A 57,538-nucleotide genomic window follows, 5' to 3' on the forward strand; every position below is an offset into this window, starting at 1 on the left:
CTGGAGGTCCGCCGTGCGCTCGCCGAGCGCCGTGCGCACCTGGTCCAGCTGCGCCGTCAGACCGGCCAGCTGACCCGCGTCCCCGGCCGGGGCCGCCTCCTTCTCCTCGGAGGAGGCGGCGGCCTGCGGCTCGGCGTCGTCAGAGGTGGCGCCGGAGGGGACGTCGGGCTGCCGAGACTGAGCCTGCGGCTGCTGCTCGTCGAAGCCCGGGGTCTCCTCCGTCACGCGGCACCGTCCTTGCGCTCGTCGTCGACGATCTCGGCGTCCACCACGTCGTCGTCGGCCTTGGCCTCACCGGCGCCGGCGGACTCGCCGCCCGCGGCCTGCGCGGCCTGGGCGTCGGCGTACATCGCCTGGCCGAGCTTCTGCGAGACGGCGGCGACCTTCTCCGTGGCGGTGCGGATCTCGGCGGTGTCCTCGCCCTTGAGCTTCTCCTTCAGCTCGGCGACGGCCTCCTCGACCTCGGTCTTGACCTCGCCCGGGACCTTGTCCTCGTTGTCCTTGAGGAACTTCTCGGTCTGGTAGACGAGCTGCTCGCCCTGGTTGCGGCTCTCGGCGGCCTCGCGGCGGCGGTGGTCCTCCTCCGCGTACTGCTCGGCCTCCTGGCGCATGCGGTCGACCTCGTCCTTCGGCAGCGAGGAGCCGCCGGTGACGGTCATCTTCTGCTCCTTGCCCGTGCCCAGGTCCTTGGCGGTCACGTGCATGATGCCGTTGGCGTCGATGTCGAAGGAGACCTCGATCTGCGGGACGCCGCGCGGCGCCGGCGGCAGACCGGTCAGCTCGAACATGCCGAGCTTCTTGTTGTACGCCGCGATCTCGCGCTCGCCCTGGTAGACCTGGATCTGCACCGACGGCTGGTTGTCCTCGGCCGTGGTGAAGATCTCCGAACGCTTCGTCGGGATCGTGGTGTTGCGCTCGATCAGCTTGGTCATGATGCCGCCCTTGGTCTCGATGCCGAGGGACAGCGGGGTGACGTCGAGCAGCAGGACGTCCTTGACCTCGCCCTTGAGGACACCGGCCTGGAGCGAGGCGCCGATGGCGACGACCTCGTCCGGGTTGACGCCCTTGTTGGCCTCCTTGCCGCCGGTCAGCTCCTTGACGAGCTCGGCGACGGCGGGCATGCGGGTCGAACCGCCGACGAGGACGACGTGGTCGATCTCGTTGATCGAGATGCCGGCGTCCTTGATGACGTTGTGGAACGGCGTCTTGCAGCGCTCCAGCAGGTCGGCGGTCAGCTGCTGGAACTGGGCCCGGGTGAGCTTCTCGTCCAGGTGCAGCGGGCCCTCGGCCGAGGCCGTGATGTAGGGCAGGTTGATCGAGGTCTCGGAGGACGAGGACAGCTCGATCTTGGCCTTCTCCGCCGCCTCGCGCAGGCGCTGGAGGGCCATCTTGTCCTTGCTCAGGTCCACGCCGTGGCCGGACTGGAACTGCTTGACCAGGTAGTCGACGACGCGCTGGTCCCAGTCGTCACCACCGAGGTGGTTGTCGCCGTTGGTCGCCTTCACCTCGACGACGCCGTCGCCGATCTCCAGCAGCGAGACGTCGAAGGTGCCGCCACCGAGGTCGAAGACCAGGATGGTCTGGTCGTCCTTGTCCAGGCCGTACGCCAGGGCGGCGGCCGTGGGCTCGTTGACGATGCGCAGCACGTTCAGGCCCGCGATCTCGCCGGCCTCCTTCGTGGCCTGGCGCTCGGCGTCGTTGAAGTACGCCGGGACGGTGATGACCGCGTCGGTCACCTTCTCGCCCAGGTAGGACTCAGCGTCCCGCTTCAGCTTCTGCAGCACGAACGCGCTGATCTGCTGCGGGTTGAAGTCCTTGCCGTCGAGGTTGATCTTCCAATCGGTGCCCATGTGGCGCTTGACCGAGCGGATGGTCCGGTCCACGTTGGTGACCGCCTGGCGCTTGGCCACCTCGCCGACGAGCACCTCGCCGTTCTTGGCGAAGGCGACGACGGACGGCGTGGTCCTGGCGCCCTCGGCGTTGGTGATGACGGTGGGCTCGCCGCCCTCCAGAACGCTGACGACGGAGTTAGTCGTGCCCAGGTCGATGCCGACCGCACGTGCCATGGTGAATTCCTCCAGCTGACTTGAGTGGAACGGACTCAAGTGTGCACGAGGCCCGCCGTGCGGTCAACAGACCTGAGTCGAGGGCACTCAAGTCTTATCCATCCCTTACACGCAACGGGGCGCTGACCTGCGGCGATGCGGCCCGCCGGTCCGAGTCGGGCCGGGATCCGGGTTGACGGGCCGGCCCGGGAAGAGCAGTGCGCCGACGTCCGGAGGCGCCCGCCGGGTCCGCACGGCTCCGACCGCCCGCGAGGTCCGTGCGGCTGCGCGGATCTCCCGCGAGGTCCGCACGGCTCCGGGTGTCGTGGGCGCCCGTCCGGTGGCGGACCTCGTGGGGGCCGGTGCGCTGACGGGCCTCGTGGACGCCCGTCCGGGTGCGGAAGGTCGCCGGGCCACCGGGCCGCCGGGGACCCCGCACCGCCGGCACCCGCAGCAGCGCGACCACGGCGGCCAGCGCCGCGCCCGCCACCCACAGCACCCCGGTCCGCGCGAGCAGTCCGGTGTGCACCAGCACGCCCACGAGCACCGAGGCGAAGGTGCCCGCGCCGAGCAGCACGGTCGCGCCCTGCGGGGTGAGCCCGAGCCGGCGCAGCCGGTGCGCCACGTGGTCCGGCGCCCGTCGCGCCGACGGGCGCCGGACCAGCCGCCGGGAGACGGCGACGAGCACGGCGTCGGCGCTCACCGTGGCGGTGAGGGCGAACATGACCGCCGCGCTGGAGACCGGGTCGTAGCCGGCGCGGGTGAGCACCACCGCACAGGCCAGCACGAAACCGGTGAACAGGGAGCCGCAGGCGCCGAAGGCGACCCGCGCGGGGTGCCAGTTGTGCATCAGGAAGCCGGTGAGGGCGGCCGCCAGCACGCTCAGCAGCACCGCCAGGTCGTCCATCATCTCGGCCGCGGCGCACGCGCCCGCGCCGAACGCGGTGAGCACGCCCACCGTGCCCGCGAGGCCGTCCGCGTGGTCCAGCCCCCGGAAGGCGGCCGCCACACAGGCGATCCAGACCACGGCGACCACCCCGGCCGGCACCCCCGTCTCGTCGTACGGCACCACGAAGGCCGCCGCCACCGCCGCACCGAGCAGGAGCAGCGGCGTCCGCAGCCGCCACACGTCCGCGGCCAGCCCGAGCACGGCGACCGCGGCCCCGGCGGCCAGCAGGTGGGCCACGGTGTCACTGAGCGGTGCGGCGCCCGTCCAGCCGCCCGCAGCCGCGACCAGGCAGGTGCCCACCACCACGGCCGCACCCCCGAGCAGCGGCACCGGCCGCGGCCGCCGGCGGTCGACGAGCCCGAGCCGGAGCGCGGGCGCCCGCACCAGCGCCGAGAGCAGGGCGGCGAGGAGCAGGGCGGTGATGGCGGTGAGAATCCCGTAGAGCACGATTCTTAAATTAGGGGTATTTGTCCCGATCGGGTGTGAATAACACGATTGGATCCTCAGGTCACCCTCAGCGACCCAGATCACCCCGCGCCCGGCTACATTGCAGCGGAGGATGGGGGTACTCTCAGACGGACTGCATAAGTTACCGCTTAGTAATTTCGAGGCTGCCTCAGGAGCCCCCATGCAACTCGCCGCGATCATCGTGTCGCTGGTCCTGACCGTGGTCGGCGTCGCGCTGCTAGCCCGCGCCATCGGCCAGTTCGTCCGGTACTTCGGCCTGGGCCAGCCCGTCCCCGCAGGCACCCGGACCGACAACCCGTACCAGCGCAGCGTGACCCTGGTCCGGGAGTTCCTCGGGCACACCCGGATGAACCGCTGGGGCATCGTGGGCTTCGCCCACTGGTTCGTGGCCATCGGCTTCCTGACGCTGCCGCCGACCCTCGCCCAGGCCTTCGGCCAGCTCTTCGAGGCCGACTGGACGCTGCCGGTCATCGGCGACTTCCTGCCGTTCGAGATGTACGTCGAGTTCATCGGCGTCATGACGACGCTCGGCATCCTCGTCCTCATGGCCATCCGGCTGATGAACCTGCCGTCGCGCCCCGGCCGCAAGTCGCGCTTCGCCGGCTCCAAGGCCGGCCAGGCCTACTTCGTCGAGTACGTCATCCTCACCATCGGCCTCGCGATCTACGTCCTGCGCGGCCTCGAGGGCGCCCTCCACCACGTGGACTCCTACGACGCGTCCTACTTCGCGTCGTACCCGCTGGTCCTGGCCTTCAAGGGCCTGAGCACCGCCACGCTGCAGAACCTGGTCTACCTGGTCGCGACGATCAAGATCGGGACGTCGTTCATCTGGATGATCGTCGTCTCGCTCAACACCAACATGGGTGTGGCCTGGCACCGCTTCCTCGCGTTCCCGAACATCTGGTTCAAGCGCAACGCGACCGGCGGCACCGCCCTCGGCGGCCTCCAGCCGATGACCTCCGGCGGCAGGCCGATCGACTTCGAGGACCCGGGCGAGGACGACGTCTTCGGCGTCTCCCAGGTCGAGCAGTTCTCCTGGAAGGGCCTGCTGGACTTCTCCACCTGCACCGAGTGCGGCCGCTGCCAGTCGCAGTGCCCGGCCTGGAACACCGGCAAGCCGCTCTCCCCGAAGCTGCTGATGATGTCGCTGCGCGACCACGCGCACGCCAAGGCCCCCTACCTGCTCGCCGGCGGCGGCAAGACCATGGAGGGCGAGGAGAAGGGCTCCGAGGAGCAGCTCAAGGACGTCCCCGCGGCCGCCCTGGCCGAGGCCGAGCGCCCGCTGATCGGCACCGCCGAGGAGAACGGCGTCATCGACCCGGACGTCCTGTGGTCCTGCACCACCTGCGGCGCCTGCGTCGAGCAGTGCCCGGTCGACATCGAGCACATCGACCACATCGTCGACATGCGCCGCTACCAGGTGATGATCGAGTCCGCGTTCCCGTCCGAGGCGGGCACGATGCTCAAGAACCTGGAGAAGAAGGGCAACCCCTGGGGCCTGGCCAAGAAGCAGCGCCTGGAGTGGACCAAGGAGGTCGACTTCGAGATCCCGGTCGTCGGCAGGGACCTCGAGGACCTCTCCGAGGTCGAGTACCTGTACTGGGTCGGCTGCGCCGGCGCCCTGGAGGACCGCGCGAAGAAGACCACCAAGGCCTTCGCCGAGCTGCTGCACATCGCGGGCGTGAAGTTCGCGATCATGGGCGGCGACGAGAAGTGCACCGGTGACTCCGCCCGCCGCCTGGGCAACGAGCCCCTGTTCCAGGAGCTCGGCATGGAGAACGTCATGGCCCTGAACACGGCGTTCGGCGAGGAGCTGGACGACGACGGCAAGGTCACGGCGGAGTCGAGGAAGCCGAAGGCCGCGAAGAAGATCGTCGCGACCTGCCCGCACTGCCTCAACACCCTCGGCAACGAGTACCCGCAGCTCGGCGGCGACTACGAGGTCGTCCACCACACCCAGCTGCTCCAGCACCTCGTCGACGAGGGCAAGCTGGTCCCGGTCACCCCGGTCGAGGGCATCATCACCTACCACGACCCGTGCTACCTGGGCCGCCACAACAAGATCTACACGCCCCCGCGCGAGATCATCGGCAAGGTCCCGGGCCTGCGCAACGAGGAGATGCACCGCCACAAGGAGCGCGGCTTCTGCTGCGGCGCCGGCGGCGCCCGGATGTGGATGGAGGAGCGGATCGGCAAGCGCATCAACAACGAGCGCGTCGACGAGGCCCTCTCCCTCAACCCGGACATCGTCTCCACCGCCTGCCCGTTCTGCCTGGTCATGCTGACCGACTCGGTCAACGGCAAGAAGAACGACGGCAAGGCCAAGGAGTCGATCCAGGTCGTGGACGTCGCCCAGCTCCTCCTCGACTCCGTGCGGACGCCGGTCGACCCGGCGGGCGAGGCGGAGGCCGAGAACGAGCCGGAGCCGGAGCCGGTGAAGTAGCGCTTCCGGCCTCGGGACACGACGGCGCCCCCGGACCCTCCACGGGTCCGGGGGCGCCGTCGTGTCCCGGGGTGCACCCCCGGCGGCTCCGTGGTCACCGGGCGGCGCACCCGTCTCCGCGGCCGCACCGGGCGGGGGCGGCCGTCCTGCCGCGGGACCGCCGGACGCGCCCCCGCGCGGGCTACGCGCCGCCCTTGGGCGCCGCCTGCTGCACCACCTCGAAGGACCACAGCGTGGAGCCGCTCGCCGCGGGCCGGGCGGGCCGCTCGCCCTCCTCGCCGCCGCCCCGGTGCGCCGCCTTCATCGGGCCCTCCATCCAGGCCTGGAAGGACTCCTCGTCCCGCCAGCGGGTGTAGACGAGGTAGGATTCGGTGCCCTCGACCGGGCGGAGCAGCTCGAACCACTCGAACCCGTCGGAGCTCTCGACGGCGTGCGCCCGCGAGGCGAACCGCTTCTCCAGCGTCTCGCGCTGCTCGTCCGGCACCGTCAGTACGTTGATCTTGACTACGCTCATGGCCCCATCCTGCCCCCGCCGCCCCGGGGCCGTCCGCCCGGCCTCACCCGGCCGGCCCCGTCCCCTTCCCGGGGAGGCCCGCGGCACCGCTCCGACCTGGGACGGAGCGACCCCCTCACAGGGAGGACGCCCGCCTCGCCGGTCCCCTAGGGGATGTCACAGCTCGGCAGCAAAGCCGGCCCGGGAAGCCCGCGGCCCGCACGTCACTCTCCGGAAACAGGTACGTTCGATGACGTGGCTGGATTCAGGATCGGACGCGGCGGCCGGGACGGCCGGACCCCGCAAGCGCGCCCCCAACAACCTCCGTACGGGCGGCAGGCGCCCCAGGCGCCGTCGTACGGCTATCCGTCGGCGCAGCAGCCGTACCCGCAGCAGCAACCGCAGTACGGCGGCGGCCGGGGCGGCCGGGGCGAGCCGGAGTACTTCGGCGACGACGGCTACGCGCAGGGCGGCCCGGACCCGTACGCGGCCAACAACCCGGGGCACACCCAGGCCTTCGCGGTCGGCGAGGACCCCTACACCCAGAGCGGCACCTATCGCGCGGGCTCGGCCCCGGCCGCCCCGATCGGCCCCCGCCTGCACTGGAAGGAGCTGCTGCGCGGGATCGTCCTGTCGCCCGACCGGACCTTCCTGCAGATGCGCGACTACACGATGTGGGGCCCCGCCCTCGTCGTGACCTTCCTCTACGGCCTGCTCGCGGTCTTCGGGTTCGACGGCGCCCGCCAGGACGCGATCCACGCCACGCTCTCCAGCGCGGTACCGATCGTCCTGGTCACCGCGGTGGCGATGGTGCTGAGCTCCTTCGTCCTGGGCGTGGTCACGCACACCCTGGCGCGCCAGCTCGGCGGCGACGGCGCCTGGCAGCCCACGGTCGGCCTCTCCATGCTGATCATGTCCCTGACGGACGCGCCGCGCCTGCTGTTCGCCATGTTCCTCGGCGGCGACGCGGGCTTCGTGCAGCTGCTGGGCTGGGCCACCTGGGTGGCGGCCGGCGCGCTGCTCACCCTGATGGTCGGCCGCTCCCACGACCTGCCCTGGCCGAAGGCGCTGGGCGCGAGCGCGATCCAGCTGATCGCGCTGCTGTCGATCGTGAAGCTCGGCACGTTCTGATACGCACCGCTCACGCGGCGAGGGCCCCCGGTCGGCGACCGGGGGCCCTCGGCGTGTGCGGGAGCGTGCTGCTCGCGACCAGCTACCTGCCCACGTCAGTGGTTGCCGGATCCGCGATCACCCAGGAGGACACCGGGCCGGGCGGAACGTACGCCAGGCTTGCCGAACTCGGCTACAAGCCAGTGCACTTCCGCGAAGAGATCCGCTCCCGTATGCCCTCGAAGGAGGAGGCGGCACAGTTGAACATCTCCGCGGGCACGCCCGTCGTCCTCATCTGCCGCACCGCGTTCGCGGACGAAGGCCGCCCCGTCGAGATCAACGAAATGACGCTGGACGCTGCCTCCTACATCCTGGAGTACGACTTCGACGCGTGAGCGAACGCGAGTTGTTACAGGTTTCTCCACCTCATCAAGCACCCGTCGTCGCCTCGCTCCTCCGGGCGGGCGCGGGCGGCCGGCGGCGCCCGCGCTCATGTCTCCGCCCCGCTCGGCACCGCCGGCCGCCCGCTCCCGCCCAAGAGGCAGGCACACAGTGCATGAGGTCAGAACACGTCGGGGCTGGGGCGGTCGGCTCCGCGACTTTAGCCAGCCACTTTGGCGCGAGCCTCGAAGATCATGGCCCCAACGTCGTGCTTTACCGGGCAGGTCCACAGACTGCCCGACGCACCGGAAGCTTACGGGCCATGATCACTCGCGCCAAAGCAGCTCCCGGTCAAAGTCGCTACGCCGACCTAGGCGTGCTGTCCGACGGGTCGCCCCACCGGCCCCGCGCCCGACAGCTATGTCACCCGAACGGCCCAACGTGACGTGCCACCCACATGGAGGAACATCAAGCTGATTAGTGCCCCAATCAAGACAATCCGCGAAAGGGGAATCGAATGCGCATTCGACGCATCGTCGCCGCCGGCATCGCCACGGCAGCCCTCGCCGGACTCGGCCTCGCAGGTGCCGCCACCGCCACCGCCGCCAGCCTCACCCCGAGCCAGGGCTTCGGCGCCGCCCTCACCCCGGGTGAGTGCACCGACGGCGGCGGAACGGTCGATTGGACCCCCAACCCGGCCAACCCCCACACCGGGACCTGCAGGGGCGGCACGGGCAACGGTCAGGCAGTCGACTAAACCCCACTAGGCGCTAGGAGCGCCCCACAGCCACGCGCTGCGGGGCGCTCCCGCGCGAGCGCAGCCGGGAGAGTCGCAGGGACCGTGCCGTCCCGTCGGGCACGCTAAGTGGCCAACAGTCGCCCTTGTCTTAGCCCTCCCGCTCGGGGCCGTCTCTGGGCCGTGCGAGGGCGTTCAACGACGACCAACGCCGACAACCACCGACAGCTGAGTCGCAGGTAGCAGCGTTGACCGATTACACGGGCGCAGGTCAGAGACCCGGCCCTTCACTTCTTCGGCTACTGACCAAGCCGTGGGGGCGGTGGGATTCCGCGGCCATGGCGGCATCGCTGCCGATCGCTGCCGTGACGATTTTCTCGATCGCCCACTCTGCTCTCCATGTGTGCGAGAACCCCTCTTCCGCGAGGTTGCGCAGCGAAACAGCAGGTCAGAGCGCCTCTTTGTTCCCCTTCGGCGCCTCGCCCGACTTATGTATCGGAGGCAAAACACTCCAGGGGAAGTTGATCCAGTCGTCGGTGCGCTTCCAGACGTACTCGCACTTCACCAGCGAGTGCGACTTCTCGTAGACGACGGCGCTGCGCACCTCGGCGACCGTGTCGAGGCAGAAGTCGCGCACCAGCTTGAGCGTCTTGCCGGTGTCGGCGACGTCGTCGGCGATCAGGACCTTCTTGTCGGAGAAGTCGACCACGTCGGGGACCGGTGCGAGCATGACGGGCATGTCGAGCGTGGTGCCGACGCCGGTGTAGAACTCGACGTTCACCAGGTGGATGTTCTTGCAGTCCAGCGCGTAGGCGAGCCCGCCCGCGACGAAGACGCCGCCGCGCGCGACGGACAGGATGATGTCGGGCACGTAGCCGTCGTCGGCGATCGTCTGGGCGAGCTCGCGGACGGCGTTGCCGAACTGCTCGTAGCCGAGGTTCTCCCGGGCGGTCCCCATGCCGCTCACACCTGCGTCCGGTGGAAGTTGAGGTAGGACCGGGAGGCGGTGGGACCGCGCTGGCCCTGGTAGCGGGATCCGTAGCGGTCGCTGCCGTAGGGCGCCTCGGAGGGCGAGGTGAGGCGGAACATGCACAGCTGGCCGATCTTCATGCCGGGCCAGAGCTTGATCGGCAGGGTCGCGAGGTTGGACAGCTCCAGCGTCACGTGGCCGGAGAAACCGGGGTCGATGAAGCCGGCGGTGGAGTGCGTGACGAGGCCGAGCCGGCCGAGCGAGCTCTTGCCCTCCAGACGCGACGCGAGATCGTCGGGCAGCGTGATGACCTCGTAGGTCGAGGCGAGGACGAACTCCCCCGGATGCAGGATGAACGGTTCGTCCCCCTCCGGCTCGACCAGCCGGGTCAGGTCCGGCTGCTCGACCGAGGGGTCGATGTGGGGGTAGCGGTGGTTCTCGAACACCCGGAAGTAGCGGTCGAGGCGCACGTCGATGCTCGACGGCTGCACCATGGATTCGTCGTAGGGATCGATCCGCACCCGTCCGGCGTCGATCTCGGCCCGGATGTCCTTGTCTGAGAGAAGCACTCCCCGAGGATACGCAAGGCGCGCGGAGCCCCCACCATCGTGACGACTCCACGCGCCCGGCGATCTGCCTGCGTCCGGCGCTACCGCTGCGCGGTCCGCTCCAGCGTCACCGGCACCACACTGCGGAGCCGGGCACACCCCGGACATCGCATGAGCCGACCGGGGCCGAGCCGGTCGGCCTGCTGCATCGGGAACGAAGCGGTGCTGAACACGTGCCCTTCGGCACAACGGACGACGGTGCGCTCCATCAAGTCCAAGAGTCCCTTCCCCAAGAGGCGCGCCGGGCTGCTGCCACCCGGCGACAAAAGCCACATTACGGGATGGAAGAGACGGCCCTCCAGGCGGCACTCCGCCCCCGCCGGCCCCCTGCTCCACCCCGCCACCGTACGCCCCAACTCGGGCCCCGCGCAGCCGTGTCACTCCCCTGGGTACCCCCCGAAAACACAAGCAGGCCCCTCGGTTTCGACGCCGGGGGCCAGGCATGGGGTACAGTGAGCGGGCATTCGGCACCGACCGAGGTCGGCGTCTTGCGCGGGTGTAGTTTAATGGTAGAACATCAGCTTCCCAAGCTGAGAGCGCGAGTTCGATTCTCGTCACCCGCTCCATGAGGAAGGCCCAGGTCATAGACCCGGGCCTTTTTGCTGTCCTCGGTGATCACTCGCCGCGTGCCAGATTCGTGCCAGAAGGCCTGTCGGCCGACTCCCCGGCTGCCTGCGCCCGAGCCTTCCGAACGGTGGCGTCGAGGCCGGCGGCGACCTCCTCCTGGCGCTCGTCGTCGGAGTGCTGGTAGATCAGTGCGGCCTTCTCGGATGACTGCCCGGCACGCACCATCGTGTCCTTCAGGGTGGCTCCGGATCGCGTCGACAAGGTGTGCCCCGTGTGCCGGAGGTCGTAGAACCGGAAGCCGTCGGGCATGCCGACGATCTCCCGCGCCTTGCGCCACCTCCGCCCGAACGTACTCCGCCGGAAGGGCGCCCCCTTCTCCCCCACGAAGATCAGCCCATCGGGTCCGGGCTCCGCGTACGACTCCAGGTGCCAGCGGAGCTCCCGGCGGAGGAACGCGGGAAGAATCACAGTCCGCGTTCCCGCCTCTGATTTCGTGTCGCCCTGTACCCGCCGCCCGTTCATGCGCTCCGGCTCGGCGAGGCGCACTCGGATCCGAAGGGTGTCCAGGTCGACATCCCTGCGGCGGAGGCCGGCCAGCTCCTCCGGCCGCATCGGGCCGTAGGCGCCCAGGTAGACCATGAGGCGCCACCGCATCCCGACTGCATTGGCGAGCGCGTCGACCTGGACGACAGTGGCGATGCGCCGCTCGGTCGCCTTCTCCTTGCCCGCGCCTTTGATCCGGCAGGGGTTGCGCTGGATCAGCTCGTCATCGACGGCCGTTTCCATGACGGCCTTGAGGAGCCGGTACGCCTTGGCGGTCATCGTCTTGGCACTGGTCGTCCGCAGCCGTTCGGCCCGCCACTCGCGGACTCGGGGCGCGGTGATCTCGTCCAGGTCCAGGTCCGCGAACGCGGTCAGGTGCTTGTCGAGGAGGTAGCGGTACAGGTCCCGCGTCAGCGGCGCCAACTCCCTCTCTTCCACCCACTTGTCGGCGTACGTGCGGAACCCCACGGCACCGGCTTCGGGGTCCCTCCACTCTCCGCGACGGATCTCGGTCTGCTTCTCCGCCAGCCAGTCATCCGCGTCGGCTGTCGTCTCGAAGGTGCCGGGAGCCGGGCGCATCACGCCGTCGGGGCCCGGGTAGCGGGCCTGGTAGCGGCCGGACGGGAGCTTCCTGATGGCTCCGAATCGACGCCGCCTGCCTCTGCTGTTGGCCATCAGGCGGCCCTCCCGTAGCGCGCGCGGGGACGCCTGATCGGTTCGACGGTGTGGGACGAGACGAACTCCGCCACCGCACTCTCTGGGATGCGTACGTGTCGGCCGACCTTGACGTACCGGATGCGCCGCTCTTCGATCAGCCTCCGCGGGAAGCGGGCGGTCGTCCCGAGGAGCTCGGCGACCTGGTCCACGGACAGATAGCGGTCGTTCATGCGGTCGGCTCTCCTTCCGTTCCGGGGGCGGGTTCGAGGGAGGCTGCGAGCCAGCTCTCGGCGGCGCTGAGGCCGGTGCCGGCGAACACCCAGTGGGCGAGGACGAGCGTGGTTTCGCCTTCCTGCGGCATGACCGGAGCGGCTTGGGCGCGGCGCCATTGGGCGCGTGCGTCGCGGAGGGCTCCGAGGGTGGTGGAGTAGCGGCGGGACTTGGTGGAGAAGTGGCCGCGGAAGCCGAGCATGTGGGCCCAGGCTCGCAGGCGGAGGTCTGCCAGGTCCTTGCGGGCGCCGAGGGTCCAGGCGGTGCGGATCATGCGTCTGGCGTGTTCGGTGATCCTGGCTTGTGCCAGCTCGGCGAGGAATCGTAAGGGCCGGTCGAGGGTGCCCGTCGCCGTCTCGGCGCCCTTGGTGGCGTACTTGGCGATGTACGAGGCGACTGCCCGCTCGGTGAGTTCTTGGCCGCCGTCGAAGTCGGCCGACCGGATCGGACGGACGTCGAGCTGGCGGCCGAAGACGAAGGCGTGCAGCCGGCCGTCGACGTCCGGGCCGTCGACCCGGGCGGCAGCGGTGGCGGCGTGGATGGCGTCAGTCAGCAGCTCGGCCGTGGCCCAGGCCGGGGACGCGGTCTCGCCGCCTTCCGGGCCGTCGAGGCGGATCACCGCATGGAAGTGGACGGCGCCGCGCTTCTGGTATTCGGCCACCTTCGCGAACGAGACGCGCGCGTGGTCGCGGAAGGCACGCTGCGTCAGTCCGGCTCGCTTGGCGACCTCCCGGCGCAGGTAGATGGAGAAGCGTCGCCAGAGGAGCCCGGCATGCGCGTTCCAGAGGACGGCCGCTTCGTAGTCGTACAGGTCCGGGTCGAGGGGTGTTCCCAGGGCCGGGTCCTGGTCGTCATGGCGGACGCCGCAGCGGCAGGCGCGGCCGCTGGAGGGCCGGTTGTGAACCGGCCCGAAGCTGGGGGCGGTGAAGGTGGCGAAGACCCGGGGGTGTGTGGCGACCCGGTCGGGGGTGCCCTTGCCGCCGCGGAGTCCGGCGGTGATCAGGTGGTAGGTGTCGCGGCGGTAGGTCTCGGCGCAGGCCGCGCATCGGGTCGTGCGGCGGTTGTTGCAGCGCACCAGGAGGTTGCCGGCTGGCAGGGCCGTGGAGTCCAGGTGGCGCAGGGCGCGGCCGATCTCGCCGGTAGTGGTGTCGATCGCATGCTCGGTGCGGTGGCCGTCGAGGCGCACGGGGCGGGTGCAGCCGCCCAGGCCGGACAGCTGACGGGCCAGCTCGGGCAACGTGCCCAGCGAGGCCAGGTGGAGAGTTCCGCCAGCGGAGGCGGGGTCTGCCGGGTGATGATGGGGGTTCCTTTCGGCTGTTTCGACAGTGCAGAGGGGACGGCCCCGGGACGGCGGGATGCTTGGCGGCTTGTTGCCGCCCCGGCGGCCGGTCAGCGCTTGTTCGCGCCGCTGATGAGAGAGCGCAGAACCACGGCGGCGAGGGCCACGGACACGGCCGTGACGGCGACCGCCGCCAAGAGCGCGGTGAGCACGACCCCCACGACGACCACACCCACGTACGGGGTGAGAGAGCGGCCGGCGGAGGGCACCGGGGCATGGCTGTGCCGGGGGCTGATGGTGTGCGACGTGGGCAGTGTCGGGATGTCGGGCAGCTTGGGGCGGAGCACGGCGGACCTCCTTGTCAGTGGTGGGTGCCGTTGACGACGTCGACCCCGGAACGGGTGCCGGAGTCGATCGCGGGGGCGAGGAAGGTACGGGAGAGCAGGAAGCCGAACAGCGCGATCACGACGACGATCCAGACGCGGACGCCGAGGAACTTGATCGCGCTCCAGGCGATGAGCCCCAGGACCAGGACGAGCGGCAGTGAGACAGTCACGGGAGCTCCCTCAGCGGACGCGGCAACGGTGGGTACGAGCGGCCAGCTCGGCCGCGGCACGGGTGTCGTAGTCGGTGGAGAAGCCGCAGCGCGGGGCGGTGCAGGCCGCCGTGTGCTTCTCGCGGCCCCGGCCGTCGTAGTAGGTGGCGACCTGAACGGGACCGATGCGGACGACGCGGCGGAAGCGCGGGTTGGCGGGCATCAAGGCAGCTCCTTGGAGTCCTGGTGGCTCTCGCCGGTGAAGTCGGTGACATGGCCGACCAGCCACCGCCGGATCTCCTCGCTCTCGTCGAAGTCGGCGGTGAGGATCACGGGTTCGGCGATGAGCATTGCTTCGGTGAGGCGGTTCTGTCGGGTCAGCTCGGCGGCGCGGTTCAGCGCGCGGAGCGTGGACGGACGCACGGTGGAATGTCCTCCGGGCCAGGGCGACGAGGGCGGGCGGAACGGGCGCAGGGGCAGGGGCAGGGGCAGGGGCAGGGAGGGGTGTCAGCGAGGTCTCGGGGTGCGGCTCGGGAGCCGAGTCGGTCGAGGCTCCGAGGTCGTCGCCGTCTGTCGGGACCGGTTCCGGCGCGGGCTCTGGTGTCCGTGAGCCGTGCGCGAGGAGAGTTCCGCCGAGGAAGGCGATCGCAGGCCATCCGGCGACCAGGATGCGCAGCCAGGCCGGTACGTGGACCAGGTCGAGAAGACCGGCGGTCGCGACGTTCGCGCCGAGTGACGCGGTCAGGGCGACGACGAACCAGCACCAGGCGGCCGGCTTCGATCCCCCAGAGCGGAGCCGGTGCCAGGCGGCGACCAGGAGCAGATCTACGGAGACGGGGTAGGCCCACGCCTTCCATCCGTTCTGCCCCGCAGCTGCAGCGAGGTCGTGCAGGTGGGCGAAGGACAAGGATCCGGCGATGACGGCTTGGACCAGGACCGCGTCCACCCGGGCGGCGGGGCGGCCCATCAGGACGACTCGCCGGGGTAGTCCAGGCCGTCGTCGGGGTCGCCATCGGGCGGGAAGACGCCGGGCGGCGGCTCGGGCAGGGACACGGCCAAGGACGACGCCACGGATACGACGAAGTCCTCGTCGGCATGCGAGGTGTCGGCGTAGAGGGCGAGTTGACCGAGTAGGAAGACGGTCCGGAGGAAGTCTTCGCAGTCGGGGCACATGGCGAGTGCTCACCTTCTTTCGGGCATGACGGGGTAGGGACTCGGCGCGTGACGACGGCGCCGGCCTTGAGCGGGCGTGGTTACTCGGTGACCGGCCGCGGGCTGCTCGACGGCCCGGTGGGCTTCTCAAGAGCCGCAGGACGGGCGTACGGCCGGAAGGGTGAGAGGGCCGGTACGTCGGGGGCGAGGTGAGCCAAGGCCCGGCAGGTGGCCGCAGCGTCGGCGAGGGAGAGGTTGGGGGTACGGATGCGGGACCAGCCGCCCGAGGTGTCACCGACGACGGCGAGGCCGGGCCGCTCGGAAGCGATCGCGCAAGCGGCGGATGCGGCCTCCGGGGCGATGTCCCCGAGTGCCATCTTGGCGGACGCCTCGTCGTTGACCCGGTGGCAGACGCGGGCGGTGAGCTGAGCGCGCAGCATGGTCGCGCCCTTGCCCAGCTCGGCGCCGAAGCGCTGTCCGCAGACCTCCAGGTAGATGCCGGCCGCTCGGCCGAGTTGGGCGAGGCGGATGAGCTGGGTCACCATCTCATCGCGGCGTTCTTCTTCTTTCCTGGTCGCGATGAGGAAGAGTTCCGCCACCTCGTCGACGAACAGCACGACAGGCGCCGGGCGTTCAGCTTCCGGCAGACCCCAGATGTCGGATGTGATCCGTTCGTCCGGGGTGCTCGGGGCGACTCCCTGTCGGGCCTTGATCAGGTCATATCGGTCCTCCATTTCCTTGACCAGTGCGGGCAGCAGATCGGCCGCCTGGTCGGGGTCGGTGGCCAGTGCGGACAGCCGGGCGGCAAACGGCGCCAGCTCGACACCGCGCTTGCAGTCGATGCCGACCAGGACGACGGGCTGAGCGGCCAGGCCGGTGAGCAGGTTCCGCAGGTACATGGACTTGCCCGAAAGGGTTGCCCCCAGGACGAGTTCATGAGGTACGGCGCGGTAGTCGCGGACGTATGGGGTCGCGTCCTCCTTCAGGGCCACCGGAACTTGGAGCAGCCCCAGATCCGTACGCACGCGGGGCATCCGTACCTTCCTGAGAACGTCGAAGCCGACGAGCCGCAGTTCCACGACTCCGGGCTTGATCTCCCGGACGTGGACGGCGTGGACGCCCCAGGCGTGCCGCAACCGTTCGGCGGAGGCGGCCACGTCCGCCGGATCCTGTCCAGGAGCCAGACGCAGCCGCATGCGCAGGCCGGTCGAGGTGGGCCGAATGAGGCCCCGGCGGGGTGGCACCGGCCGCACCTCTCGACGGGTGGTGGCCCGGACGGCCAGCGCCCGCCAGCGGGGAGGCACGACGGTCAGGCCACAGGCGTCCATGGTCGAGGAGTACGAGGCCAGCAACCGGATCACCGACACCGGCAGCCCGACCGTGGACCAGTACGCCGCGGGGTGGGCGTGCCGGGCGTAGGCCGCGCCGCCTATCGCAGCGAGGGACCCGCCCAGCTCGGCCACCGTCACCAGGTCCGCCACGTCGATCAGCCCGCCTGCGACATCGGGAAGGCGCCGGGGGCGACGGCGGTCGCCCGGAAGGCGATGCCGTGTCGCTGCTGGCCGTTGAAGACGCTTTCCCACGGCCGGGCCACCAGGCCCGGCAGCGAGACCGGAGCACCGACGGTCAGTCCTTCCGTGACCCCGCTCTCGGGGATGGTGACCTGCATCAGCGACGACTCGCCCTCGTCGATGTAGACGACGCCGACGGTCATCAGCGCCTCACCGCTCACGGCATCCTTCGCGATCTCGCCGGTCTGGCGGTCACGCACCTTCGGTGCCGGCGCTTCGGTCAGCAGGACGGTGGCGGTCGAGGCGTCAACGCGGATTACACGCACTGAGATGTCTCCTTCAGGGTCGATCAACTTGCCTGACAAGTTGACTTAGCAAGTTAGAAACTAAGGATGCCAAGTTGACTTGTCAAGTCAGATCCGAAGGTGAGTTGAGGAGCCGTCAGGCCGTTCAGTTCAAGCGGTAGGTGTCTTCAAGTTCCTGCCTGTCAGCAGGAAGGAGCACGTCAGAGACTTGCAGAGCTCGCCCGGAGGCGTCGCAGGCGATGACGAGAACACTCAGGACAGGGACGCCGTCCGGCAGACCCAGCGATGCGGCTTCCGCCGCTTCGGGCAGACGCGCAGAAACCCGCTCCGTCACGTGGTCGAAGCGAACCTTCTTGCGGGCCTCCAGATGCTCACGCACACCGGCCGACAGCACATCCGCACCTGCCAGGTCGGTTCCCTCGACCAGGCCGGCGGCAAAGTACGAAGAGACAAGCTCCACCCCTTCGCCGTCTTCCTCGACCAGGAAGCGGCGCATGGTGACCTTCGCGCTCTTGGGCAGCCCCAGGGCCGACGCCACACGCGCCGGGACGGTCACTTCACCAACCTCGACCAGGCGTCCAGGCGTCTGCGACTCGACGCGCGCGAGGGCTTCAAGACCACGGCGGTCCTTCTCCTCGACGACCGCGGGTCGCCCGCGCACGATCGTCCCGAACCCCTGGCGGGACTCCAGCCAGCCGTCCCTCTTCAGCAGTTCCAGCGCCCGCACGACCGTGGGACGGGACATCCCGAACGACTGCACCAGCTGGTTCTCACTGGGAACCCGCGTGCCGGGCGCGTAGGTGCCGTCCTCGATGCGACGCTGGATCGTCTGCGCGAGACGCACATACTTGGGCGCCTCCACTTCATACGCCATGAACGCCGCCTGTCGAGATTGGCCAAGTCAACCGGTCAACCAGACTAGCGACAATCCCTGTGCAGCAGTAGAAGCGGGGGTGTAGCTCCCTCACGAAGGCCAGGCATCGGCCATCACGAAGGAGACCACCGTTCCCCCGAAACGGCTCGGTCCGGAGTGCCACGACTCGGCGAGGGAGTCGACCAGGAGCAACCCGCGCCCGTGCGCGTCACTGGCGTCCGGCCGGCGGAGGCGGACAGCAGCCGGAAACCCCGGATTGTGCACCTCCACCCGCAGCGATGTGACTTCCCTGAACCACTCCACCCGTAAGACCCACTCCTCCTCGGACCGCCCATAGAGGATCGCGTTCGTCACCAGCTCCGAGATCATCAGAGCGCAGTCGTCGACCGAGCAGGCCGGGTTGTACGGGGCGATGAACTTCCGGAACCAGCGCCGGGCCCTGGGTACGGACTCCGGCGTCGGATGCAAGGTCATCGCCCCGAGCCGCGGCGAGTCCTCGCAGGGGTAGCGGTCGATCAGGTAGGTCATCCGGGCTCACTCCTTGCCGCTGCCGTCGCAGTCGAGGCAGCGCCGCTTCGACGTGGCACGAGTGCGGTCGTTGGCAGTGGCAAGGGCCACCGACGTCCGCGAGCTGACGCGCTTCCAGCCACGCCCCCGGCATCCCCGGCAAGCTAAGTGCGTGCCCTGATCCGGCCGCTGACTCGTCACGCCGTGCCCCCTTCGACTAAGTGGCCTTAGCCACTTAATGGATGGTGGCATTAGCCACTTGGGGGGCGCAAGCCCTTCACGCGAAGTGGCCTGCAATCAGGTGAGGGGGTAGCCCTGCTCGAACGCCCAGCGGTGCGGCGGGTAGGTCGCCTCGGCGAACTCCAGCGGCCGGTCCTGGAGGTCGTAGACCACATGGTGAACAACCAAGACGGCTGAACCGGAGTGCAATTGCAGGTCGGAGGCTTCCTCGTCCGTGGCACTCCGGGCGCACATGCGGTCCTCGGCGTAGCTTCCCTGCCGACCCGTCATCCTCTCGACGTACATCAGCGTCCCCTCCTGAATCCGCTCCGGCTCCAAGAGCTTGGATGCGCGCTGGCCGACATCGGGGGCGAACCACGACGTGGACAGGGTGATGGGGCCGTCCTGGTTGTTGGTCACCCGCCGGCGATGCACCGCCCGTCGATCCTTCGTCAGCCCCAGGGCCTCGGCGACGTGATCGGGCGCATCCAACCAGCCCGCCGACGTGATCACGGCGTACTCGCCGGGCGTGTAGATCTTCCCCGTCTGGCGGGCGCGACCGTACAACTCCCTTGCACGCCGATTGACTTCCAGACTGCGCACGTAGGTCCCCGACCCCTAGCGCTTCTCGACGAGCCCCTGATGACTCAGCGCCTCCAGCGACCGGGCCGCGGTGGGCCGGGAGACCTTCCAGTCCGCCGCCAGCTGCCGTTCCGAGGGGACCTCGTCCCCCGCCTGCAGGTCACCCCGAAGGATCTGATCGCGGATGTGGTGCGCGATCTGCAGATACTTCGGCTGAGCCTCCTCGATCTGCGGCATGACCCCTCCTCATTTAAGTGGCTATGGCCTCTAGCCACTATAGGGTGAGTGGCCAGCACCGAAGCCCGTAATGTGGAGCACATGACGCGGTTGATCGTCGCAGCAGGAGGAGGGGGCGACGCAGTCGCCTCCGCAATGCTTCACGCCGCCCTGTACGGCGACGAGGACCAGGCGGTGATCCTCACGTACGCCTGGGACCGTCTTCTCGTCGACCCTGTCCCGGGTCCCCGAGGAGCCGACAGCTTCACTGGCCTGGAGCCACTTACTCGGTCCGTCTGGTCGGTGCCGGCCGAGGCCCAGCCGATCGCCCCGGCAGGCTCAACACTCCCCCGGCTCGCAGCGGAGCTCCCGCACACCCTTGCCCTGCTCGACCCGCAACACGGTGCCGAGGGCATCACCCGCCAGCTCGAAGAACTGGTGGACCACCTCTCCCCCACGTCGATCGACCTCCTGGACGTGGGCGGAGACATCCTCGCCCAGGGCGATGAGCCCACACTGAAGAGCCCACTGGCCGACGCCCTCACCCTTGCCGCCTCCTGCCAGGTGAACGCGCCGGTTCGCTTGCTGGTCGCAGGCCCAGGCCTGGACGGCGAGATCGCACCCGAAATCCTGCGCCCCGCATTCGGTCCCCTCGTCCACACCTTCACGGCGGGGGACACCGAAGCAGTCGGCGACGTGCTGGAGTGGCATCCCTCAGAGGCAACCGCGATGCTCGCGGCAACAGCCCGGGGAGCCCGCGGCATCTGCGAGGTACGAGACGCCGGCCTTCCTGTAGCCCTCACCGACGAGGGGTCCACGGTCCACGAAGTCGACCTGGACGACGCGCTCAGCCGCAACGCTTTGGCCCGCGCCATCATGACGACCGCCACCTTGGACGAGGCAGAAGCTCACAGCCGAGAAGTCTGCGACTTCTCCGAGATCGACTACGAGCGCAACAAGGCAGCATGGCTCACCGAACAGCCCTCGACGAAGCTCGATCCCGCAGACGTGCTGTCCCGACTCGACGAGTTCCAAGCTGAGGCCCGAGCCCGCGGAGTGAGTCACACGACGTTCCGGCACATCACCGAAGCCCTGAACCTCAACGGTTGTCACCGGGATGAGCTCCGCCAACTCCTCATCAGGAGCCGCCCAGAGCAGTACGCGGCTCCCCTGTGGCGCATCCCAGCTGACGACTGAGTTACAACCTTCTTTACGAGTTCAAGCCCCGGCTGCGCTCCGCTCCGCCGGGCGCGCTACCGGCTCCGCTCGGGGCGCCGCTCCTGCCTCCGGCCCGCTTCGCCCCGGCTGCGCCTCCGCGCGCCCACAGGTGGATAGGGCCGACGGCCATGAGTCGATCACCACATAGCGCGGCCCACGCTCAAGGACGATGCCTCCGGCGGGGGATCGGCCGGCACCGGGATGGAGGGGGCGCCGTTCCCGACCGCGGGCCCGTAGAGGGCGTGCGTGGGGAGCTCCCATCCCGTCCGCCATCGACCCAGGCAGAGCCGAGCAGACGCGGCCCAGGGCGTCAAGGTCGTTCGTACAGTGGCGCGCTCCACCTTGACGCCCTGAACCACGCCCGCTCCACGGTGTGTGGGTCGACGGCGGACGGGATGGGAGCTGGGGTGAGTGGTGGGTTGATGTTTGGGCGGGAGGCTACTCGTCGCCGATTCGCCGGTCAGAATGCGCACATGCAGGAATCGTTCATGAACATCTATGGGCCTCGGGAGTCAGGGCCCTATCCGTGCCCATGCTGCGGGTGCCTCACCCTGTGCGAGCGTGGAGGCTTCGAGATCTGCGACGTCTGCTTTTGGGAGGACGACGGGCAGGACCAGCATGACGTCGATACTGTCCGAGGCGGCCCGAACGGTTCGCTGAGCTTGAGGCAGGCGCAGGAGAACTATCGAGAATTCGGAGCCTGCGACAGGCGAAGCCTAGGGAGCGTCCGGGATCCACGCCCTGATGAACGCCCCACAAGTGGCCAGCCACACGGCAAAGGGTCCCTCAGGAGCGCGTGGGACTGAAGGACCGTGGGCGAGCCCCCAACTTGTCACGAGTGCCTCGATGCGCTGACACCAGCGGCTGACACCAACAAGGGCGCACGGCGCCGATCAACGCCGAACCTCAGCGGCAGCCGGCCCAAGGTTCAGCGGACGTATGTCGCGGCCGAGAGAGTGCCTCGATCAACCTGATAAGGATGAGGCCAGGCCTCAAAGCCTTCATTTCGTACGGGCGCCGTCCTCACCGTGGGGCGACGCCCATCGCCTTGACTCGGTGATTGAAACTCCAGCCCAAAGCCGCTCCACCGACCGCTCGTCGGAGTGCTGGCGCAAGGAGCACAGCAAGTACGCTAATCTGCCCTGTACTTGCCTTCGGGCATGCCAGAAAGCCGTGCGCGATCTTGGCGGGTCACTCGCACGGCCATGGCGTTTCAGATCTCGTTTCAACCTTGGAAGGTGACAGATGAGCGAGCCGGAAGCCCTCCCTAGCGCATCCCAAGATGCGTTCACTGTAACCCATAACCCATTGCGCAACGCAATAGGTTCCGAACTGGAGCCCGAGGAGCCACCACACCGCCGCCGCGACGCGTGGCGACACCCACTCGCCGTGGCGGCACTGGGCAGCGCTGCGGCCAGCTTGATCACCGCTTTAACTCCTCTGATCAAGTAACCCTGTCCGTGCCCCTCGTGTGCCCGAACGAGCGGTGCAACACAGCGACGAGGAGGGAGCCACGGGGAGCCCGCAGCGAAGCGCCAGGTCAGGAGGATCGCAGGTCCGCCCGGTCCCGGTTACGCGATCTTCCAAACTGGGTCCGTACCCCCCGTATCGTGGTCCCCGCCCAAGACCCCAGCCCGAGGAGGGTTCCTGGTGACCGCGTGGATAAGAGTCCGACTGCTGTCCAGCACAGCCGAGGGCGCTGTCTACACATGGGCCGATGACGAGGAACGCGCAGGCTGGCTGATCTTCACTCCGACAGGCGGCAGCTTCCATATCTGCGATAGCACGGGGAATCCGCCCCTAGGCGCGATGAGTTTCAACATGGAGACTCAAGATCTAAAACATCGGGACGAGCACTGCTGGCGCTCGTTCTTGCAAGCAGCGTACGGAGTGTGGAAGGCGTACCAAGAGAACCGGAGCTATCCCCAGGTTGCCGACCGCTACTTCTACTGATCCGGCCGCGCCATCCCCGGTGATCTCGCGGTCCGCTACCTGGGCCGTCTGTGGGCCGTCCGAAGGTGGCCAACGACGACAGATGACGACAGCCGGCGACGGCTCTCTTCCTGCTCAGAGAGGGTGCCTAAGGTACCGGCGCAGGTGCTCATCCGTGAACGTCAGTTGAGGAACGTCAGAAATTCCCGTGCCCCAGCCGTGCCCGATAGGGCGGGGAACCACGGGGAACGGCGGGAAGTCCCAGCGTCCGGGCAAGCGAACGGCCCCCGACCATCAGCTCTGGTCAGGGGCCGTACTCACTGCTCAGCAAGCGGAGGCGGTGGGATTTGAACCCACGGTGACATCGCTGCCACGACGGTTTTCAAGATCGCGAACCTGGACTCAGCCACGCCGTCCTCGTGGCCACCGACAGGCAGCGGCGATCAGTCGAGCCACACGAGCATGGCGTCATCCGCCGCCTCGGCAGCCTCGAAGAACTGCGTCAGACCGTCGTACCAGTGACGCCCCCACTCAAGCGCTCCAGGCCTATCCCATCCGAGGGGATACGCCCCAGCCAGGGGATACACATCGGCCTTGATCAGGTCGGCCGGATTCACGCCGCTAACGAGCTGGTCATACGAAGTGGCGCGGAGCCCCCGCGCGGCAAGACGCACCCGCTCCGAGCGCAGGTACCTCGGCGGCCCGTACCCCCAGTCCTCATCCTCGGCAAACGGCTCCTCACCATGGATGACGTCCACCGGGAAGTGGGCACGCGTCAAGAGGAAGCCCAGCATGTCCCAGGTCTTGGACGTGCTGAAATGACGCGCATCGGTCGGCGCCAGTTCTGACTCCTCCTCGGCGTCCTGGACCTCCTCGGCGAAATCTAGCGCCCAGTCAGGGTCCTGAATCGCCCGGTCGAGCTCGGCAGCCGTAACGCGCAAGTACTCACCGATCATGCTCATGGCCGGAGACTAGACGAGGCCTCTGACAGCGGTGGGCGGGCAGACCGTCTCAGTTCCCGTCTCATTCAGCCCCGTACGGGGCCGTTCACACCGGATCGTGGGCGACGCCGGTCCCGGAACCCGGTCAGCCATGAACGCAGGTGAACGGCCCCGTACGAGGCTCACCACCCCACCAACAGACTTGGAAAGCGTGCGCCCCAGAGCAACCTCCTTGGGCCGCCGTGCACCACTGCGCGGAGCAGTGCGCCTTCCAGAGGGACATGTGCCCGGCAATCCTGCACTGGTCCGCACGACGGTCGAGACCGGGGGTGGGGGTGGGAGACATGGCTCGTATGCAGTCCAGGTGTGGAGCGCTCACGGAGAAGGGCACTCGGTGCCGGCGGCTGGCGATGATCGGTGCGTCGCGATGCAGCCTGCATCGTGGCGAGTGGTCGTCGTACACCATCGAGAAGCGCAAGGAAGCCGAACGCAAGGCGAAGACACGCAAGCGTCGCCAGTGACCCCAGCCGGTGTGAGGTGACATCCATGGCTGACATCAACGACAGCGGACAGCGGCGGCGCGGTGCGGTCTGACACGGCCGCGGTCGCCCCGCGCAGCCCGGGTGGACAGGCGGTCAGACCGAACTCCTAAAGCGGGTGTCGCAGGTTCGAATCCTGCCGGGGGCACAGAGAGAAGGGCCAGCTCAGGAGGATTTTCCTCCCAGACTGGCCCTTCGTCGTTCAAGGCGGCTCGCTCCGCTCACCGCGCGCGGCCCGGCCCCCGGCGGGGGATCAGCCGGCACCGGGATGGAGGGGGCACCGTGCACGGCCGCGGGTCCGTAGGGGCATGCGCGGGGAGTTGGGTAAGTGGTGGGCCGAGGTGGCGCACCAGATTTCGGAGCCACCCGGGCGAAAGTCAGACGCGGATGGTCCACGGGCCGCAGGTTGGCCGAGCCCGACTCGACGAATCAGCAGGTTTCATCGAGGGATGGGAACAAGAACCGTGCGGCCCAAACTTCACCTCCACCGATAAAGTCCGGGCCGCATTTATCATTTCACCAATTTACTCGAGAATGACGACGCGAATAGCCCGGTACTGAAAGCCATCTTGCTCGCCGGATTCCCATTCCAGAGCGACTTTCTGCCCCGCAGCGAGGGAACGGAATCCCGGCGCCTCCACTACGGAGAAGTGAGTCCAGCATCCTCCAGGTGTCTCTCTGGAATCGAGGACTCCCCAGCCCTCATCGTCGTCCCATTCGCGAACCATCGCTTCAATCATGAGCGAAGCGTAGCCCGTTGCGCGTCAGACGAGAGTGACAACGAACGGGAAATCGAGGTCGATGGTCCGGGTTCCTCGCCCGATGGGGAAGGTTTCGTGCACCTTCAGATCCCATTTGCAGGACGTCATGCGGCTGCCCAACGACGCTGAAGCATGCACGAAGTACCGCGGAGAGACGCCCGGGTGGCTGTCGTGTGCGACGCTACGACCGTTGCAGTAGAGGTCTGCCCTCTCGGTCATCAGACCGGTGGCCGGCGCGGCCGTGGCCGTGCTGAGTTGCCACCCCCACTGGAGTTTATCACCACTGTACTTTATCTGCGCGCTGAAATTCCCCCTGGGGTCGTTGCCGTTGTACGACGGTTGCTGAGGAGTGAAGGTGTGCTCCCCTGCGGCAGAGGACGGGGTGACAGACACTCCCATGGCACATGCCGATATCACGGCCAGAACAGCAGCCCGCTTCGCGAGGCGCGAAAACATGGTGAACCTCTTTCAGGTCGGTGGGTTCACCAGCGAAGCTATGTGATCAGCAATGCGCACCTCAACGGAAATCAGGCAAAGTTCGAGTAAATAGGCAGCAGTAGCCTGGTTAGGAATTAAACAGAAAAAGGGGCTGAGAAGCTGCGCGAGTCGAGTTGCGCCGTTCAGTTCTCTACATGTGATGCTTCGGCATCGAGTTGCCGGGACGATCCGCATCCTGGCCGACGGCGTACTGTGTGGCCGGGCGTAGACGCCAATCCCCGAACATAAGTTGAGGAATTAACGAGCTACGCCGCCTGCCTTCCGGCGAGGTGGCACGACCGCAGGGCCGTGCCACTCGCGTGCCAGAACCGACGGGGAGTCACGGGGAACGGCGGACAGCAACCCTCCAAGCGGTTGGGCGCGGCCAGCGCTCCTGTCCAGGTGAGCCGCTGCAACGCCCGTAGATCACCTCAGCTTCCCAAGCTGAGAGCGCGAGTTCGATTCTCGTCACCCGCTCCGTAGCGAAGCCCCAGGTCAATGGCCTGGGGTTTGTGCTTTATCGGAGACTCTTCAGGACCTCCGCGCTCGGCTCACCCTCGCACAGTCGTCCGCAGTGCGGCTTCGGTCAGAGTGGTCGCCGTGTGCACCGCGCTGGCGATGGCGTCGTCGGGGGCGAGGCCGCACAGGTCCGTGAGGGAGAAGAGGGCTTCTGCGCCGACGACCACGGCGAGGTCCCGCTTGAGCTGGGCGAGGACTTCCGGATCCGTGACCCCGAGTGTGTCCTCCAGGGGGAGGAGCGCGAAGTCGATCAACCCGAAGCGGACCCCGGGCCTGGCGGTCGCCGTCTCCGGGCGGGTGATGGTGGCCGCGATCATGGCGCGCACCGCTCCCTGCCGGAGGAGTATGCCGCGCAACAGGAACTCGCAGGCGAAGGCGACCCGTTCGACGGGCTCGGTGGAGTCAGCGACCGGTGCGAGCGCCTCGGCGGGGGGCGGCCAGGCGCCGGCCAGGGCCTCGCTGATCAGCGAGGGAAGGTCGGGGAAGTAGCGGTATGCGGTGGCCTCGGAGACCAGGGCCGCGCGCGCGATGGCGGGCATGGTCACCTCGCCGCCCGTGCCGATGAGTTCGCGGGCGGCTTCGACGATCGCTGTACGGGTGCGCTTCTTCTGATTGGTGCGGCCGGTCTCCGCCTGCGTCGTTGCCACCAGTACGTCCCCTTTCCTGTCCGTCCATCCGCCGTCACCTTATCACTGGCAACTCTCGTCGTAAGAGTCCACTTGCATGATGATGCCGAACCCTCTAACCTCCTTCGTGAGAGTCAACTCTCACGAAGGAGATGACGATGACCAAGGTTTCCGTGGTAGGTCCGGACGACGGCGAGACGATCCATCTGGGACCGGCACAGATCCGCATCCTCGAGGACGGCAGCACCACCGGGCACCGTCTCGGCATGGCCGAGATCACCCTCGCCCCGCATACCGAAGGGCCCCCGCAGCACCGTCACGCCCAGCACGACGAGGGCTTCTACGTGGTCTCCGGCACCGTGCACTTCACCGTCGGGGAGACGACACATGTCGCACCGGCCGGCACCCTCGCGATGATCCCGCCCGGGGCCCCGCACACCTTCGCCAACCTCGGCGACGAACCGGCGGTGATGCTCAACACCTTCACGCCCGACCTGTACGTGCAGTACTTCCGCGACCTGCGGGACATGATCGCCGGCGGTCGGGAGCTGACCCCGCAGGCGACCGTTCAGATGATGGGCCGTTACGCCACCGTGCCGGCGACCGACCACGCGTGACGGCGGCGTCGGCAGTCTTCGCCAACCCCTCCCTCCGACAATCGACTTGGAGACTTCCATGACCGGCACCGCCCGCACTGTCACCCTCACCCTCGACTCCGGCGACGTCGACCTGAGCTTCACCGACGACGAGCGGGGCAAGGGTCACCCCTTCCTGCTCCTGCACGGCGGCGGCGGTCCTCAGACCGTCGCCGGGTTCGCCGGGCTCCTCGCCGAGCAATGGCCGGCGCGGGTCATCACCCCCGTCCACCCCGGCTTCGGCGGGACCGCCCGGCCCGACTGGCTGACCGACGTGCCCACCCTCGCCCAGGTCTACGTACGACTGCTGGAAGACCTCGGCCTGGAGGACGTCACCGTCGTCGGCAATTCCATAGGCGGCTGGATCGCCGCCGAAACAGCCCTGCTCGGCAGTGACCGGATCAGCAGCGTCGTCCTCGTCAACGCCGCCGGCATCCATGTCCCAGGCCACCCGGTCGCCGACCCCTTCGCCCTGACACCCGCCGAGCTGTCCGCTCTCTCTTTCCACGACGTCGAGAAGTTCCGCATCGACCCCAGCACGTTCTCCGACGAACGGCGCGCGGTCGCGGCCGCCGACATGGCCGCGCTGCAGGTCTACTCGGGCCCGCACACCATGGCCGATCCCACCCTGCGCGAGCGCCTGGCCAAGGTCACTCTCCCGGTCCTCGTCGCGTGGGGCGAGAGCGACCAGGTCGTCGACACCGTGTACGGACGCGCGTACGCCGCCGCCATCCCCGGCGCCCGGTTCGAGCTCCTCCCCCGCACCGGTCACATGCCCCAGATCGAGACTCCGGGGCAACTCCTCCCTCTGGTCTGGGACTTCGCCGAAGTGCACGCAACCCATCGGCCCACCAACTGAGCGCGGGAGCCCACGTGTCCGATCCCGTACGGGGGCGGCGCGCCCCCGTCCTCGCCGTCTGCTGCCTGAGCGTGCTGCTGGTCAGTCTCGACGTCACCGTTCTCAACGTCGCACTTCCCTCGATGCAGCGGTCCCTGGACGCGTCCGTCTCCGGCCTGCAGTGGACGCTCGACGCGTACACCATCGTCCTGGCCTCGCTGCTGACCCTGGCCGGCGCCACCGCCGACCGCGTCGGACGGCGGCGCGTCTTCCAGTTCGGTCTCGTGCTGTTCACCGGCGGGTCGGCCCTGTGCAGTCTGGCGCCCACGACAGGATGGCTCGTCGTCTTCCGTACGGTGCAGGCGGTGGGCGGCAGCATGCTCACCCCCGTCGCCATGGCCATCCTCGCCAACACCTTCACCGCACCACGGGAGCGGGCGCGGGCCATCGGCGTCTGGGGCGGGGTGGTCGGCCTGAGCATGGCGGCCGGGCCGGTCCTCGGCGGGGTACTGGTGGAGTGGGCCGGATGGCGGTCGGTGTTCTGGCTGAACGTGCCGGTCGGGCTGGCCGCGCTGACGCTCGCCGCGCTGTTCGTCCCGGAGTCCCGCGCGCACACGGCCCGACGCGCCGACCCCGTGGGCCAGCTGCTGGTGATCGTCCTGCTCGGCGCACTGACGTACGCCATCATCGAGGCGCCCGGAGAGGGCTGGACCGCTCCGATCGTGGCCTGCCTGATCACGGCAGCGGGCGCGCTGGCCGCCTTGATCCCGTACGAGAACCGGCGCGCCGAACCGCTGATCGACCCGCGGCTCTTCCGCAGCGCGCCTTTCAGCGGGGCCACCGCGACAGCGGTCCTCGCCTTCGGCGCGCTCGGTGGCTTCCTGTTCGCCAACACCCTCTACCTGCAACGGGTGGTGGGACTGAGCGCCCTGGGCACCGGGCTGCACCTGCTGCCGATGGCGATACTGTCCTTGGTGTGCCCGCCGCTGTCCGGGCGGATCGTGGGCAGCCGCGGCCCGCGGATCCCCCTTGTCCTCGCGGGGGCCGGTATCGGCGCCAGCGGTGTACTGGCTGTCGCCGTCACCCGCTCCGCCCATCCCTCGGACATCCTGCTGTACGTCATATACGGACTGTTCGGTCTCGGCTTCGGCTTCGTCAACGCACCGATCACCTACACGGCGGTGTCCGGCATGCCGCGCGCCCAGGCCGGCGTCGCCGCCGCAGTCGCCGCGACCAGCCGTCAGGTCGGATCCTCGCTCGGCATCGCGGTGATCGGCGCCGCGGTCGCATCCGGCGCGCGGCCCACGGCCTGGTGGATCATCGCCGGGTGCGGGGCGGCCATCCTGGTACTGGGCACCGTCACCTCCGGCCGCTGGGCCGCCGCCACCGCGGAACGTGTCGCCGCCCAGCTCGAACCCAACCCGCCGCGCGCCAAGGCGGACACCCCCGGGTGACCGTCACCGGTCTCACCGCCCCTCGCGAGCTGCAAGTGCACGTTCGACACAGTTGCCGCGTGCCGGATTCTCACCGGAACGTTGATTGCCTGGGTCGCTGGTGCCGACATGTGGCCCGCGCAACCTGCTGCGAGCGAGGAACCGGCCCTACCGGCCGTCATACGAGGGCTCGAACATGCTCTTGCCAAACGTCAACGCGATCCACGGGCCTCCAGCTCTGCCGACTCCTCGCCCAGCCATCATCGGCCCGGCACCGGACGCGGTCGCCCCGGACCCGGAGGCGACGGAAACAGCGTTGCTGAACGTCCCTGGGAACTGGGCGCCGAAGTTCTCGACTGGTTCGCCTGGGCCCGATCCCGAGGGTGGCTCGTCCATCACCTCCGGCGTGCCGCTGACATCACGGCCCAGGTCAGCACGCCGCCGAACCAAAGCAGCGTGTTCGCAGCACGTGCCCGTCCAGAACATGTCGGTTGACAGTGCTCCTCAGGCGATGTCGTGGATGTTGTGCTCGGTCAAGTCGGATGCATGCCGGGCGACAGCGCGGTAGTCGGCGTCGTCGTGCAGGACGGCCAGGCCGTGGTGGGCCGCAGTGGCGGCGATGACGCAAGCGCCCCGCGTTCTTTGGCACCGACACGTCGGGGTGGAGATCGCTGAACATCTCCGTGATCTCGTCGTACTCGCGTCCGTTCCGGGCACCGTGAAGGAATCAGGCACGGCGCTGATGCCGCCACTGGCAACACGGAAGGCCCCCGACGGTCCGGACCGCCACGGAGATGGCGGCGCCCGACGAAGACGAACGAGCTCTCCGCAACCGGATGACCGATGAGCCACATGGCGGCTGATTCCGGCCGGCCCGCACAGGACACGAAGGCCGCCGTCGGACTGGACGCCTGCGCATGGCCGCGACGGCGCCGGCGCTGATCTCGTGGACGAAACCACGCAGCCTTCGGCGGTATCGAGGGAGCACACGATGGGCGTGACGGCGTACTAGGCTGGACGACCAGGGGCGGCTCTGCCGCCCATCGTCATGTCTGCGGAGGTGTCCTGTGAAGTTGGGGCTGCACTACTGGAACTTCTCAACCCCCGCCGATCCGGCGCAGATCGCTCCCACCCTGGCCGAGACCGCTCGGGTCGCGGAGCAGGCGGGCTTCGCCTCGTTCAGCGTGATGGATCACTACTTCCAGATGGAGACGCCGGCCTCCGCGGCCGACGAGCCGATGCTCGAGGGATACACGGCCCTCGGCTATGTGGCGGCGCTGACCGAGCGCATGACCTTGGGGCTGCTCGTCACGGGCGTGATGTACCGGCAGCCGGGCCTGCTGGCGAAGATCGTCACCACGCTCGACGTGCTCTCCGGCGGGCGCGCCCGCCTCGGCGTCGGCGCGTCCTGGTACGAGCGGGAGCAGCGCGGGCTCGGCGTGCCCGTGGTGCCGGTTGCCGAGCGCTTCGAACGGCTCGAGGAGACGCTGCAGATCTGCAAGCAGATGTGGAGCGACGACAACGGATCGTACGAGGGACGGCACTTCCAGCTCGCTGAGACCCTCTGCGTGCCGGCACCGCTCACCCGGCCCCACCCGCCGATCATGATCGGCGGAGGCGGCGAGAAGAAGACGCTGCTGCTCGTGGCACGGCACGCGGATGCGTGCAACCTCTTCGGATCCAGCCCCGAGGACGTGGCACACAAGCTCGACGTCCTGCGCGCGCACTGCAGCGACGTGGGCCGCGACTACGACACGATCACCAAGACGGTGCTGGCGCTGCAGCCGCCGCTGGACGACCCGAAGGCATTCCTCACCCAGGCCGAGCAGTACGCCCGCCTCGGCATCACCGAGCTGCAGACGATGCCGGACGGCGACCCGGTCTCATTCGCCGAGCGGGTCGGCCAGGACGTGGTGCCGCACCTCGCGTCGATCGGCTGACGGCGGCGGGGGGACCGGCCGCTGCCCACTGACCGCACCTGCCGGTGCCTGCCACACCCGTTGGGACTCCGCCTCCGAGTCGCCCTCACCGGCGACGGGACGGTGCACCCCTGAGCCGGGGGGTGGGCCGCGCCGCACCCCTCCGCCCAGGGGCGGGCCGTCGGTTCGCGGCGTCCCAGGCGGCCGGCGCGACCGTGTTGCCGGTCACCGTGCCCTTGGCACCGTCGACGGCGAACCGGTGCAGGACGCCGTCGGTGCCCAGCACCCACGACCGCCCTGGCGCTTCGGCCGCCCTGCTCCGCTACCACGCGCAGCGCCTTCGTCCTGCCGTGGGAAACCGCCTTGTCGGCCGCTTCGATCGCCGCAGCGGCCTGGGCGCGAGGGCCCCCGCCGCGCTCCGGCCGTCCCGGCCGCTCCAGCCGTCGCCGTCGAGCCTGGTCGAACGGGTCAACGCGCTGCGCGGCGCACACCGGCCCCGGCCCGGTCGGCCACGGCTACACGCAGGCCAGCCTCACGGAGGGCACCCAGTACACCTCCTTCCGCGTCTCCGGCCACGTCGTCGGCTGGTCCCGGGCACCCGCACCACCGGGCGTCGTCGACCGGCCTTGCCGGCCGGGAGTCAACGGCACTTGTGCGGACGGCACTTGGGGCGGGACGTCGGAAGGCCCGGCCCGGACGTGGCCCCGGGGGCCTTCCGCCTGCCGGGCCGGCCCGCGTGCTTGGTGGGCGCCGGGGTGGGAGAGGCGGAGGGGAGACCGGGCTCGTCGGTGCCCGTGCCGAGGGACGCGGGGGCGGGGAAGGGGAGGTCGGGCCGGCCGTTCAGGGCGTCGTGCATGTACCTGGTCCAGATCTGGGTCGGGATGTCGCCGCCGAACACCTTCTGGAGGCCGCCGACGCCCGCCAGGGACTGCAGCTGGGGATGGTCCGGGCTCTCCTTGAAGAGCACGACGGACGTCGCGAGTTGGCGGGTGTAGCCGACGAACCAGGCCGACCGGTAGTCGTCGGTGGTACCGGTCTTGCCCGCGGCGGTCCGGCCGAGGGCCCGGGCCCTGGTGCCGGTGCCCCGGGTGATGACGCCGCGCAGCACGTCGGTCACGTTGTCGGCGACCGACGCCGGCAGGGCGCGTACGGGGGCGGGAGCGGCGAAGCCGGGCCGGGCCGTCCCGTCGTGGGTCACTCGGGTCACCGAGTACGGCGTGACCTGCATCCCGGATGCGGCGAACGTGGCGTAGGCGCCCGCCATGCGGATGGCGCTCGGGGTCGAGGTGCCGATGTAGAAGCCGGCGCTCGGCGCGGCGAGGCTCTCGGGGCGCAGGCCCATCGCCTTCGCCGTCCGGGTCACGCGGGAGTGGCCGACGTCCTCGCCGAGCTGCACGTACGGCGTGTTGACCGACTGCTCCATCGCCGTGCGCAGGGAGATGTACCCCCAGCGGTGGGGCGTGTCGTTGTGCTGGTGGAGGAGGCCGCTCGGGTCCTTCGCGTCGGTGACGTAGGCGCCCTGCTGATCCTTGATCCGTATGCCGTCGTCGCCGTCGAACCGGCTGGCCGGGGTGACCGGCGCCGGGGCCGTGCCCGGCTTCAGGACGGCCCCGTACTGGAGCGCGGAGGCGAGGACGACCGGTTTGAAGGTCGAGCCCACCGGGACGCCGGACGTGTCGGCGTTGTCCGCGTAGTGGGCACGCTCGTAGCCGGGTCCGCCGTAGACGGCCAGGATCCGGCCGGTGGCCGGGTCCACCGAGGCGGCGCCGGTCTGGACGTCCCGGTCGGCCGTCCGGTGGGCGGGGTCGAGGCGCTGCGCGCGTATCCTCGCGACGGCTCCGGCCAGTTGCGCCGTCCTCAGGCGGTCGAAGGTGGTGTGGATGTGGTAGCCGCCCCTGCTCAGGCTGCTGTCGGTGATGCCGGGGTCCCGCTGCTGAGCGTACGACCGGGCCAGCTGGACCAGATAGCCGGCCTGTCCGGTGAGGCCCGAGCCGGGCGTCCACCTCCTGGGCGCCGGGAAGCCGGCCGCCGCGTACCGGGCGCGCTGCTGCTCCGTCAGCCTGCCGGTGCTCACCATGCGGTCGAGCACCCAGGACCAGCGTGCCTGCGCCCGTGCCCGCGCCCCGGGGGCGGAGTCGGCGTACTGGAAGAGGCTCGGCTCGTTGACCGCGGCGGCGAGGAAGGCGCCCTGGCTGACGTTCAGCTTCTCGACCGGGAGGTTGTAGTACACACGGGCGGCGGCCTCGATGCCGTTCGCCTGCCGGCCGAAGTAGCAGGTGTTCAGGTAGCCGTGGAGGATCTGCCGCTTGCTCATGCTCGCGCCGATCTTGGCGGAGATCAGGAGCTCCTTGAGCTTGCGGGACACCGTCTGCGACTGGTCGAGGTAGGTGTTCTTGACGAACTGCTGGGTGATCGTCGAACCGGACTGGACGGAGTCTCCCTGGGCCATGTGCACGATGGCGCGCGCGATGCCCTGCGGGTCGATGCCCGGGTCGGTGTAGAAGGAGGCGTTCTCGGCGGCGATGAAGTCGCCCTGCACGCCCGCCGGGACCCGCGCCAGGGAGACGTTCTCCCGGTTGACGCTGCCGTCGGTCGCCAGCACCGTGCCGTCGGACCAGTAGTAGACGTTGTTCTGGAGCAACGTCGAGGGGTTGGGGTCGGGGATGGTGATCGCGGCATAGGCGTACCCGACGGCCGCGGCCACCGCACCGACGCCGAGCAGCAGGGACGCCAGCACCTGGCGCCACGAGGGCAGCCAGCGTCGCGCGCCCGCGCGGCCCGCTCTCGGATAGTCGATCCAGCGTCCGCGCGACGTGGTGCGGGCCGCGCCGCGGCGGCCCGCCGCACGACTGCCGGAGATGGTGCGCTGCGGCGGCCTGCGCCGGGTACCGCTCATGACCTGACTGCTTTCAGTACCGGTGGGTGGTGTCGTGGGGAGGGGTCGCGTTCGGCCGGGGCTGCGGCTGAGCCTCGTACGGCCAGGGGTCCGGGTGGGACTCGTACGGTCCGGGCAGCGGGGCGGCCGCGTACGGTCCGGGGGCGGGGGCGGCCGCGTACGGTCCGGGCCGGGAGACGGCCGCGTACGGGTGCGGCGGCGCGACGCCTTCGGCGGCTTCCGGAGCCGGTTCCGGCCGCGCGGGGGCCGCGGTGCGGTCCTGACCGGTGGGCTCCGCTCCCGCCGGTGCCTGCAGGGTGCCGTAGCGCTCCATGCGCTGCCAGCGGAGCCGTGATCCGGACACGGCGGTGAAGACCGACTGGACCACCACCAGATACATGAGCTGGCGGTAGACGAACTGCTGCAACGGCAGGCTCCACAGCGGACCGGGGCGTTCGCCGTCCAGCCGGAACGCGTACAGGCCCATCGCGAGTTGCAGGAGAAGGAAGGCGAGCCACAGGGCGGTGATCCGGACCGGGTCCAGGAAGAGCAGGCCGTACAGGGCGAAGACGTCCACGACCGGCGCGAGCAGGGGCAGCAGCACCTGGAAGAGGAGGAGGTAGCCCAGCCCCCGGCGGCCCAGCTTCCCGGCGGCGCCTCGCTGGACCAGCGCGCCCCGGTGCTTCCACATCGCCTGGAGAGTGCCGTAGCACCAGCGGTACCGCTGCCGCCACAGGGCGTTCAGGGACGCGGGTGCCTCGGTCCAGGCCACCGCGCCCTCCTCGTACACCACGCGCCAGCCGGCGCGGCACAGCGCCATGGTGAGGTCGGTGTCCTCGGCGAGGGTGACGTCGCTGACGCCCCCGAGGGCGAGCAGTGCCCGGCGGCGGAAGGCACCGACCGCACCCGGCACCGTCGGCATGCACTCGGCGAGGTCGAACAGGCGGCGGTCGAGGTTGAAGCCGACCACGTACTCGATGTGCTGCCAACGGCCCAGCAGCCCGCCGCGGTTGACGACCTTGGCGTTGCCGGAGACGGCCCCCACGCGCGAATCGGCGAAGGGCTGCACGATCGTGCGGACGGTGTCGGGTTCGAAGACCGTGTCACCGTCGACCATGACCACCAGGTCGCAGGAGGCCGCGGCGAGCCCGGTGTTGAGCGCGGCCGGTTTGCCCGCGTTCTCCTGCCGGATCACCCGCACCCCCGGCAGCCCGAGCGCCTCCACCAGATCCGCGGTGCCGTCGGTGGAGCCGTCGTCCACCACGATGATCTCCACCGGGTGGTCCGAGGCGGACAGCGAGCGCACGGCCGCCTCGATTCCGGCGCTCTCGTTGTACGCGGGGACGATGACGCTGACCGGTTCGGTCACCGGCGGCCCCCAGGACCTGCTCCGGCGCCCCGTCCGCAGCCGCCGGTGCCGGCGGGCCGCGACCACCACGACCACCGCGCGCAGCACGCTGACCGCCCCGGCCGCGTACATCAGCACGCCCAGCAGCCACACGACCCGGTCGCCTGCCTGCAGCGCCGTGACGAGGGCCATGCCCTGGAGGCGGTCGCCCGGTCCGGCGAACTGGACGGGACCGGCCATGCCGACGGCGGCGCCGACCGTCGCGAACCGGAAGCCCCGCGCCTTGAGCCGGGGGATCAGGGTGTTCAGCGCGGCGACGGTCTGGGAGCGGTCGCCTCCGCCGTCGTGCATCAGCACGATCTGCCCGGCGTGCCCGCGCGGGGTCGCGTTCGCGACGATGCGGTCCGTGCCGGGACGCTGCCAGTCCTCGGCGTCCTGGGTGGAGAGCACCGTGACGTAGCCCGCCGCGCCGGCCTGCTTGACGACGGACCAGTCGGCGTCGTCCAGCGCGTCGTTCTCCGAGGAGTACGGCGGCCGCAGCAGGGCGGTGGTGATCCCGGCCGCGCCGGTCACCGCCAGCTGGGTCTCGCGCAGTTCCAGGGACCGCTGCCAGGGAGCGAGGCGGGACAGGTCGGGGTGGGTGAAGGTGTGGATGCCGATCTGGTGGCCCTCGGCGACGATCCGGCGGACGAGTTCCGGGTGGGCCACGACCTCGGTGCCGACGACGAAGAAGGTGGCCCGCACGTGGTTGCGGCGCAGCACGTCGAGGATGCGGGGCGTCCAGACGGGGTCGGGGCCGTCGTCGAAGGTGAGGGAGACGGTGCGGTCCTTGGACCGTGCGGTGTGCACGGCGCCGGCGGCGTTCGCGATCACCGGGCCGCCGCGGGTCACCCGGGCGGGCACCGTGCCGCTGCCTCCGCGGGCACCGGTCACGTCGTCCGGGGTGATCCCGAACATGTGGTGGGTGTACCCCTGCAGCAGAAGGGCCGTCGACAACGTCACGGCGAGCACGCTCAGCAGCAGCCAGTGGGGGCGGGGGGTGGCGGTCCGGCGGGTACGGCTGCGGTGGGCGGGAGCGGTACGGCGGCGGCGATCGGTCACGTCAGGGCCTTGGTTCACTTCACGGGCTTGTGGGACGTCCCGAGGGCACGCCCGTGGGAGGAGGGCGTCGGGGCCGGGGTCGGGGTGGGGGTGGCGGTGGCCGTCGGGGAGGCCGCCGCGGTGGGCGCGGACGCGGCCGCGGGGGCGGCCGGGGCAGCCGTCCGGCCGGCCGCGGCGGAGGCCGTCCGGACGGTTGCCGGGCGAGTGTCCCCGTGCGTCGCCGTGGCGCCTGCGCCCTCCGTCGCGTGGCCCGTGCCGGACGGGGAGTCGGGAGCGGTCACGCGGGGCGTGGCGGGTCGGTCGGCGCCCGCCTGCGGGACGAACGGGGCGCTGATGCCGGGGCCGCCCAGCATGGTGCTGATCAGCAGGGCGACGTAGCCGCCTGCGGGAATCACCAGGAGCCGTGCGGCGCGCCGCACGAGGCGCTGGCGCCGTCCTGAGGAGTCCACGAACACCGGCCGCGCCGACTCGCTCTCCGACGGGTCCGGGCCCGGCCCGGATTCCGGTGCGGGCACGAACGGGACGGGCCGTGTGCCGGTCTCCGGGGCCTCCACGGTCAGGACGTCGCCGTGGTCGGCCTCCCAGGGCGCCGGGCTGGGCGCCCCCTGCGCGAGCTGCACCGGGTCCCAGTACAGCGTGGCCGTGTCGCCGCCGTACCCCTCGTGGCCGTGGACCTCGCCGCCGTGTCCGTGGTGGCCGTACCCCTCGTGGCCGTACGCATACGCGTACCCGGCACCGCCGTACGGATCCTCCCCGTACGCCCCGCCGTTTCCGTCCGTCCACTGCACGACTCGTGTCCCCTGTCCCGGTCGGCCGACGCGGCCGTCCACAAGGACAGAGCGCGGCGGGCCGGAACTGTTACACCTCCCGCACAGCTCACCCCTCGGACATCCACTTCACCACGGCTTCTCCGCAATCGGCCGTCTGCGCGTAGAACGCCCTCAGTTCCTGGTGAGCCGCCGCGAAGGCGCCCCACGTCTCGAGCTCCGCGACCGCGCCGCCGTAGCGCGGCAGCAGGTCGTCCCGGGCGGCATCCCACAGCGCCTCGAAGTCGGCCGCCGCGAGGAACCCGGCCACCTGACGGGCCTGGGCCGCCGTCAGCACCAGGAGCGGCGCCTTGCGCCGGTCGGCGCGGAACACCGGCAGGCCGCCGAGCACGGCCTGGCCCCGGGGCCGGCTCCGGACCGGGGGACGCGAAGGAGCGCCGGCGTAGATGCGCTCCTGGTCCCGGCAGCGCGGGACGGTCTCCGCACCGTCCTCGAAAAGCCGTTCCAGCCATGTCGCGCTGTTGCGCAGCGCCGAAGGCGGCACCGCGCGCAGACGGAGGTACGCACTCATGCCAGAGGGAGCGCGCCGGGGCGTCCGGGCGTCACACGGCGCGGCCGGCACCCGGGGGCGGGCCGGGCACCGCCGGTCCCCCGGGTTGCCGCGGGGCCGGTCCCCCGGGTTGCCGCGGGGCCGGTCCCCCGGGTTGCCGCGGGGCCGGTCCCCCGGGTTGCCGCGGGGCCGGTCCCCCGGGTTGCCGCGGGGCCGGTCCCCCGGGTTGCCGCGGGGCCGGGGCCCCGGTCAGTGGTCGGGGCCCCGGCCCCCCGCCCCTCTCCGTGCCGCCCGCGGGAGGAGTCACGAACGGCCCCGGGAGTGGTCCGGTCCGGAGCGGGCTGCGGCGCCGGCGGAGCGGCCGCTCCGGCCCGCCCGGCAGCGAACCCGGCATTCCCCCAGCGCACGGGCCGCGCGAAGCGTCACCCGGCCCGGCGCGGGGGCGCACCGGCAGGGCTCCGCCGCCCCGGCACCCGCGGGCCGGAACCGGCGGCGACGGCCCCGGGGGGCGTCGTCGAAAAAACGCGTGGGACGAGCGATGCGTGGTGACACTTCCGTGACGGCGGACGCTGAACATCATGGGCCGTCGATGCGACCGGAGCGCGCTGGACGGCAGCACTCGCTACGAACCGGCGTGAACGAGGACGATCTTGGGCCAGGTACGGCATCCCCGCCGCGCGCAGGCGCGCGACGGGGAACTGGGCGCGGCGGTCGCACGGGCCCAGGACGGCGACGAGACCGCCTTCGCGATCGCCTACCGGATCGTCCAGCCCGGCCTGCTCGGCTACCTGCGCGGCATCGTCGGCGACGACGCGGAGGACGTGGCGTCCGACGCCTGGCTGGAGATAGCCCGCGACTTCGGGCGCTTCAAGGGCGACGGCGCGGGCTTCCGCGGCTGGACCGCGACCATCGCCCGGCACCGGGCGCTGGACCATCTGCGCCGCCAGCGTGCGCGGCCCCGGGCGGGAGGGACCGAACAGGACGTACTGGACCTGCCCGGCCCGCACAGCACTCATGAACAGGCGCTGGAGTCCCTCTCCACCGGGCGGGCACTGGAACTGGTCCGCGGACTGCCCCGGGACCAGGCCGAGGCGGTGCTGCTGCGGGTCGTCGTCGGCCTGGACGGCCCCACCGCCGCACGCGTCCTCGGCAAGCGGCCGGGAGCGGTGCGCACCGCCGCCCACCGGGGCCTGAAACGCCTCGCCGGCCAGCTGGGCATCGGCGGCGAGGCCGAGGAGGGTGTGACGGATGGGGCCTGCCGCACGCTGGGGAAGTCGACATGAACGACGACGGCAGCGGCCGGCGGGCGGGCGGGCCCGGCAGACCGCACGAAGAGGAACTGTGAACAGGAACGGAAGCGGACATGGGTGAAAGGCTGAGCGGCGGCGGAGTCCCGGGCCGTCGATGTGCGCCGCACGACGCCCTGCCCGGCGCTCGGACCGCGCGAGACGCCGCCACCCTGGAAACGGCCCTGGCCGCCGCCATCCGTACCACCGACCTCGACCCCGAAGCCGAGCAGCGGGCCGTGGCCGCCTTCCGGGTCTCCCGGGGCGAGGGCGCGCACCGGGCGGCACGCACCCGGCGCCGGGACGACTGGCGGCCGGCCGCGGAGCGACGTGCCCGGCGCCCGCTGAAGATGACGTTCGGCGTGGTGTTCGCCAGCCTCACCCTGGGCGGCGTCGCCGTCGCGGCCATCGGTCCCGCGGGCTCCTCCTCCCACGCCGCCGGCGCCGGCCGGGGCACCACGCACCCGTCCGCGCCGGCAGCGGACCGGCCGGGCGGTGCACCTTCGCCTGTGTCCTCCCTGGGCTCCCGGCCGACCGGCCGGCCGGCCACCGCCCAGGACACCGAAGCCCACTGCCGCGCCTACGAACAGGTCCAGGGCCGCGGCAAGGCACTGGACGCGAAGGCCTGGCAGCAGCTCGTCACGGCCGCCGGCGGCAGGGCCGAGGTCACCGCCTACTGCGCCGCGCAGCAGACACGGGCGCCGGCCGCGTCGGCCGGTACGGGCCGGTCCGGCGAAGGCGCCGCGGGCGCCGGGAACGGCGCGTCGGGCAGGACCGGCACCTCCGGGAACGGCACGTCCGGCAGGAACGGCACCTCCGGCACGTCCGGAGGCAACACCGGCGGCACGGGCAGCACGTCGGGGAAGAGCCGGGCGGGCGGCGGCCAGGGGGGCTCGAAGCACAAGTAGCCCCCACCGTGCCCGTACCGCGCCGACGGGGCCGGGCCGGAGACCCGGGCCCCGGCCGCCCGGTGCGGTGATCGGCCGCCGCCCGCCGGAAGCGCGCCGGATCAGGCGCTCCCGTTGTCCGTGAAGGGATTCCGGGCCGGATCCGGCCCGGAATCCCTTCAGGGCTCAGTTGACGGAGTCGAGCTTCGCGCGCTGCTCCTGGGTGAGGTCGAGGTCGACCGACCCGAGGCTCTCCTCCAGCTGTGCCACCGACGAGGCGCCGACCAGGGGAAGAATCGGGATCTCACCGCCCATCAGCCAGGACAGCACGACCTGGTTGACGGTGGCGCCGGTCTCCGCCGCGACCTCACGGACCGCCTTGAGCCGCGGCTGGGTTCCCGCGTGTTCGAAGCCCGGACCGAGCGGCTTGTCGTCGCGTACGTACGCGCCCGAGAGCAGCGGCGAGTACGAGACCTGCGTGAGCTCCGGGTTGGCGCGCAGGTAGCTGAGCAGGTCGCCGCTGACCAGGCCCTGGTTGCCGTCGGGCGAGCGCAGGCTGGGGATGTCGGTGCGCTGGCGCAGGTAGCTGTGGTGGTGCTGGAGAACCTCGTAGCCGGGCACGCCCGCCGCCCGGGCCAGGGCACGGGCGCGTTCGACGCGCCACGACCAGTGGTTGCTGGCGCCGAGCAGACCGGCCACACCGTCCGCGACGACGTCGGCGAAGCCCTGGACGGTCTCCTCCAGCGGGGTGTGCTCGTCCATGATGTGCGCGTACAGCAGGTGGATCTTCTCGATGCCGAGGTTCTCGCGGCTGCGCTCCGCCGACTCCCGGATGGCCTTGGCGGACAGGCCCTCCACATCCAGGCTGAAGGTCGAGGTCGGCTGGTTGGGGCGCGCGCCCAGTTTGGTGGCGATGGTGATCTCGTCGCCGACGCCACGGCTCTTCAGCCAGCGGCCGACGAGTTCCTCGCTCTCGCCGCCCTGGGTGCCGTGCACCCAGAACGCGTAGTTGTTGGAGGTGTCGATGAGCGTGCCGCCCGCCTCCGCGAACCGGTCGAGGATCGCGAAGGAGGTGGCCTCGTCGACGGTGGTGCCGAAGGTCATGGCGCCGAGGCTCAGCACGCTGACCTTGCGGCGGGTCTCGGGGGAGCTCCCCATGACGCGGTATTTCACAGCGGGTCCTTTCGGTTCGGGGGTTACGGAAGCGCCGGCAGGTGGGAGCGGAGCTCCGACACGACGGCGTCCAGATGGGGGACGAGGAAGAAGTGGCCGCCGGCGTACGAGCGCAGGCGGAACGCGGCGGTGGTGTGGGTGTGCCAGGCCCGCGCCTGCGGTTCGTCGACGCGTGGGTCGACGTCACCGATCAGCGCGGTGATCGGGCAGTCGAGCGGTGCGGCACCGCGGAAACGGTAGGTCTCGGTGGCCACGTAGTCGCTGCGGACGGACGGCAGGACCGCAGCGAGCAGTTCCGGGTGGTCGAGCATCCGCTCGTCCGTGCCGCCCAGCAGCTTCATGTCCGCGATCAGCTGTCCGTCGTCGGCGAGGTGCACCGCACCCGGCGCGGGGATCGACGGTGCGCGCCGGCCGGAGACGGTCAGGGCCGCGGGCGGGAAGCCCGCGTCGCGGAGCCGGCAGGCCACCTCGAAGGCGAGAGAGGCGCCCATGCTGTGCCCGAAGACCGCGAGGGGGCGGTCCAGGAGGGACGCGGAGTCGGCGAGGAGCACGGCCGCCACCAGGTCGGCCATGTCGTGCAGCGATTCCACGCACGGCTCGCCGAACCGCTCCTGGCGGCCCGGGTACTGGACCACCAGGGTGTCGGCGTGCCGCGCCAGGGCGGTCGAGAGCGGGAAGAAGTACGAGGCGTTGCCACCCGCGTGCGGGAGGACCAGCAGCCGCGGAGCACCGGCCGGGGCGGTGTGGAAGCGGCGCAGCCACGGTGTGCCGGCCGGTGCGACCGCGGGCGCGGTCCGGGTCCGGGACGGGGTCGGAGCCGTCATGTGGCCTTCCCCGCCCGTCCGTCGCCGCCCCGGGCGCGCCGGGCGGTGATCGGAATGTGCTTGTAGCCGGAGACGAAGTTGGAGCGCAGGCGCTCGGGGGTTCCGGCCGGCTGGAAGTCCTCGAAGCGGGTGAAGAGCTCCTGGTACAGCGTCCTGAGGGTGACGCGGGCGACGCTGTGGCCGATGCAGTAGTGCGGCCCGATGCCGAAGGCGAGGTGCTTGTTGGGCTTGCGCCGGATGTCGAACTCGCTGCCGCCGGGGAAGACCTCGTCGTCACGGTTGGCGGAGCCCAGCCAGACCACGACCGCGTCGCCCGCCTCGATCCGGGTGTTGCGTATCTCCACGTCGCGGGTCGCGTAGCGCAGGAAGTGGTTGACGGGGGACGCCCACCGCAGCGACTCCTCCAGTCCGGTGGCGTCCGCCTCGGGGTGTGCGGCCCAGTCCTGCAGCACTCCGGACTCGATGAACTCCGCCATGACGAAGTTCGGCGCGTGCGGCGTGGTGACGTTCGCGCCGAGCAGCAGGCTGTAGCAGTTGGCGACGATCTCGTCGGGCGCCATGTGCCGGCCCTCGAACTGCGTGGAGATCAGCACGCTGAGGAGGTCGTCGGCCAGGTGGTTGCGGCGGTACCGGACCAGGTCCTGGAAGTAGGCGAAGAGATCGCGGTGGGCCGCCTTCAGGGTGGCGTCGCGGCCGCCCGCGTCCTGGTACTCGGCGTCGTCGGCCGCGATGCACACGGTGGTGAGCCGGTTGAGCCAGCCCCAGTCCGTGGTGGGCAGGCCCATCATGGTTCCGGTGACCGACATGGGCAGCGCGAGCATGGCCTGGGCGAAGTCGAAGGTGCCCCCGTCGCCGAGCGGTTCGATGAGCGGCGTGACGAGGTCGCGGATCATCTCGCGCTGCCGGTCGACCGCCTTGATGGCCAGGGCCTTCTTGAGCCGGCCCTGCATCTCGGTGTGGCGGGGCGGGTCGGTGGCCGCGAGCTGCTTGCCGCTGGCCGGGTCGTCGAGGCCCAACAGGTCCAGCATGGTGCCGCGTTCGGAGGTGAAGGTCGTCGTGTCGCGCAGCACCCGGTCGGCGTCGTCGAAGCGGACGATGTTCCAGAACCAGCGTTCGTCGTCGACCTGGTGCCGAGTCAGCGTGCCGAGGGAGCGCAGGTGGCGCCAGGCCGGATGGGGGTCCCCTTCGCTGTAGACCCCCGGGTCGACGAGGTCGACGGCGTCGGCGGAGCCGGTCGCGGCAGCATGCAGGGGGCATCCGGTCGGGGGTGCGGGGATCGGAGGGGCAGGGGCTGGTGCGGCGTGGACGGTCAAGGCCCGTCTTCCTTTCGCCGGGATGGGCGGTGGGAACGCGCCATGGCGCAGCCCCGCGCGGCGCGAGGAGAGCGGCGCAGGGTGCACAGGAAAGGACGGGGCACGGGCCACCGGGACGACGACCCGGGGCGGGGCCCAGCGTGGCGCGACGGGGAACCAACCGGTCTGCGCGGTGTGACGGCCGGGGGACGGCCGGGGGTGCTGTGCGCACAACGTACAGGAAGGCCGGGGGAGACGTGAAGCGCTTTCGGTGTCGCGCTCCGCTCCCGCGCCCTCATTCCGACGCCTCCTCCAGGAACCCGCTCTTCGCGATCAGATAGGCGAGTTGCGCCCGGCTGCGGCTGCCGAACAGCTCGGCCGCCCACCGCATGTGGTTGGCCACGCTGCGCGGGCTCATGCCGAGTCGGGCCGCGATCGCCTCGTCGGTGTAGCCGTTGACCATGTGCCGCAGGATCGCCAGCCGCACCTCGTCGATCAGCACCGGGGGCAGCCGGCTGCCGGGGAAGGTGTGCAGCGGCGAGGCCCGCTGCCAGACGTGCTCGAAGACGCTGACCAGGTAGCGGATCACACCCGGGTGCTCCACGGCGAGCGCGATCTCGCTCCGCTCCGAGGCGGGGTCGGGGATGAACGCGATCTTGCGGTCGCAGACGATGAGCCGGTTGAAGACCTCGTCCAGCGTGCGGACCTCGCCGCCGGCCCGCACGATCTGCTCCGCGTAGGTGAGCGTGGGCTGGTGGGACCGGATGGTGTGCTGGTAGATCGTCCGCTGGACGATGCCCCGCCCGATCGCCTCCAGATCGCTGGCGAGTGCCTTGTCCAGCAGCTCCTGCGGGCGGCCCCCACCGGGCTGCGCCGTGAGCAGCTCCTCCCGGCAGGCGTGCACGGCCGCCGAGAGGGTCGCGCTGATCGCGTGGGAACCCTGCACCACACGGATCAGGTGCGAGTCGCCCCGGCCCGAGCTGTCCGAATACACGTCCTGTGCCCGGGCTATGGAGGCGCGCAGCGTCGCGAGGGAGTCCTTCCTCTCCTCGATGGCGCGTTCCATCCGATCCATCTGGGCTCCGGCCGCCAGCCGGGGCGGGATCGGGGCCAGGCTCCCGTCCCTCACGCGCCGGATGAGTCCCAGGTCAAGCAGGCATTGGGGGCTCCTGCCCGGCGTCGGCCTGCCCTGCAGGGTGTCCGCGTAGTACTGGAGCCCGTTTGCGCAGATCTCGACTGCGCACTCTTCTCCCTCTACATCCGATTTCCCACACATTTCTCCCCCTTGCTGGATGTCGCATTGCAGGATCATCCTCCCCGATCGCCGAGACCTGACAGGCAGTAGGACGCACAATTTCGGTCGGGGAACCACCACAGATCCACCACAGATCCACCTCATGCAGCGCTGTCCAACCAGTGAAGAGAAGGGTGAGAGATGTTGCAGCACGTATTCGTGCGCTTTCTGGCCGCGTCCGCACTGACGCTCGCGGCCGGGGCGGGTCTGGCCTCTGCCGTCGCGTCCACCGCCGACGCCAAGCCGTCCGTCACGGTTCTGGCGGACTCCCAGTGGGGCGCGTCCGCACCCCAGGGCGGCACGGGGGCCAACGACTCCCCGCGGGGCTGAACACCCCACCCGCCCGACCGCCGGGGGCCACCCCGCGCCGGGCTGCCCGGTGCGGTGCGACGTCCCTCTGCGCCCGACCGGTTGACCGGCACCCACGGACCCGTCAGGCCGGCTCCACGTACGCCCTGACCGACGGATCCACCGTACGGAGCACCAGCTGAGACTCAGGCCACGCCCGGCCCGGGTCGCCACCCCCCGCACCATCCCGACCGCCCGGGGCCGAGCCCCGCACGGTCCGATACGCGCGGCCCCGGTCCTCCGCAGGTCGGAGGGCTGCCCTCACACTCCACCGTTCCCGCAGACTTCGGAGGCCCCTTCGTGCTGCCCGCAGCGCCGCACGGACCGTCACCGGACGGAGACGTCTGGTATCCGGCCACCCGGGTGCAGCAAGGCATCTGGGTCCTGGACCGGGACGATCTGCTGCGTCCCACCCAACTGGTACCCACGGTCGTCGAATTCACCGGCCCCGTGGACCACACGGCCCTGGTGGCGGCGGTCGGACGGTCGCTCTCCCGGCACCCCTCGCTCCGGGCGCGCTTCCGGCTCGACGTCAGGCGCCGCCAGGTCGAGTACCGCACCGACGGACCTCCGGCCGAGCCCGGGTTCCTCGACGCCGAGGCCGAGGGCTGGACCGAGGAGGAGGTCGACAACCTGGTAAGGGTCCTGTGCACCACGCCCTTCGACCTCGCCCAGGACGCGCCCGCCCGTGCCGAGGTCGTCCGCCTGGGAGCCGAGCGCACTCTCCTCGTGGTCACCGTGCACCACATCATCTTCGACGGGGTCTCGCGCGGCATGCTCCTCGAGGACGTCTGCGCCCTGTACCGGGCCGCGGTCGACGGGGTCGAACCACGGCTGAGCAGCCCGCCGCACCCCGCCTCCGTCGCCGACGGGCGCACCCCGGAGGAGACCGCCACGCAGGTCGCCGAGGTGGTCGACCGTCTGCGCGGCGCGCCCGCCGAGGTCCGCCTCCCCTTCGCCCGTGCCGCTCATGACGCGTCCGAGGAGGCACTTCTCGGCACCACCGTCACCACCGCCCTCGACCCCGGGGCCACCGCAGGGGTCATGGCGGTGGCGGCCCAGGAGGGCTGCACCCCGTTCATGGTCGGCGTCGCCGTACTGGCCGCGGCCCTCGCCCGTACCGGCCCGCAGCGCGACTTCCTCATCGCCTTCGCCTGGCCGGGCCGCGACGATCCCGCCACCGCCGAGGTGATCGGGATGTTCATGACCACCGTCGTGCTCCGCGTCACCCTCGGGCCCGAGGACACCTGGCGCGACCTGCTCGCCGGCGTACGCGTCAGCAGCATGGAGGCCTTCGTCGACAGCGACGTGCCCCTGGACGCGGTGTCCGCCGCCCTCAACCCCGACCGCAACGCCCTGTGGCCGCCGCTGTCGCCGGTCCTGGTCAACCTCGACGAGGCACCCCGGTCCGTGGACCTGACGCCCGGTACCACCGGTCGCCTCCGGCCCCTCGACCCGCTGTTCGTCAAGTACGACCTGGCCCTGTTCGTCCGCCTGGAGGACACCCCCGGCGGACGGCGGCTCGCACTGTCCCTGGACTACCCGGTCAACGTGTTCGATGCCGACGGCGTCCAGCACTTCCTCAGCGGCCTGCGGCACAGCGCCGCGGACCTCGCCACCTTCCCGGAGAGAACCGTGCTCGAAGAGTCCGCCAGCCCCACCGTCGCCGCCCCGGCCGTCGACCTGGACGACCCGGCTGCCCGCCTCGAACTCGTCCGCTCCATCTGGCGCGAGGTCCTGAACACCGACGAGGTCGCCGACGACGTCAGCTTCTTCGAGTCCGGCGGTGACTCGCTCCTGCTCGTGCTCCTCGTGGAGCGCCTCGGCCAGGACTCCGGCCGCGAGGTCCGCACCATGGACCTGTTCCGCTCGCCCACCGTCGGCGCCCAGGCCGAGCTCATAGCCGCCGCGGACAAGGCCGGCGTGCCCACCGCCGACCGGGACCGGGCGGCGCTCCTCGCCGCCGCCCGCACCCAGGGAGGAGCCACCCGATGACGGCGACACCCCGCTCGCTGGCCGCCGGGGTCCTGGACATCCCGGACGGCCCGGACGCCTTCGGCGACGAGAGCTTCATCGCCCTGGGCGGTGACTCGCTGCGCGCGATGCGTCTGGCCGCTCTCCTCCAGGAGGAACTCGGGCTGCGCCTGGCCCTCATGGACCTGCTCGGGGACGCCCCGCTCGGCCGCGTGCTCGAGGGCGCCACGGCCGTCGCCCCCACCGCACCACCCGTCGAGTCCGCCGGGCAGGACCTCACGCCCGCCCAGCGGGGCATGTGGCTCATCGAGCGGGTCGCCGGAGGCTCCCCGTACAACCTCGTCTTCCGCTGCTTCACCCACGGCGGCCGGCTCGACCGCGACCTGCTCGCCAAGACCGTCGCCGCCGTCGTCGCGCGCCACGAAGGGCTGCGGACCGTCTTCCGCGAGACCGACGACGACGTGGTCCAGGAGACCCTGCCCGCCCACACCCCCGAGATCGTCGAGCACACCTACGCCGGCCCGGACGAGGCGTTCGAGGGCGCGGTCCGCCGCCAGGCCGCCGACCTCGGGCGCGAGCCCTTCGACCTGTCCGCCGGGCCCGCCTACCGGTTCGGCCACTGGACGTGCCAGGAACGCAGCGCCCTCGTCCTGACGGCGCACCACATGGTCCTCGACGGCCATGCGGTCGGGCAGCTGCTGCGCGAGATCTTCGAGACCTACGCCGAGTTCGCCGCCGCGACCGCACAGGCCGCCCCGCACGCCGTGGGCACCCCGCTGGCGGCCCTGCGCCGGCACCAGGAGGAGACCCGCGCCCGGGGGGCGTGGGAGGAGCAGACCGCGTTCTGGCGCGGCCACCTCGACGGGGTGCCCGCCATCCTCGAACTGAGCGCCGACCGGCAGCGCCCGGCCGTCCAGGACGGCGCCGGCGACCGCCTCGGCCTCGACCTCGGCCCCGCCGTCACACGGCAGGTCGCCGCGCGGGCGCGTGCCCTCGGCATCACCCCGTACGCGTTCCTGCTCGGCGCCTTCGGTCTCACGCTGGCCCGCCGCACCGGCGTCCGCAGCCTCCTCGTGGGGGTGCCGCTGCTCGGCCGGGCCACCTCGGAACTGCGCCGGCTCATCGCCGTGGCGGGCAACCTCGTGCCGGTGCGCGTGGACGTGGAGGACGACCTCGACGTCGCCGCGTACCTGCGCGGGGTGCACCGGTCGCTCGCCGCCTCCATGGACGCGGGCGACCTGCCCTTCGAGGAGCTCGTCGCCCGCCTCGGCGTCGAGCGCAGCCTCGGCTGCCACCCCCTCGTCCAGGTCTGCTTCGGCATGCACGACCAGCTCGTACCGCGCGAACTGAGCGCCGGACCGCTGCGCGTGCGCGTCGAGGAGGGCCACGGCGGCGGCTCCCAGTTCGACCTGACGATGCTCATCGGCCACGCCGATCCGTCCTACGCGGGTCACCTCGAGTACGCCACCGGCGTCTGGCGGCAGACCGAGGCGGAGGCGTTCGTCGCCGACTTCCGCACCGCCGTGGCCCAGCTCGCCGAGGACACCGGCGCCCGTCTGGAGGACGTCCGCGGCATCTCCGACGAGGGCCGTGCGCTGCTCGACGAGATCAACGCCAGCGGCCGGGACTTCCCCGTCACCTCCCTCGACGCCCTCTTCCGCGAGGTGGCAGCCCGCACGCCGGACGCCGTCGCGGTCCGGGACGCCGCCCACACACTGACGTACGGCGGGCTCGCCGACGCCGCCGCCGAGCAGGCCCGCCTTCTGACCGCCGCCGGCGTGCGGCCGGGCGACCGGGTCCTGGTGGGCGTGGAGCGGTCGGTGGCCGAGGCCGTCGCCGTGCTCGGCGTGGCCTGGGCGGGCGCCGCGTACGTCGGCATCGACCCGGCGCTGCCGGACGGCCACCTGACCAAGATCCTCGACCGGGCCCGGCCCACCGCGGCACTCACCGGTCCCGTCGACGGGGCGGTGGCCGAGCGCCTCGCCGGCCTGGGCGCCCCTCCCGTCGCGACCTGGGAGCCCGGCTGGCGGCCCGGCCCGGCCGACACCGCGCCCACCCCGCCCGCCGACCCGGCGCGCCTGGCGTACGTCGCCTTCACCTCCGGCTCCACCGGGCAGCCCAAGGGCGTGTGCGTGGCCCACCGGGCCGTCATCCGCCTGATCCACGAGGCCGGCTACGTCCGTCTCGGCGGGGGTGAGCGCATGCTGCGGCTCTCTCCGCTCTCCTTCGACGCCTCCACGCTGGAGCTGTGGGGCGCCCTGCTCACCGGCGCCTCCCTCGAGGTCCACCCGGCCGGCCTCGCCTCGCCGACCGAGCTGGGCGCGTTCCTCCAGCAGCGCGGGATCACCGTCGCCTGGCTGACGGCCGGACTGTTCCGGCTGGTCGCGGAGTTCGCCCCGGACTCCCTCGGCTGCCTGCGGCAGCTGCTGACCGGCGGCGACGTGGTGCCCCACGAGCACACGGCCCGCGTCCTGTCCCGGAACCCCGGAATCGTCGTGACCAACGGCTACGGGCCGACCGAGAACACGACGTTCACCACCACCCACTCGGTGACGCGCACGGAGGACGTGGACGGACCGCTGCCCATCGGCCGTCCGGTCCCCGGCACCCGTGTGTACGTCCTCGACGCCCGGCGCCGGCTGCTGCCGCCCGGCGCGGTCGGTGAGCTCTACACCGGCGGCGAGGGCCTGGCCGACGGCTACCTCGACGACGAGGCCGGGACGGCCCGGGTGTTCGGCCACCTCTCCCCGGACGTGCCCGAGCGCCTGTACCGCACCGGCGACCTGGTGCGCGTCGACTCCAGCGGCCGGCTCCGCTTCCTCGGCCGGGCCGACGACCAGGTCAAACTGCGGGGGTACCGGGTCGAGCTGAGCGCCATCAGCGACGTGCTCGCCGGGCACCCCGAGGTGCAGGACGCGGTGGTGGTGGTGACCGACGGCGGGGGCGCCGACAAGCGACTCGTGGCCGCCGTGGTCCTCACGCCGGGCGCGGCCGCCGACGCCGTCGGGCTGCGCGACCTGCTCACCGAGAAGCTGCCGTCCTACATGGTCCCGAGCCTGTGGGCCGTGGTGGACCGGCTGCCGGTGACCGCCAACGGCAAGGTGGACCGGGGGGTGCTGGCCGCGGCCGCCGCCCCGGCCCGGCAGGTCGGCGCCACTCCGGCCCCGGCCACCGCTGCCGCGGAGCCGGCCGCTCCGGCCGGGCTGAGCCTGGAGCGCGTCGCCGCGCTGTTCGCCGCCGTCATCGAGGGCGAGCCGCTCTCCGGCCTCACCGAGGACACCGACTTCTTCATGATCGGCGGCAACTCCCTCGGTGCCGTGCGCCTCATGCGCGAGATCAAGCGGGAGCTGGGCGCCAGCGTGCGGCTGCGGGACTTCCTGCTGGCGCCCACGCCCGCCGGGCTGAGCGCGCTCGTCGAGAGGGCCGCCGTCTGATGGCCGGCACCGCGGCACCGGTCCCCTCGCCGCCCCTCGCGGACGGCGTGCGGGCGCCGGAGTGGGACGAGGGCCTGGACTGCTGGGTCGTGACCGATCCGCGCCTGGCCCAGCAGGTCCTCCACCACCCCGGCTTCGCCTCGGGGACCTTCGAGCGCTCCTTCCAGCTCTACATGACGGACGCGTCCCGCGCCGAGTACCGGGAACTCACCGAGTTCCTGCGGCTCTGGTTCGTCCAGGCCGACGCCCCCGAGCACACGAGCCTGCGCCGCCCCGTCCAGCGCATGCTCTCCGCCTCCTACGTCCGGTCGCTCGCGCCGCGCGTCGAGGAGATCACCGACGAGTGCCTGACCGAACTCGCCGCCGCCCGCCCGCAGGACGTGGTGCCGACCGTGGCCGAGGGCATCTCGGGCAGGGTCATGGCCCACGTGGTCGGTATCGACGTCCCGCCGCCCGTCCTGCACCGGTGGTCGCAGACCCTGTCGTTGTTCATCGGCGCGATGTACCGCCGCGACCACGCGCAGGCCGCCCACCGGGTGATGGTGGAGATGTCCGAGGCGCTCGCCGGCGCCCGGGCGCTGGAGGGGTTCCCCGCCGGCACCCCGGCCGACCGGGCCCGGACCACGGCGACCTGGGCGATGTGCCTGTTCGGCGGCCTGGAGACCACCGCGTCACTGCTCGGCTCCACGGTCCTGACCGCCCTCGGCGACCGGGCACTGTGGGAGACCGTCACACGCGACGCGGACGGCGCGGTGAGCGGCGTCGTCGAGTCGGTGCTGGTCGGTCGGCCGCCGCTGCGGCACCTCGGCCGGGTGGTCGCGTACGACCAGGAGATCGCCGGGGCTCGGCTGCGCCGGGGGGACCTGGTGCTGGTGAGTCTCACCGGCCAGGGGCCGCTCGACGAGGCCGGGGCCGGTGCTCCGGGAGGGTGCCCGGTGACCGGCGCGGGCGGCGACCGGAACCTGGTCTTCGGCAAGGGCCCGCACTACTGCGTGGGCGCTCCCCTGGCCCGTCTGGAGGCGGCCGTGCTGCTGCGCCGGCTCGCCGCACGGTTCCCGGACGCCCGGCTGGGCGAGGAGGCCGCCGTGTGGGGGCCCAACCTCAGCTACGTCGGCCTCGACCATCTGTACGTCGACCTGGGCAGGGAAGTCTGACATGCCCCACTCCCCCGTCGAGGGCGCGTCCCTCGGCACACTCGACGAGAACGCCGTCGCGGTCGTGGGCATGGCCTGCCGGCTGCCCGGTGCGCGGGACGTCCGGGCGTTCCGGGCGCTGCTGCGGGCCGGCCGCGACGGCATCAGCCGCCTCTCCCCCGAGGAGCTGCTGCGGCGCGGTGCGGACCCCGCGTACACGGGCCGGGAGAACTTCGTGCCGGTCATGGGCGTCGTCGAGGAGTCCCGGTGCTTCGACTGGGCCTTCTTCCGGTACAGCCGCGCGGAGGCGGCGGCGATGGACCCGCAGCAGCGGGTCTTCCTGGAGTGCGCGGCCACCGCGGTCGACGACGCCGGTCTCGACCCCGTGCGGTTCCGCGGCCGGGTCGGCGTCTACGCGGGTGCCGACCGCTCGGGGCCGGGACGCGACGACTCCGCGCTGGGCGAACTGGCCCGGTACATCGGCAGGGAGAAGGACTTCGTCGCCACCCGGGTGGCCTACAAACTGGGCCTGCGCGGGCCCGCGCTCACCGTGCAGACCGCCTGCTCCACGTCCCTGACCGCCGTGCACCTCGCGGTGCGGGCGCTGAGGGGCGGCGAGTGCGACGCCGCCCTGGCGGGCGGCGTCACCGTGATGCCCGCCGGCGAGTGGGGCTATCTGTTCGAGCCCGGCGGGATCCTCGCGCCGGACGGGTACTGCCGTCCGTTCGACGCGCGGTCCGCGGGAACCGTGCCCAGTGAGGGCGTCGGCGTGGTGGTGCTCAAGCGGCTCGCCGACGCCGTACGCGACGGCGACCGGATCGCCGCCGTCATCGTCGGCACGGCGGTCAACAACGACGGCGCCGAGAAGATGGCCTACACCGCGCCCTCCGCCGCCGGGCAGAGCGAGGTCGTCCGCGCGGCCCTGGCCGATGCGGGCCTGGCCGCCACCGCCGTCGGCCACGTGGAGGCGCACGGCACCGCCACACGGCTGGGCGACCCCATCGAGGTCCAGGCACTCACCGAGGTCTACGGGGAGGGGAGCGGGGAGACCGGCTGGTGCGCGCTCGGCGCCGTCAAGAGCCAGGTCGGGCACACCGGCGCGGCGGCCGGGGTGACGGGCCTGATCAAGACGGCCCTGATGCTGGAGTACCGCGAGATCTACCCGACGGCCCATTTCACGGAACCCAACCCCCTTCTGGAACTGCAGAGTTCACCCTTCCGGGTGGCTGCGGGGCTCGCCCCGTGGGAACTGCGCGCGGGTCAGGAACTGCGCGTCGGGGCGGTCAGCTCGTTCGGCGTCGGCGGCACCAACGCGCACGCGGTGCTGACCGAGGCCCCCGCCGGCGCACGGGACGGAGCCGCGCGGCCGGCCGCCGGGCCCCGGTTGCTGCCGCTGTCGGCGCACGGCCCCGCGGCGCTGGCCCGCCTGGACGACGACCTGTCCCGTCGCTTCTCCGCAGAGGACGCGCCCGGACTCGACACCGCATCGTGGACGTTGGCCGGGCGCCGGATCCACCGGCACCGGCAGGCCGTGGTCGTACGCGACGGCGCTCATGCCCCCGAGGCGCTGCGTGCGGCGGGCGCCGCGGCCGGGCGGCTCGACGCCCCGCGGCGGCTCGGCCGGGTGGCCTTCCTCCTCCCGGGGCAGGGCACCCTCACGAGCGCCGCGGGCGAGGCCGCCCACCGCCTGCTGCCGGAGTTCCGCGCGGCGTTCGACGAGATACGCACGATCGCCTTCGAGGACTGCGGGGTGGACCTGGGCCCCGTGGTCGCCCCGCCCGGGCCCGGCCCGGACGGGGGGCGGGACGCCGACGACTGGTACGCCGACACCGTCCACCAGCAGCTCGGCCTCTTCGCCCTGGGCTGCGCCTTCGGGCGCCAGCTCGCCACGTGGGGCGTCGTCCCGCACGCGATGCTCGGCAACAGCATCGGCGAGTACACCGCCGCGGCCCTCGCCGGGGTGTGGACCCTGCCCGACGCCGTCACGGTGGTGCACCGGCGGGCCGTCGCGATGCGGGACACCGCGCCCGGCCGGATGGCCGTGGTCGGGGCCGACCCCGCCGACGTCGAGGCCCGGCTGCCCGAAGGCTGCGACATCGCCGTGGCGGTACGCGGCAACGGGTCGGCGGTGCTCTCCGGGCCCGGGGCCGCGATGGACGCTCTCCTGGCGGGGGATGCCCTGAGCGGGCTGCGCGTCACCCCCGTGCACACCCGGCGGGCCTTCCACTCGCCGGCCATGAACTCGGCAGCCGAGGCGGTGCGGGACCATCTGTCGTCGATGCCCGCCCGCCCGCCGCGGCTGCCGTACATCTCCAACACGACGGGCGGGTGGGCCGACCCCGAGGCCGTGACCACCCCCGGCCACTGGGCCGCGCACGTGCGGGAGCCGGTCCGCCTCGACACCGGCACCGCCACCCTGCTGGCCTCCGGGTGCACCACGTACCTGGAGCTGGGCCCCGGCGGCTCGATGACCGGCTCACTGCGCGGCGCGCCCGGCTGGGACCCCGGTCATCGGACCGTCCGCCTCGCCCCCGGCGGGCGGGCCGACGCCGAGACCGGACTGCTCGACGCGATCGGTGCCCTGTGGGAACTGGGGGTCGACGCGGCCCTGGAGACCCTCCTCCAGGCCCGGTATCCCGCCGCCGAGGACCGCCCCCGCCGCTGCTCGCTGCCCGCGCATCCGCTGCTGGGCGAGGACCCGGAAGCGGATGCCGTGCGCAGCGGCGGCCCGCACCCGCGGCGCGGACGGCCCTCCGCCGGAGCCCGCCCGGATCGGCCCCTGAGAGGCGTCCTCGAGGAAGTGTGGTGCCAGATCCTCGGTGCCGCCCCGGTGAGCGACGAGGACGACTTCTTCGCCCACGGCGGCGAGTCGCTGCTCGCCATCGCGCTGGCCACCGCCGTGCGCGAACGCACCGGCACGGAGATCTCCGTCACCGACTTCACCCGGAGGGCCACCTTCGCCGGGCTCGTCGGGCTCGTCGAGCGGCAGCGGCCCGGACGGGACGGACCCGCCACCGCGCCGCCCGGCACGGCCACGTTGCGCGAGGGCACCGGACGCGCCGTCTTCCTCGTGGCGGACGCCCTCGGCACCGCCCTGCCGTATCGGGACCTGGCCGACCGGCTGGACCTCGCGGACGGCCGCCCGCTCCTGGCGCTGGAGAGGTCCGCGCCCCGGGGCGGCACGATCCGGGCGCTGGCCGCCGCGCACGCACGGACCCTGACGGAGGCCCAGCCGACCGGCCCGTACACCCTCGGCGGCTGGTCCTTCGGCGCCGTGGTCGCGCACGAGACCGCGCGGCTGCTCATCCGCCGAGGGCGGGCCGTGGACCTGCTGGTCCTGCTCGACGGCTACGTGCCGGACACCCGCCCGCTGCCCGTCGCCGCCGCCCCGGACTTCCTGTTCGGCGGGGCACGGGCCGGCCTCGACACGCTGCTCGGCGTCGGGCCGACGGCCGGGGCGCTGCGTCGCAGCCCCCTGGGGCGCCGCCGGTTCCTCGGCGGACAGGCCGCCGTACTGGCCCACCGGCCGGGGCCGGTGGACTGCCCGGCGGTGCTCTTCAAGGCGGACGCCGGCCCGGGAACGGCCGCCCGGCTGACCCGACGCCTGGCCGGGCTGTATCCGGCGGGCCTGCGCGTGATCCCCGTCGCCGGCGACCACTGGTCGATGCTGCGGCCCCCGTACGTCGACGAGCTGGCCACGCGCGTCGCTGACGAACTCAAGGAGAGGAACGACTCATGACGGTCTCGCAGACACCGCCGGAGAGCACGGCGGACGAGACGCCGGCCTCCGGTGGGCAGGAGCCGCCCGGACCGGAGCGGGACGAGGCGGAGGGGTCGGCACCGGCCGGGAATCCGCCCGCGGCAGCGGCCGAGAAGCCGCTGCTGAAGAACGTCGACTTCCAGGCCCTGTGGATCAGCGAGGCGTTCGCCGCGCTCGCCAAGGAGACCGCGGAGGTCGCGTACCCGCTGCTCATCCTCGCCTCCACCGGATCCGCCTTCTACGCGGGCGCGGTCGGATCGGCCCAGCTGCTCACCGCCAGCCTGCTGTCCATCCCCGGCGGCACACTCGCCGACCGGATGGACCGCCGGCTGCTGATGATCATCTGCAACGTGGTCCGGGCCGTCCTGCTCGGCCTGTTCAGCCTGCTGATCTTCGCGGACCGGACCCACCCCTTCCTGGTCTTCGCCATCGCCATCGGATCGGCCGCCTGCCTCGGCATCTCCAACCCCACCGGGCTCGCCGCGATCAAGCAGCTCGTCCCGCCCTCCCAGCTCAGCCAGGCCACCGCCCAGAACCAGATCCGCTACTTCGCCGCGACCATGGGCGGCCCGCCCATCGGCGGTGGCCTCTTCGGTGTGGCACGTGCCTTCCCGTTCCTGAGCTCCGCCATCGGCTTCGTCGTCTCCACCGTCCTGCTGCTCTTCATCCGCAAGCCGATGAAGGTGGAGCACATCGCCCCCGGGGAGAAGCGCCACACCGCCGAGGGCTTCCGGATCCTGGCCCGCCAGCCGATCCTGCGGCTGCTGATCGTCTGGATCATGGGCTCGAACATGGCCTTCACCCACTCCGGCGTCTTCCTCGCCCTGATCGCCACGGCCGAGAGCCGGGGGGCCTCCGCGGGCTTCACCGGCCTGCTGCTGTCCATCGCCGGCGTCGGCGGCCTCATCGGCTCGCTCATCGCGGGGCCGGTCATCAAGAAGGTCGCACCGGCCAAGCTCTTCCTGGCAGCCGCCTGGATCGGCCCCGTGGCCGCGATCCTGCTGGCCAACGTCACCGGGATCGTCCCGCTCGGGATCATCGTCGCCTGCGTGTTCCTGCGCGGGCCCATCACCAGCGCCCTGTTCCTCGCCTATCTAGCGGCGATGGTCCCCGACAAGGCGCAGGGCCGCGTCCTGGGCGCCGTGATGTTCATGTCCATGATCGCCGCTCCGGTCGGCGTGTTCGTCATCGGCACGGTCTTCGACCAGGCCGGCCCGGTCTGGGTGTTCACCGTCATGGCCGTCCTCTCGGGTCTGGCCGCCCTGCCCACCCTGAGCCCGCGCATTCGCAACCTCGCCCCTCCGGAGGCGTACGCGGACACCGCGTCCGCGGACCCGACGCCTGCGCACACGACGCCCTCGGACACGGAAGGAGAAGCCCGATGACCACCGAGCTGCCCCGCACCAGGAACCAGCTTCCCCCCGAGTTCTTCACCGCCCCCGAGGGGGGCGACCTCCACGCCGGCAACGCCGGGTTGCGCGCCACCGGTTGCCCGGTGCACGCCATCAACTACCCGGTGGGGGGCGAGGGCTACGTGGTCGCCGACTACGCGACCACGCTCAAGGCCTTCAGCGACCCGCGGCTCTCCAAGCGGGTCGACAACGCCCCGGCCTGGTTCCGCGACCTCGTCAAGGACTCCAGCCCGGTCCTGGTGCGCAACATGCTGACCGCCGACCCGCCGGAGCACACCCGGCTGCGCAAGCTCGTCAGCCGCGCCTTCGTCCCGCGCCGCATGGAGCTGCTCCGTCCGCGCATCCAGGAGATCACCGACGAGCTGATCGACGCCCTCCCCGAGCACGGCGAGGCGAACCTGATGGAGTTCGCCTTCGCACTGCCGATGCGCGTCATCTGCGAGTTCCTCGGTGTCCCGATCGAGGACCGGCCGCAGCTGCACACCTGGGGCAACTGGCTCAGCGGCGCTCCGTACCCGGACGCCGAGTCCAACGAGAAGCTCAAGGACGCCAGCGAGAACATCGAGCGCTACCTGCTCGCCCTGCTCGCCGACCGCCGCGCCGACCTCGGCGACGACCTGGTCAGCATCCTGGTACGGGCAGCCGACGAGGAGGACCGCTTCACCAACGACGAACTGGTCTCCACCCTCGTCCTGCTGATCATCGCCGGGCACAAGACCACCGCCAACCTCATAGGCAGCGGCACCCACGCCCTGCTCACGCACCCGGACCAGCTCGACATCCTGCGCGCCCGGCCCGAGCTGGCGGAGTCCGCGGTCGAGG

At 71.3% G+C, this 57,538-nt stretch carries 49 protein-coding genes, 1 tRNA gene and 4 pseudogenes (2 of these 54 only partly in view); 21 read left to right on the forward strand and 33 right to left on the reverse strand.

Features of this window, described 5'->3' with window-relative positions:
* The 3 genes from grpE to P3H78_RS19610 all read right to left on the reverse strand — a co-directional run.
* On the reverse strand, positions 1-225 hold the 5' portion of the coding sequence (gene grpE, locus P3H78_RS19600) for a nucleotide exchange factor GrpE (RefSeq protein ID WP_276110340.1). Its footprint begins 474 nt before the window's first position; 225 of the gene's 699 nt are visible here — the first part of the coding sequence; the start codon lies at positions 223-225; the stop codon falls past the left edge of the window.
* Positions 222-2,066 (reverse strand): molecular chaperone DnaK, encoded by a 1,845-nt coding sequence (gene dnaK / locus P3H78_RS19605; RefSeq protein WP_276110341.1) that lies wholly within the window; start codon positions 2,064-2,066, stop codon positions 222-224. Before dnaK ends, grpE begins: the two co-directional genes overlap by 4 nt.
* A 94-nt stretch (positions 2,067-2,160) precedes the next feature.
* Positions 2,161-3,441, reverse strand: a complete 1,281-nt coding sequence (locus P3H78_RS19610) for an MraY family glycosyltransferase (protein WP_276110342.1) — start codon at positions 3,439-3,441, stop codon at positions 2,161-2,163.
* Positions 3,442-3,622: 181 nt separating this feature from the next.
* Here P3H78_RS19610 and P3H78_RS19615 point away from each other — a divergent pair, with 181 nt between their 5' ends.
* Positions 3,623-5,905: a (Fe-S)-binding protein gene (locus P3H78_RS19615; protein ID WP_276110343.1), complete on the forward strand. Its 2,283-nt coding sequence runs from the start codon at positions 3,623-3,625 to the stop codon at positions 5,903-5,905.
* A gap of 181 nt (positions 5,906-6,086) precedes the next feature.
* On the opposite strand, the gene P3H78_RS19620 is transcribed toward P3H78_RS19615, so the two are convergent.
* On the reverse strand, positions 6,087-6,419 hold the full coding sequence (locus P3H78_RS19620) for an antibiotic biosynthesis monooxygenase family protein (RefSeq protein ID WP_276110344.1): 333 nt from the start codon (positions 6,417-6,419) through the stop codon (positions 6,087-6,089).
* A 153-nt stretch (positions 6,420-6,572) separates the two neighbouring features.
* Here P3H78_RS19620 and P3H78_RS19625 point away from each other — a divergent pair, with 153 nt between their 5' ends.
* From P3H78_RS19625 to P3H78_RS19635, 3 genes and pseudogenes are all read left to right on the forward strand, one after another.
* Positions 6,573-7,529 (forward strand): Yip1 family protein, encoded by a 957-nt coding sequence (locus P3H78_RS19625; RefSeq protein WP_276110345.1) that lies wholly within the window; start codon positions 6,573-6,575, stop codon positions 7,527-7,529.
* A gap of 65 nt (positions 7,530-7,594) precedes the next feature.
* Positions 7,595-7,903 (forward strand): annotated as a pseudogene (locus P3H78_RS19630) (UTRA domain-containing protein); the annotation flags it as partial.
* A gap of 503 nt (positions 7,904-8,406) precedes the next feature.
* A complete protein-coding gene (locus P3H78_RS19635) occupies positions 8,407-8,646 on the forward strand; it encodes a hypothetical protein (protein ID WP_276110346.1) in 240 nt (79 codons plus the stop codon).
* A gap of 427 nt (positions 8,647-9,073) precedes the next feature.
* On the opposite strand, the gene P3H78_RS19640 is transcribed toward P3H78_RS19635, so the two are convergent.
* The gene (locus P3H78_RS19640; protein WP_276110347.1) at positions 9,074-9,583 is read right to left on the reverse strand and encodes a phosphoribosyltransferase; all 510 of its coding nucleotides are present in this window, start codon (positions 9,581-9,583) and stop codon (positions 9,074-9,076) included.
* A 5-nt stretch (positions 9,584-9,588) separates the two neighbouring features.
* Positions 9,589-10,164: a dCTP deaminase gene (dcd, locus tag P3H78_RS19645; protein ID WP_276110348.1), complete on the reverse strand. Its 576-nt coding sequence runs from the start codon at positions 10,162-10,164 to the stop codon at positions 9,589-9,591.
* Between the two features lie 531 nt (positions 10,165-10,695).
* On the opposite strand from dcd, the gene P3H78_RS19650 reads away from it, so the two are divergent.
* Positions 10,696-10,769: transfer RNA gene (locus P3H78_RS19650), tRNA-Gly, on the forward strand.
* A 49-nt stretch (positions 10,770-10,818) separates the two neighbouring features.
* Here the strand turns inward: P3H78_RS19650 and P3H78_RS19655 are convergent.
* From P3H78_RS19655 to P3H78_RS19720, 14 genes and pseudogenes are all read right to left on the reverse strand, one after another.
* Positions 10,819-11,988, reverse strand: coding sequence for a tyrosine-type recombinase/integrase (locus P3H78_RS19655; RefSeq protein ID WP_276110349.1), 1,170 nt, complete (start codon positions 11,986-11,988; stop codon positions 10,819-10,821).
* Positions 11,988-12,200 (reverse strand): excisionase family DNA-binding protein, encoded by a 213-nt coding sequence (locus tag P3H78_RS19660; protein ID WP_039653439.1) that lies wholly within the window; start codon positions 12,198-12,200, stop codon positions 11,988-11,990. Before P3H78_RS19660 ends, P3H78_RS19655 begins: the two co-directional genes overlap by 1 nt.
* Entirely contained in the window at positions 12,197-13,477 is a 1,281-nt protein-coding gene (locus tag P3H78_RS19665) for a replication initiator (RefSeq protein ID WP_276110350.1), read from the reverse strand. Before P3H78_RS19665 ends, P3H78_RS19660 begins: the two co-directional genes overlap by 4 nt.
* Positions 13,478-13,629: 152 nt before the next feature.
* Positions 13,630-13,866 (reverse strand): SpdD protein, encoded by a 237-nt coding sequence (locus P3H78_RS19670; RefSeq protein ID WP_276110351.1) that lies wholly within the window; start codon positions 13,864-13,866, stop codon positions 13,630-13,632.
* A 14-nt stretch (positions 13,867-13,880) separates the two neighbouring features.
* The gene (locus P3H78_RS19675; protein WP_276110352.1) at positions 13,881-14,075 is read right to left on the reverse strand and encodes a hypothetical protein; all 195 of its coding nucleotides are present in this window, start codon (positions 14,073-14,075) and stop codon (positions 13,881-13,883) included.
* A gap of 10 nt (positions 14,076-14,085) precedes the next feature.
* The gene (locus P3H78_RS19680; protein WP_276110411.1) at positions 14,086-14,277 is read right to left on the reverse strand and encodes a mobile element transfer protein; all 192 of its coding nucleotides are present in this window, start codon (positions 14,275-14,277) and stop codon (positions 14,086-14,088) included.
* A complete protein-coding gene (locus P3H78_RS19685) occupies positions 14,277-14,477 on the reverse strand; it encodes a hypothetical protein (RefSeq protein ID WP_276110353.1) in 201 nt (66 codons plus the stop codon). Before P3H78_RS19685 ends, P3H78_RS19680 begins: the two co-directional genes overlap by 1 nt.
* Positions 14,458-15,021 (reverse strand): annotated as a pseudogene (locus P3H78_RS19690) (DUF2637 domain-containing protein); the annotation flags it as partial. The gene P3H78_RS19685 and the pseudogene P3H78_RS19690, both read right to left, overlap by 20 nt.
* On the reverse strand, positions 15,021-15,227 hold the full coding sequence (locus P3H78_RS19695; protein WP_276110354.1) for a hypothetical protein: 207 nt from the start codon (positions 15,225-15,227) through the stop codon (positions 15,021-15,023). The gene P3H78_RS19695 and the pseudogene P3H78_RS19690, both read right to left, overlap by 1 nt.
* Positions 15,228-15,307: 80 nt before the next feature.
* On the reverse strand, positions 15,308-16,687 hold the full coding sequence (locus tag P3H78_RS19700; RefSeq protein ID WP_276110355.1) for an FtsK/SpoIIIE domain-containing protein: 1,380 nt from the start codon (positions 16,685-16,687) through the stop codon (positions 15,308-15,310).
* A 5-nt stretch (positions 16,688-16,692) separates the two neighbouring features.
* Complete coding sequence (locus tag P3H78_RS19705) at positions 16,693-17,043, reverse strand: SCO3933 family regulatory protein (RefSeq protein ID WP_276110356.1); 351 nt, start codon at positions 17,041-17,043, stop codon at positions 16,693-16,695.
* Between the two features lie 124 nt (positions 17,044-17,167).
* Positions 17,168-17,896 carry a GntR family transcriptional regulator gene (locus P3H78_RS19710; RefSeq protein ID WP_276110358.1) on the reverse strand — a complete coding sequence of 243 codons (729 nt, stop codon included), beginning with the start codon at positions 17,894-17,896 and terminating at the stop codon, positions 17,168-17,170.
* A gap of 90 nt (positions 17,897-17,986) precedes the next feature.
* Complete coding sequence (locus tag P3H78_RS19715) at positions 17,987-18,424, reverse strand: ATP-binding protein (RefSeq protein WP_276110361.1); 438 nt, start codon at positions 18,422-18,424, stop codon at positions 17,987-17,989.
* 276 nt (positions 18,425-18,700) lie between these two features.
* Positions 18,701-19,441: pseudogene (locus P3H78_RS19720) on the reverse strand (GntR family transcriptional regulator).
* Positions 19,442-19,522: 81 nt separating this feature from the next.
* Between P3H78_RS19720 and P3H78_RS19725 the strand changes: the two are divergent.
* The 3 genes from P3H78_RS19725 (at position 19,523) to P3H78_RS19735 (ending at position 22,591) form a co-directional block, all read left to right on the forward strand.
* Positions 19,523-20,617, forward strand: a complete 1,095-nt coding sequence (locus P3H78_RS19725) for a DUF1152 domain-containing protein (protein WP_276110412.1) — start codon at positions 19,523-19,525, stop codon at positions 20,615-20,617.
* A 509-nt stretch (positions 20,618-21,126) separates the two neighbouring features.
* Positions 21,127-21,444 (forward strand): CPCC family cysteine-rich protein, encoded by a 318-nt coding sequence (locus P3H78_RS19730; RefSeq protein WP_276110413.1) that lies wholly within the window; start codon positions 21,127-21,129, stop codon positions 21,442-21,444.
* A gap of 844 nt (positions 21,445-22,288) precedes the next feature.
* Positions 22,289-22,591 (forward strand): hypothetical protein, encoded by a 303-nt coding sequence (locus tag P3H78_RS19735; protein WP_276110362.1) that lies wholly within the window; start codon positions 22,289-22,291, stop codon positions 22,589-22,591.
* Positions 22,592-23,013: 422 nt separating this feature from the next.
* On the opposite strand, the gene P3H78_RS19740 is transcribed toward P3H78_RS19735, so the two are convergent.
* The 4 genes from P3H78_RS19740 to P3H78_RS19755 form a co-directional block, all read right to left on the reverse strand.
* Positions 23,014-23,532 carry a YfbM family protein gene (locus tag P3H78_RS19740; RefSeq protein WP_276110363.1) on the reverse strand — a complete coding sequence of 173 codons (519 nt, stop codon included), beginning with the start codon at positions 23,530-23,532 and terminating at the stop codon, positions 23,014-23,016.
* Positions 23,533-24,574: 1,042 nt separating this feature from the next.
* Entirely contained in the window at positions 24,575-24,790 is a 216-nt protein-coding gene (locus tag P3H78_RS19745; RefSeq protein ID WP_276110364.1) for a cold-shock protein, read from the reverse strand.
* Positions 24,791-24,814: 24 nt separating this feature from the next.
* Entirely contained in the window at positions 24,815-25,267 is a 453-nt protein-coding gene (locus tag P3H78_RS19750) for a hypothetical protein (RefSeq protein ID WP_276110365.1), read from the reverse strand.
* Positions 25,268-25,839: 572 nt separating this feature from the next.
* Positions 25,840-26,454, reverse strand: a complete 615-nt coding sequence (locus P3H78_RS19755; protein ID WP_276110366.1) for a TetR/AcrR family transcriptional regulator — start codon at positions 26,452-26,454, stop codon at positions 25,840-25,842.
* Between the two features lie 137 nt (positions 26,455-26,591).
* On the opposite strand from P3H78_RS19755, the gene P3H78_RS19760 reads away from it, so the two are divergent.
* The 3 genes from P3H78_RS19760 to P3H78_RS19770 are packed head-to-tail and all read left to right on the forward strand — an operon-like array spanning position 26,592 to position 29,360.
* A complete protein-coding gene (locus P3H78_RS19760; protein WP_276110367.1) occupies positions 26,592-27,050 on the forward strand; it encodes a cupin domain-containing protein in 459 nt (152 codons plus the stop codon).
* A 58-nt stretch (positions 27,051-27,108) separates the two neighbouring features.
* Positions 27,109-27,927, forward strand: coding sequence for an alpha/beta fold hydrolase (locus tag P3H78_RS19765; protein ID WP_276110368.1), 819 nt, complete (start codon positions 27,109-27,111; stop codon positions 27,925-27,927).
* A 14-nt stretch (positions 27,928-27,941) separates the two neighbouring features.
* Entirely contained in the window at positions 27,942-29,360 is a 1,419-nt protein-coding gene (locus P3H78_RS19770; protein ID WP_276110369.1) for a DHA2 family efflux MFS transporter permease subunit, read from the forward strand.
* 483 nt (positions 29,361-29,843) lie between these two features.
* Here the strand turns inward: P3H78_RS19770 and P3H78_RS33320 are convergent.
* Positions 29,844-30,066, reverse strand: a pseudogene (locus P3H78_RS33320) (PIN domain-containing protein); the annotation flags it as partial.
* A gap of 340 nt (positions 30,067-30,406) precedes the next feature.
* Between P3H78_RS33320 and P3H78_RS19775 the strand changes: the two are divergent.
* Positions 30,407-31,279 carry an LLM class F420-dependent oxidoreductase gene (locus tag P3H78_RS19775; protein ID WP_276110370.1) on the forward strand — a complete coding sequence of 291 codons (873 nt, stop codon included), beginning with the start codon at positions 30,407-30,409 and terminating at the stop codon, positions 31,277-31,279.
* A gap of 619 nt (positions 31,280-31,898) precedes the next feature.
* Here P3H78_RS19775 and P3H78_RS19780 read toward each other — a convergent pair.
* The 4 genes from P3H78_RS19780 to P3H78_RS19795 form a co-directional block, all read right to left on the reverse strand.
* The gene (locus tag P3H78_RS19780) at positions 31,899-34,154 is read right to left on the reverse strand and encodes a transglycosylase domain-containing protein (protein ID WP_276110371.1); all 2,256 of its coding nucleotides are present in this window, start codon (positions 34,152-34,154) and stop codon (positions 31,899-31,901) included.
* A gap of 13 nt (positions 34,155-34,167) precedes the next feature.
* Positions 34,168-36,582, reverse strand: coding sequence for a bifunctional polysaccharide deacetylase/glycosyltransferase family 2 protein (locus P3H78_RS19785; RefSeq protein WP_276110372.1), 2,415 nt, complete (start codon positions 36,580-36,582; stop codon positions 34,168-34,170).
* Between the two features lie 14 nt (positions 36,583-36,596).
* Positions 36,597-37,370: a hypothetical protein gene (locus P3H78_RS19790; protein WP_276110373.1), complete on the reverse strand. Its 774-nt coding sequence runs from the start codon at positions 37,368-37,370 to the stop codon at positions 36,597-36,599.
* An 88-nt stretch (positions 37,371-37,458) separates the two neighbouring features.
* Entirely contained in the window at positions 37,459-37,920 is a 462-nt protein-coding gene (locus P3H78_RS19795) for a DUF1877 family protein (RefSeq protein ID WP_276110374.1), read from the reverse strand.
* Positions 37,921-38,549: 629 nt separating this feature from the next.
* Between P3H78_RS19795 and P3H78_RS19800 the strand changes: the two genes are divergently transcribed.
* Both P3H78_RS19800 and P3H78_RS19805 read left to right on the forward strand, forming a co-directional pair.
* Entirely contained in the window at positions 38,550-39,182 is a 633-nt protein-coding gene (locus P3H78_RS19800; RefSeq protein ID WP_276110375.1) for an RNA polymerase sigma factor, read from the forward strand.
* A gap of 80 nt (positions 39,183-39,262) precedes the next feature.
* Entirely contained in the window at positions 39,263-40,093 is an 831-nt protein-coding gene (locus tag P3H78_RS19805) for a hypothetical protein (RefSeq protein ID WP_276110376.1), read from the forward strand.
* Between the two features lie 165 nt (positions 40,094-40,258).
* Here P3H78_RS19805 and P3H78_RS19810 read toward each other — a convergent pair whose 3' ends face one another.
* The 4 genes from P3H78_RS19810 to P3H78_RS19825 all read right to left on the reverse strand — a co-directional run bounded on the left by P3H78_RS19810 (position 40,259) and on the right by P3H78_RS19825 (position 44,436).
* Entirely contained in the window at positions 40,259-41,245 is a 987-nt protein-coding gene (locus P3H78_RS19810; protein WP_276110377.1) for an aldo/keto reductase, read from the reverse strand.
* A 23-nt stretch (positions 41,246-41,268) separates the two neighbouring features.
* On the reverse strand, positions 41,269-42,069 hold the full coding sequence (locus P3H78_RS19815; RefSeq protein WP_276110378.1) for a thioesterase II family protein: 801 nt from the start codon (positions 42,067-42,069) through the stop codon (positions 41,269-41,271).
* Positions 42,066-43,382, reverse strand: coding sequence for a cytochrome P450 (locus tag P3H78_RS19820; RefSeq protein ID WP_276110379.1), 1,317 nt, complete (start codon positions 43,380-43,382; stop codon positions 42,066-42,068). Before P3H78_RS19820 ends, P3H78_RS19815 begins: the two co-directional genes overlap by 4 nt.
* A gap of 274 nt (positions 43,383-43,656) precedes the next feature.
* Positions 43,657-44,436: a LuxR C-terminal-related transcriptional regulator gene (locus P3H78_RS19825; RefSeq protein ID WP_276110380.1), complete on the reverse strand. Its 780-nt coding sequence runs from the start codon at positions 44,434-44,436 to the stop codon at positions 43,657-43,659.
* Between the two features lie 360 nt (positions 44,437-44,796).
* On the opposite strand from P3H78_RS19825, the gene P3H78_RS19830 reads away from it, so the two are divergent.
* The 7 genes from P3H78_RS19830 to P3H78_RS19860 form a co-directional block, all read left to right on the forward strand.
* Complete coding sequence (locus P3H78_RS19830; RefSeq protein ID WP_276110381.1) at positions 44,797-44,985, forward strand: hypothetical protein; 189 nt, start codon at positions 44,797-44,799, stop codon at positions 44,983-44,985.
* A gap of 318 nt (positions 44,986-45,303) precedes the next feature.
* On the forward strand, positions 45,304-46,998 hold the full coding sequence (locus tag P3H78_RS19835) for a condensation domain-containing protein (protein WP_276110383.1): 1,695 nt from the start codon (positions 45,304-45,306) through the stop codon (positions 46,996-46,998).
* Positions 46,995-50,411, forward strand: a complete 3,417-nt coding sequence (locus P3H78_RS19840; protein ID WP_276110384.1) for a non-ribosomal peptide synthetase — start codon at positions 46,995-46,997, stop codon at positions 50,409-50,411. The genes P3H78_RS19835 and P3H78_RS19840 overlap by 4 nt, the downstream gene beginning before the upstream one ends.
* A complete protein-coding gene (locus tag P3H78_RS19845) occupies positions 50,411-51,565 on the forward strand; it encodes a cytochrome P450 family protein (protein WP_276110385.1) in 1,155 nt (384 codons plus the stop codon). The genes P3H78_RS19840 and P3H78_RS19845 overlap by 1 nt, the downstream gene beginning before the upstream one ends.
* 1 nt (position 51,566) lies before the next feature.
* Positions 51,567-55,283, forward strand: a complete 3,717-nt coding sequence (locus P3H78_RS19850; RefSeq protein ID WP_276110386.1) for a type I polyketide synthase — start codon at positions 51,567-51,569, stop codon at positions 55,281-55,283.
* Entirely contained in the window at positions 55,280-56,689 is a 1,410-nt protein-coding gene (locus P3H78_RS19855; RefSeq protein WP_276110387.1) for an MFS transporter, read from the forward strand. Before P3H78_RS19850 ends, P3H78_RS19855 begins: the two co-directional genes overlap by 4 nt.
* On the forward strand, positions 56,686-57,538 hold the 5' portion of the coding sequence (locus P3H78_RS19860; protein ID WP_276110388.1) for a cytochrome P450 family protein. The gene runs 413 nt beyond the window's last position; only the first 853 of its 1,266 coding nucleotides appear in the window; the start codon lies at positions 56,686-56,688; its stop codon lies off the right edge, out of view. Before P3H78_RS19855 ends, P3H78_RS19860 begins: the two co-directional genes overlap by 4 nt.

This window comes from Streptomyces tropicalis (assembly GCF_029269835.1).
Lineage (GTDB): Bacteria > Actinomycetota > Actinomycetes > Streptomycetales > Streptomycetaceae > Streptomyces > Streptomyces tropicalis.

Bases quoted from the DNA above. Each gene is read 5' to 3' on its own strand.
- dnaK (WP_276110341.1), bottom strand. From the start codon at position 2,066: ATGGCACGTGCGGTCGGCATCGACCTGGGCACGACTAACTCCGTCGTC.
- P3H78_RS19615 (WP_276110343.1), top strand. From the start codon at position 3,623: ATGCAACTCGCCGCGATCATCGTGTCGCTGGTCCTGACCGTGGTCGGC.
- P3H78_RS19620 (WP_276110344.1), bottom strand. From the start codon at position 6,419: ATGAGCGTAGTCAAGATCAACGTACTGACGGTGCCGGACGAGCAGCGC.
- P3H78_RS19625 (WP_276110345.1), top strand. From the start codon at position 6,573: ATGTCACAGCTCGGCAGCAAAGCCGGCCCGGGAAGCCCGCGGCCCGCA.
- P3H78_RS19635 (WP_276110346.1), top strand. From the start codon at position 8,407: ATGCGCATTCGACGCATCGTCGCCGCCGGCATCGCCACGGCAGCCCTC.
- P3H78_RS19640 (WP_276110347.1), bottom strand. From the start codon at position 9,583: ATGGGGACCGCCCGGGAGAACCTCGGCTACGAGCAGTTCGGCAACGCC.
- P3H78_RS19655 (WP_276110349.1), bottom strand. From the start codon at position 11,988: ATGGCCAACAGCAGAGGCAGGCGGCGTCGATTCGGAGCCATCAGGAAG.
- P3H78_RS19660 (WP_039653439.1), bottom strand. From the start codon at position 12,200: ATGAACGACCGCTATCTGTCCGTGGACCAGGTCGCCGAGCTCCTCGGG.
- P3H78_RS19680 (WP_276110411.1), bottom strand. From the start codon at position 14,277: ATGCCCGCCAACCCGCGCTTCCGCCGCGTCGTCCGCATCGGTCCCGTT.
- P3H78_RS19695 (WP_276110354.1), bottom strand. From the start codon at position 15,227: ATGTGCCCCGACTGCGAAGACTTCCTCCGGACCGTCTTCCTACTCGGT.
- P3H78_RS19710 (WP_276110358.1), bottom strand. From the start codon at position 17,896: ATGGCGTATGAAGTGGAGGCGCCCAAGTATGTGCGTCTCGCGCAGACG.
- P3H78_RS19715 (WP_276110361.1), bottom strand. From the start codon at position 18,424: ATGACCTACCTGATCGACCGCTACCCCTGCGAGGACTCGCCGCGGCTC.
- P3H78_RS19725 (WP_276110412.1), top strand. From the start codon at position 19,523: ATGACGCGGTTGATCGTCGCAGCAGGAGGAGGGGGCGACGCAGTCGCC.
- P3H78_RS19730 (WP_276110413.1), top strand. From the start codon at position 21,127: ATGAACATCTATGGGCCTCGGGAGTCAGGGCCCTATCCGTGCCCATGC.
- P3H78_RS19740 (WP_276110363.1), bottom strand. From the start codon at position 23,532: ATGAGCATGATCGGTGAGTACTTGCGCGTTACGGCTGCCGAGCTCGAC.
- P3H78_RS19745 (WP_276110364.1), bottom strand. From the start codon at position 24,790: ATGATTGAAGCGATGGTTCGCGAATGGGACGACGATGAGGGCTGGGGA.
- P3H78_RS19750 (WP_276110365.1), bottom strand. From the start codon at position 25,267: ATGTTTTCGCGCCTCGCGAAGCGGGCTGCTGTTCTGGCCGTGATATCG.
- P3H78_RS19760 (WP_276110367.1), top strand. From the start codon at position 26,592: ATGACCAAGGTTTCCGTGGTAGGTCCGGACGACGGCGAGACGATCCAT.
- P3H78_RS19765 (WP_276110368.1), top strand. From the start codon at position 27,109: ATGACCGGCACCGCCCGCACTGTCACCCTCACCCTCGACTCCGGCGAC.
- P3H78_RS19780 (WP_276110371.1), bottom strand. From the start codon at position 34,154: ATGAGCGGTACCCGGCGCAGGCCGCCGCAGCGCACCATCTCCGGCAGT.
- P3H78_RS19795 (WP_276110374.1), bottom strand. From the start codon at position 37,920: ATGAGTGCGTACCTCCGTCTGCGCGCGGTGCCGCCTTCGGCGCTGCGC.
- P3H78_RS19805 (WP_276110376.1), top strand. From the start codon at position 39,263: ATGGGTGAAAGGCTGAGCGGCGGCGGAGTCCCGGGCCGTCGATGTGCG.
- P3H78_RS19815 (WP_276110378.1), bottom strand. From the start codon at position 42,069: ATGACGGCTCCGACCCCGTCCCGGACCCGGACCGCGCCCGCGGTCGCA.
- P3H78_RS19825 (WP_276110380.1), bottom strand. From the start codon at position 44,436: ATGGATCGGATGGAACGCGCCATCGAGGAGAGGAAGGACTCCCTCGCG.
- P3H78_RS19830 (WP_276110381.1), top strand. From the start codon at position 44,797: ATGTTGCAGCACGTATTCGTGCGCTTTCTGGCCGCGTCCGCACTGACG.
- P3H78_RS19840 (WP_276110384.1), top strand. From the start codon at position 46,995: ATGACGGCGACACCCCGCTCGCTGGCCGCCGGGGTCCTGGACATCCCG.
- P3H78_RS19845 (WP_276110385.1), top strand. From the start codon at position 50,411: ATGGCCGGCACCGCGGCACCGGTCCCCTCGCCGCCCCTCGCGGACGGC.
- P3H78_RS19850 (WP_276110386.1), top strand. From the start codon at position 51,567: ATGCCCCACTCCCCCGTCGAGGGCGCGTCCCTCGGCACACTCGACGAG.
- P3H78_RS19855 (WP_276110387.1), top strand. From the start codon at position 55,280: ATGACGGTCTCGCAGACACCGCCGGAGAGCACGGCGGACGAGACGCCG.